Origin of the sequence: Micromonospora chalcea (assembly GCF_002926165.1) — a bacterium.
Taxonomy (GTDB): Bacteria; Actinomycetota; Actinomycetes; order Mycobacteriales; family Micromonosporaceae; genus Micromonospora; species Micromonospora chalcea.
Genome location: NZ_MAGP01000067.1, coordinates 1 through 54,439, shown reverse-complemented (window position 1 = coordinate 54,439; position 54,439 = coordinate 1). Strand labels below are relative to the sequence as shown.

Here is a 54,439-nt window from a genome sequence, read left to right as displayed (position 1 = left end):
GTCACCCGACCCGGGTGAGCAGCGTCACCGGGGCGCCGTCGCCGGCGTAACGGTAGGGCTCCAGTTCGGCGTCCCAGGCGGTGCCCAGCGCCTTGTCCAGCGCGTGGGCGAGCGCCTCCGGGCTGCGCGCGGCGGCCATCAGGCTGCGCAGCCGGTCCTCGCCGAGCTGGATGTCACCGGCCGCGCCGACGGCGGCCCGGAACAGGCCCCGGCCCGGTACGTACATGAAACGCTCGCCGTCGACGCCGGGACTGGGTTCCTCGGTGACCTCGAAACGGATCATGGGCCACTGCCGGAGGGCAGCGGCCAGCTCCGCGCCGGTCCCCGGGCTGCCGGTCCAGCCGCACTCGGCGCGACGAGCGCCCGGATCGGCGGGCTGCGCCGTCCAGTGCAGGTTGACCGGCGCGGCGAGGACGCGCGCGATCGCCCACTCGACGTGCGAGCACACGGCGAGCGGGGTCGAGTGGACGTATACGACGCCACGCGTTGGCACGGTGACCTCCCGGTGAGCCGAGGTGCGTCTTCCCCTACGACCTCGTCCTACCGAGTGGTACCTGGACACACATGATGACCCGTGTGGCTGGTGGTGCGCCAGCGAATCGGAAAATTCGCCGGTCCCAGCCGGCGGGAAATACCCGGGAGGTGGAGCCGGTTGTGCCCTCTGACGCCGCGACGACCAGCCAGGTGTCGCGGTCGTGTACAGTTCTCTGGGCGGTTCTGTGTGCCGCCGTACATCTTCGCGGGCAGGCGCTCAACCCGGGCGTCACTCGCACAGCCCCCGGACGGCCTTCCGTCCCCACCGTACGTCTGCAAGGAGTACCTCCGTGGCGAGCAACACCTCTAAGACCGCGCGCGCGTCAGTCCGGGCCGGCCAGGCTGGCCAGGGTGGCGCCCTCAGCGTGCTGGGCGAGTTCAAGTACCTGATCCCGCTCAACGGCGGCAAGCACGCCTACGTGCGCAACCTGACCAACGGCAAGACCGTGCACCTGCGCACCGACTCCGAGGCCTTCGTCGAGGAGATCCGGGTGCTGGCCGCCGCCGGCCACGCCACCAAGATCCGGGCTGAGATCAACGGCCTCGCCGCCGCCCACCCGGACCACGGCTGGGAGGCCACCGAGAAGCGCCTGGTCGAGGCCGGCGTCTTCGAGGGCTGAGCGCCCTTCACCCGCACCACCGCGACCGCCCGCCGGGATCACCCGGCGGGCGGTTTCGCGTCTGCTCCTGCGGCAGCAGCGTCACCTCACCGGTGGCGGATCGCCGGCGGACGCGAATCTTCTCCCCGCCCCGGTTGCCGTGGTGTCATGGCGGGTAACGCCGGTGTCACCGCCGGGACATCCGGTGGACGCGAACCGGACGGCTCGGGGGTGGGCGACATGGAACTGCGGCTTCCGGACGGTGTACGCCTGCACGTGACGGTCACCGGGCCGGTCGACGCCGAGGTCACCGTGCTGATGCTGCACGGCTGGACGCTCGACGGCCGCAGCTGGCACCGTCAGGTCGCCGAGCTGCGGGAACGGTTCGGCGACCGGGTCCGCCTGGTCACCTACGACGCGCGCGGCCACGGCCGGTCGAGCTGCCTGGCGCTGCGCGACGCCACGCTCGCCCAGCTCGGCGACGACCTCGCCACCGTGGTCGACGAGATCGCCCCGTCCGGGCCGATCGTGCTGGTCGGGCACTCGATGGGCGGAATGACGGTGATGGAGTACGCCCACCGCCACGCCGACCGGTTCGCGGCGCGTACCGCCGGGCTGGTCTTCGTCTCGACCACCGCCGAGGGGCACACGCACACCGTCTACGGCCTGTCCCCCCGCATCACGAGGTTGATCCGGCTCGCCGAGACCACCGGCGCCGGGGTGCTGGCCCGGTGCGGCGGCTGGCGGCCACCGCACGCCCTGCTGCGCGCGCTGCGCCCGAGCATCCGCTGGATGCTGTTCGGCGACCGCTGCGACCCCGCGGACATCCGGCTGGTCACCTCGGCGGTGGCCCGGGCCACGCTGCGCTCGATCGGCGGGTTCCGCGCCTCGATCGGGGCGCAGCACCGGCTGGAGACGCTCGCCGCGCTGGGCGGGCTGCCGGCCGCCGCGCTGGTCGGGGACCGGGACCGGCTCACCCCGCCGCCGTGCGCCGAGTCGATCTCGGCGGCGCTGCCCACCACGGAGCTGACCGTCTGCCCGGGCGCCGGTCACATGCTGATGATGGAGCGCCCGGACCAGGTGAACGACGCCGTGGCCGGGGTGCTGGACCGGGTGCTGACCGGCCGTCCGGCGGCCCGCCTCTGAGCGTCTCCCGCTCCGGAACGGCACTGACGTACGCCACGCGGACGGCATGCCCCGGCGCTGCGGTTGCCGGGGGCCCGTACCCTCATTCAGCCCGTCGTGCCGTCCGACCACAGGAGCATCCGCGTTGACCGACCAGACCACGCTGGACCGGGAGATCGCCGCCGAGCAGCGCCACCTCGACCGGGTGTACGCCCGGCTGGCCGAACTGCGCCGGTCGGCGGCCGACGCCGAGCGGGAGGGCTACCGGCTGGCCCGGGTCGGCAACTTCGGCGCGCTGGTCGAGCGGGACGCGATGGTCTTCCACGCCGCCCAGCGCCGGCACGTGCTGGACGCCGAGCACGAGGGGCTGGTGTTCGGGCGGCTGGACCTGCGTACCGGGCAGGTGCTGCACGTCGGCCGCCTGGGCGTGCGGGGCGTGGACGCGGAGACGCTGGTGGTGGACTGGCGGGCGCCCGCCGCCGCCGCGTTCTACCAGGCCACGCCCGCCGAGCCGCGCGGCGTGGTGCGCCGGCGCACGATCCAGTCGGCCTCGGAGAAGGTCACCCGGATCGAGGACGACCTGCTGGACCCGGAGGCCGCGCCGCCGGACATGGCGGTGGTCGGTGACGGGGCGCTGCTGGCCACGTTGTCCCGGGCCACCGGCCGGGGCATGCGCGACATCGTCGCCACCATCCAGCGCGAGCAGGACGAGGCGATCCGCTCCCCCGGCAACGGCGTCACGATCGTCTCCGGCGGCCCGGGGACCGGCAAGACGGCGGTGGCGCTGCACCGGGCCGCGTACCTGCTCTACTCCGACCGGGCCCGGTACGCCGGCGGCGGCATCCTGGTGGTCGGCCCGTCCGGCGTGTTCGTCGAGTACATCGCCTCGGTGCTGCCCTCACTGGGCGAGGAGACCGCCACGCTGCACTCGCTCGGCTCGCTCTTCCCCGGCCTGTCCGCGTCGCGGACCGACCCGCCGGACGTGGCGGCGGTGAAGGGCTCGCTGCGGATGCGCCGGGTGCTGGAACGCGCGGTCCGCGACGCGGTGCCGGACTCCCCCGCCGAGCTGCGCCTGCTGTACCGGGGTGAGCTGCTGCGCCTGGAGCGCCCCGCGCTGGACGCGATCCGGGACCGGACGCTGGCCCGGGGCGCGCGCCGCAACGAGGTACGCCGGGCGGCGTTCGACGCGGTGCTCGCCGCGCTCTACGCGCAGGCCCGCACGCTGCGGGTGGGCCGGCTGCCGGAGCAGCCCGCGTTCGAGGACGAGATCATCGAGCGGCCGGAGTTCCGCGAGTTCCTCAAGGCGTGGTGGCCCCGGCTGCACCCCCGGCACGTGCTGGACTGGCTGGCCCGCCCGGACCGGCTGCGCCGCTACGCCGGGGGGATCCTCTCCTCGGCCGAGATCCGGTTGCTCGGGCAGGCGTACCGCACGCTCGCGACCGACGGGCTGACGGTGGCGGACATCGCGCTGCTGGACGAGCTGGACGCGCTGCTGGGCAAGCCGGTGCAGCGGGCCCGGCCCAAGCGCGACCCGTACCAGCTCGCCGGTGGCGTGCGCGAGCTGAGCACGTACGCCGATCGGCAGCGCGCCGCCCGCGCGGCGGCGCGGGAGCGTCCGGCCGACTACCGCGACTACGCGCACGTGGTGGTGGACGAGTCGCAGGACGTCTCGCCGATGCAGTGGCGGATGATCGGCCGGCGCGGGCGGCTGGCGTCCTGGACGGTGGTCGGTGACCCGGCGCAGACCGCCTGGACCGGCGACCCGCAGGAGCTGGACCGGGCCCGGGACCAGGCGCTGGGCCGGCGCAAGCGGCACCGCTACGAGCTGACCACCAACTACCGCAACTCGGCGGAGATCTTCGCGGTGGCGGCGGCGGAGATCCGCCGGCTCTACCCGGATCTGCCGCTGCCCGACGCGGTCCGGTCCACCGGCGTTCCGCCGGTCGAGCGCACGGTGCCCGCCGCCGAGCTGCCGGCGGCCACCGTCGAGGCGGCCGAGGCGCTGCTCGGCCAGGTGGAGGGCACCGTCGGCGTGATCACGCCGGTGCCGCGCCGGGACGAGGTGGCCGGCTGGCTGGGCGCGCTCGGCGCGGGCCGGCTCCAGGTGGTGACCAGCCTCCAGGCCAAGGGCATGGAGTACGACGGCGTGGTGCTGGTGGCGCCGAGCGAGATCCGGGCCGATCCGGGCTCGGGCGTGCGCACGCTCTACGTGGCGCTGTCCCGGGCGACCCAGCGCCTCACCACGCTCGACCCGGTGGGGTGAGGGGCCACGCCCGCGCCACCCACAGTTCACTTGCATACATAGCGATGTGAGCATACATTGGGCCCGGCCGGTACGCGGCAGGGAGGGTGTTGGCGTGGGCGCAGGTCATGACCACAGCAGCGCGGTGGCCAACGCGGCACACCGCCACGCAGGCCGGCTCTGGGCCGCGTTCGCGCTGCTCGCCGTCCTGATGGTGGTCGAGGCGGTGGCCGCCTTCACCACCGGCTCGCTCGCCCTGCTCTCCGACGCCGGGCACATGTTCACCGACGTGCTCGGCATCGGCATGGCCCTCGCGGCGATCACCGCCACCCGGCGCGCCGGCACCGACCCGCAGCGCACGTTCGGCCTCTACCGGCTGGAGGTGCTCGCCGCCCTCGCCAACGCCGTGCTGCTCGGCGCCGTCGCGGTCTACGTCCTGATCGAGGCGGTACGCCGCTTCGGCGAGCCGCCGGAGGTGCTGGCCGGCCCGATGCTCGTGGTGGCGGTGCTCGGCCTGCTCGCCAACATCGTCGCCTTCGCGCTGCTGCGCGCCGGGGCGAAGGAGAGCATCAACCTGCGCGGCGCGTACCTGGAGGTGCTCGGCGACCTGCTCGGCTCGCTCGGCGTGATCGCCGCGGCGCTGGTCATCGCGGTGACCGACTGGTGGTGGGCGGACCCACTGGTCGCCGTCGGGATCGGCCTGTTCATCCTGCCGCGCACCTGGCGGCTCGGCCGGGCCGCGGTGCGCATCCTGGTGCAGGCGGCGCCGGAGCACCTCCAGGTGACCGCCGTGCACGACCGGCTGGCCGCGGTCCCCGGCGTGGCCGAGGTGCACGACCTGCACGTCTGGACGCTCACCTCGGGCATGGAGGTGGCCTCGGCGCACCTGACCACCGACCCGGGCGTGGACCCGGCCGGGGTGCTGGCCGCCGCGCGGACGGCGCTGCACGAGGACTTCTCCATCGATCACGCCACGTTGCAGGTCGAACCCGGAGCGTCAGCCGGAGTGTGCAGAAAGACCGAGTGGTGATTAGGGCAGACTTAAATCACCGTGACTGCTGTACACTTATGCCGGTTTTGCCCCACCATGCGGCACTGCGCAACGGAGCCACGCCCGGGCCGCGCCGGTAGGCTCGGTCGCGGCCGCAGCCACCGGCGTCACCGGCGCAGGTGGGGTGGCCGTCGCCTAATCGCCCGAAGGGGCGAGCCGGGGAACCACGTACGTGGGGTGCATCCGCGTCAGCGGTAGGGATCTTCCGTCCCGAACCCGTCAGCTAACCCGGTCGGCGGTTGACGGAAGGACATGTGAATGCCCCCAGTGGCACCTGTACGACGGACGGCCGCCCGGTTGGCGGCCCTGCTCGTCGCGACGCTGACTGTCGGCGTCGCGACCGTTCCGGCCTCCCCCGCCTCGGCGGCGCCCCGGACCGGCCTGCTCGCCGCCGCGCCCGGCGACGACGAGGGCGGCACGCCCGAGCTGCGCGCCCAACTCGACGCGGCCAGCAAGGGCTGGCTGGAGGCGAAGGCCGCGCTGAACCGGTCGGTGAACCGCCAGAAGCAGCTCAACGACCAGCTCGCGAAGGTCGGCGCCGAGCTGGCCGTACGTGACGCCAAGGTCGGTGAGATCGCCGGGGTGGCGTACCGCGCCGGCCGGCTCGGCACCGCCGCCGCGCTGCTCGACAGCAGCAGCCCGGCGGGCTTCATGGACCGGGCCGCCACGCTGGAACAGGTCGCCGCGCACGAGGACCGCACGGTGCGCGAGCTGATCACCACCCGGGACGAGGCCACCCGCACCCGGGCCGCGCTCGACACCGAGATCCGCGAGCAACGCAAGCAGGTCGAGGTGATGGGCAAGCGCAAGGAGCAGGCCGAGCGCGCGCTCGAAGTGGCCAACGAACGTTCCGCCCGCAACAACAGCAGCGGCGGCAGCAGCGTCCAGGGCACCTCAAACAAGAACGCGAAGCCCGCGCCACGCAACTCGGACGGCTCGTGGCCGTCGGAGTCGTGCAGCGTCAACGACCCGACCCCGGCCAACGGCTGCATCACCCCGCGGACGCTGCACGCGCTGCAGCAGGCCAAGGCGGCCGGTTTCACCAGGTACGTCTCGTGCCACCGGCCCAGCGGCTCGGGCGAGCACCCGAAGGGGCGGGCCTGCGACTTCGCCGCCCAGAAGAACGGCTTCGGCGGCGTGGCCAGCGGCGGTGACCGGACGTACGGCAACAACCTGGCCGCGTACTTCGTGCGCAACGCCGACCCGCTCGCCGTGCTCTACGTGATCTGGTTCAAGCAGATCTGGCTGCCCAGCAGCGGGTGGAAGTCGTACAGCGGCGGCAACGGAGACCCGTCCAGCGACCACACCAACCACGTGCACCTGTCGGTGTACTAGCGCGCTCCCGGGGGGCCGGCCGGATCGGGCCGGCCCTCCAGCGTCGCGCCGAGACGGGCCGCCAGGCTCAGGTGAGCCGCCCGGGCCTGGCGGAACGCGTACCCGAACAGCGGCGCCGGCGCGGTGAGCGTGATCTCCACGTCGATGCGCACGGTGCCGTCGGGCTCGTCGCGCAGCCGGGTGTGGTTGCGCACCGTCGTCGCCGGCTGCTGCCGGGCCACAGTGACCACCTCGTCCTCGCTCGCGACCAGCACGTCCGCCTGGTACGTGACCGGGAAGTGCAGCGGGCCCAGTTGCAGCCGGTCGGTGATCGCGTAGCTGGCCAGCGCGCCCGGCCGGGCCGGCAGCTGCCGGACCCGGACGATCAGCGGATGCAGCTCGCCCTGGCGACTCAGGTCACCCAGCAGTGCCACCGCGTCGGCCCGGCTGCACCGGGCCTGCACGGTGTAGCTGAAGCTGTCGCTGCTCTGCAAGCGGGCCCCCTCGCCGTCGTACGTCGCGACGATCGTCCCGTACCGACGCCGGGCTGGCAACGGGTAGAAGGTCCCCTGGCCGCAGGGGGTGCGAACGGCGCTCAGGCGCCGGGCAGCACCTCGGGGGTGTCGTCGGCGAACCACGGCTCGGGAGCGCCGAAGAGGCCGAGCAGGCCGGTCACCCAGAGCTGCCGGTGCACGAACCGGCTCGGCTCGGTCACCACGAGCTTGACGCCGCTGACCTCGCAGGTCTGGAAGCCGGCCACCATGGCGCTGATGCCGACCGAGTCGATGAACGTGACGAGCCGCATGTTCAGCTCGATGCGCGAGGGACGGCCCTTCGCGAGCACCTCGGCGATCGCTTCCCGCACCTCGTACGCGGTGTCGACGTCGATCTCCCCACGGGGCGCGATCTGGACGACACCACCCGGCCGCACCGACTTCACGATCGACAGGCTCACGCGAGCACCTCCACTCGCCCTTGACGGGCGCCTCATCAGTACGCGGGCCGCGACCGAGAGTATTCCTCCAACGGCCCGGTCGCCACCCCCCGGGATGAGCAATTCGCGAACTGGGCACACCTGGGCGCTCCCAATCCGGACCTCCGGGTTCCAGTTTCCCCTTCGACGCGGGCCGCGGCCAGCCGTACGGCCGGTCGGACCCGTCGATCCGCCGACCAGGGTAGCGGGCGCGCGCACGTCCCGTCGGCACCGGTCCCGGCGCGTTCGGGTGGTTCGTCCCGTTCGCTGCTCACGAGCCGGGCACCACCGCGAGGGTTTGCCGCGTGCGCCGGTGGGGCACTGCCCCGAGACAGTGAACGCGCCGGATGGACACCGGAGTCCGAAGTGGCCGCCGGCCTTCGGCACCCGAGGAGGTAGAACGATGTTCGGATCCAACCTGCTGGACCGCCGGGGCAAGGCCGAGCGGGTCGCCGACCAGGCGTGGCAGCACCTGCTCACCGCGGCCGGCTCCGCCGGTGACAGCGTGCGCGACGCCACCCGCAGCGCCCGCCGCAACTCCTCCGGCTTCGCCGACGACGCCACCGACCTGGTCGGCTCCGCCGCCGAGGAGGCGCGCCGGCGTGCCACGCTCGCCTTCGACGCGCTGGCCGGACGCCGGCCCGCCCTGCCCTGGACGCTGCTGATCGCGGCGGCGCTCGCGGGCGCGGCGATCGGCTGGGCCGCCGGCACCGCCGCGCGCGCCGCGGGCAGCCGCGACCGCGGCGCGGACGAGATCGAGTTCGTGGACGTGGACCGCCCGAACTCCCCGGCCGGCCTGGACGGCTGAACCCCACCCGACCGGCACGGTGGCCGCTCCCGGCACTCCCGGGGGCGGCCATCGTGCCGCGTGGTGCTCTCCCCCACCCGGACCGGGTGAGGGCCGGTCACCCGGGACACGCGCAGGATCGCGGGTGCGGGACCGCGTGCCCGCGCCGCCATCGACGGAGGGAGAGCCGGATGGCCACCGACACGATCACGCGCACCGACCGGGACATCCAGTCCGCGGTGCTCGACGAACTGACCTGGGAGCCCCGGGTCGGCCCGGACGAGATCGGCGTAACCGTCACCGAGGGCGTGGTGACGCTGACCGGCCGGGTGGACAGCTACGCCAAGAAGTGGGCTGCCGAGCGGGCCGCGCACCGGGCCGCCCGGGTCCGCGCGGTCGCCAACGACCTCGCCGTCCAGATCGCCACCGCGGCCGGCCGGGAGGACCCGGAGATCGCCGTCGCGGCCGTACGGGCGCTGGAATGGGACGCGTTCGTGCCGGTCGAGACGCTGCAGGTGACGGTCTCCGACGGCTGGGTCACGCTGCACGGCGACGTCGAGTGGGAGTACCAGCGGCGGGCCGCCGAACGGTCGGTCGCCCGGCTCACCGGCGTACGCGGGGTGAGCAACGGGATCGCCGTGCGCCCGGCGGTCCGCGCCGACGGCCACGACCTGGCCGAACGGATCGTGGACGCGCTCGCGCGCAACGCCGCCACCGAGGCCGAGAGCGTCGACGTCCGGGTGCACGGCGACACCGTCGTGCTCGGCGGGCAGGTCCACTCGCCCGGCGAGCGCGCGGAGATCGAGCGGGTGGTGTGGAACGCCCCCGGCATCCGGGAGGTGCACAACCACCTGGTCGTGCGCTGAGCCGAACCACCCCGCCCGGGTGAGCCCGCCTCACCCGGGCGCCCGCCATGGTGGGAGGCATGAGTGATCCGAACGGGCTGATCACACCCGGGCGGGCCGCCCCCGGGTTCACGCTGCCGGCGGCGCCGGACGGGCGACAGGTGGGTCCCGGGCAGTTCCGGGGCCGTCCGGTGGTGCTGGCCTTCTATCCCGCCGACTGGTCACCGGTCTGCGGCGAGCAGATGGCCCTCTACCAGGCGGCCCTGCCCGAACTGGAGCGGTACGACGCGGTGCTGCTGGGCATCTCGGTGGACAGCGTCGACTCGCACCGGGCGTTCGCCGAGAGCCAGGGCATCCGGTTCCCGCTGCTCGCCGACTTCGAGCCCAAGGGCGAGGTGTCGCGCCGGTACGGCGCGTACGCGCCGCGTGGGCAGTCCGACCGGGCGCTCGTGGTGATCGACCCGGACGGCCGGGTGGCCTGGAGCCACCTGTCGCCGCCCGAGGTGAACCCGGGCGTGGACGGCATCCTCGACGCGCTGGAGCGGCTGGACGCGGATCGGCGGGTGAGCGCCCGATGACCACGCCACTTCAGGTCACCACCGCGCGGCTGCGGACCCCGGTGACCGAACACGACCACGTCCGCGGGCCGGCGGACGCGCCGGTCACGATCGTCGAGTACGGCGACTTCCAGTGCCGGTTCTGCGGCGCCGCGTACCCGAACCTGACCGAGGTGCTGCGCCAGCGGGCCGACGTGGTGCGGCTGGCGTACCGGCACTTCCCGATCGCCAACATCCACCCGTACGCGGAGAGCGCGGCGGAGACCGCCGAGGCGGCCGCCGCCCGGGGCCGGTTCTGGGAGATGTACGACTGGCTCTTCCAGCACCAGGACCAGCTCGACCCGGTGCACCTGTCGCTCGGCGTCGAGCAGATCGGACTGTCGCCGGACGAGATCGCCGCGGAGGTCGGCCGCCAGGAGTACGCCGACCGGGTGCGGCAGGACTTCGTCGGCGGCATCCGCAGCGGCGTCAACGGCACCCCGACGCTGTTCGTCAACGGCGTCCGCCACGACGGCGGCTACGACCTGGCCGAACTGCTGACAGCGGTGGACGCCGCGGCCGACGCCTGAGTCAGATCAACCGCAGCTCGCGCGCCCGCCGGACGGCGTCCCGCCGGCGGGTCGCGTCGAGCTTGCGGTAGATGTTGCGCACGTGCGTCTTGACGGTGTTCACCGACAGCGACAGCTCGGCGGCGATCTCCACGTTGGACAGGATGCTCTGCAGGTACCGCAGGATGGTCAGCTCCCGCTCGGTGAGCGGCTCGTCCAGCCCGCGCGCCGGGCCGTCCGCCGGCCCGGTGACCGGCTGCGCGTCCGCGCCCCGGACCAGTTCGCTCACCGTGGCCCAGTACGCGGTTCCGGAGTCCAGGTGCGCGGCCAGCAGGTCCCGTACCCCCGGGTCGGTCCGGGTGAAGACGCGCCGGTAGCCGTCCGGCTCGGCGAGCGCCAGCACCTCCTCCAGCGCCCGCCCGGCCCGCCGGGCGTCCCCGGACGCCCCGGCCAGCACCGCGTCGAGCAGCCCGGCGCCCAGCCGCACCGGCAGCGGCCAGTCCGCCGCGCCGGGCCCGGCCCAGTCGGGCAGCGTCCGCTCGGCCGCGCGGGCGTCACCGGCGCGCAGCAGCAACCGGGCGGACGCCAGCGCCGGCGCCGGCCCGTCGCCGGTGGCGTCGAGCAGCGCCCGGGCGCCGTCGGCGTCACCGGCCGCCGCGCGTACCTGCGCCTCCTCGGCGGCCAGCCACCCGCCCAGCTCCGCGCCGGGCGCGACCGCCCGCGCGCCGGCGAGTGTGCGCAGCGCGCCCGCCGGGTCGTCGCCGTCGGCCAGCAGCCCGGCCCGGCAGAGCGCGGCCAGCGCCGCTCCCCCCGGCTCCGCGGTGGCCGGACCGGCCAGCGCCAGGTGGGCCACGGCCTCCGCGGGCCGGTCCCGGTGCCAGGCCACGAGCGCCAGCGCCAGGTACGCGTAGCCGCAGTCCGCCCGCGCCGACCAGCCCTGGCAGGCCGGCATCGCCAGCGCCTCCCCGGCGAGTTCCTCGGCCGCCCGCAACGCGCCCCGGGCCGCCTCCAGCGCCGCCGACCGGCTGACGCAGAGCAGCTCGGTCCGCGGCCGCCCGGCCCGGCGCGCCGCCTCCCGCGCCTCGGCGAACCGGGTACGGGCTGCCGGCAGCTCCCCCTCGGCCAGCGCGACCAGTCCGTGCGCGGCGCCCGCCACCGCGCGTACGTCGTCGCGCTCGACCGACCCGGCACGCGGATCGGCCCCGGCGTCGGCAGCCGGGCCGGAAGCGGTGGCGAGCAGGCGGTCGGCGGCCTCGCGTACCCCCTGGTGGTTCCCGCCGAGCCGGGCCAGGCTCAGCTCCACGGCGGCGGCCAGCCGGCGGAACCGGTCGCGGCGCGGCGCGGGCAGGTCGTCGGCGTGGGCCAGCGCCCGCCGCAGCTGCCCGTCGGCGGCGGCCGGATCACCGGCGTACGCCCGCTCGGCCGCTGCGGCCAGCGCCAGCTCGGGATCCCGGCGAACCTCGTGCGCCGGCGGCTCCGGCGGGGCCGGCGCGGCGGTCGGCTCGTCCGGCGCCAGCTCCGGCCAGCGGCTGACCAGCAGCTCGGCGGCGGCGGTCCACTCACCGGCGGTCAGCGCGTGCCGCACCGCCTCGGCCGGCCGGTCGTGGGCCGCGTACCAGTCCGCCGCCCGCCGGTGCAGCTCACGCACCTCGTCCACGGGTAGCCGGTTCAGTTCGTCGCGCAGCACGTCGGCCAGGAGCGGATGCGGCCGGTACCACTGCGGGTTGCCGGCGTCCTGGTGGAGGAAGCCGGCGTCCCGGGCCGCCTCGGCGAGCACCTGCCCGGCGTCGGCCCGCCCGGTCAGCGCGGCGGCGAGGTCGGCGCGGACCGCGACGGCCACCGCCACGCGGCGCAGGACGTCGCGGGTCGCCGGGCCCAGCGGCGCGAGCACCTCGTCCCGCAGGTACGCGGCGACGTCCGGCTGGTCGCCGGCGAACCGGTCCACGGCGCGGGCCGGGTCGGTCCCGTCGGCCAGCGCGAGCGCGGCGAAGCGCAGCCCGGCGGGCCAGCCGGCGGTGCGCTCGGCCAGCCGGGGCACCGCCGGGGCGGGCACCGGCACGCCGTGCGCCACCAGCAGGTCGGCGACCTCGTCGGTGGTGAACGCCAGCTCGTCCGGGCCGATCAGCGTCAGCTCGCCGGCCAGCCGCCAGCGGTGCAGCGCCATCGGCGGCTCGCGCCGCGCGCCGGCCACCAGCCGCAGCCGCCCGTCGGCGTGCCGGAGCAGGAACTCCAGCCCGGACAGGGCCGCCGGGTCGGTGACCCGGTGCAGGTCGTCGAGGACCAGCAGCACCGGCCGTTCCCGCCCGGCCAGCGCGGCGGCCAGCGACTCCAGCTGCTCCGGCCGGGGCGGGCCGTCCGGCAGGGGCGGAGGCGCATCGTCCGGGTCGTCGGCTGCCGCCGCACGCAGGGCCGCCGCCAGGTAGCCCCAGAGCCGCCGTGTCGTGTCGCCCTCGCCCACTGTCACCCAGGCCGGCACCGGGCCGTCCCGCTCCGCCCGCGCCCAGGTGGACAGCACTGTCGTCTTGCCCCAGCCGGCCGGCGCGAGCAGAAGCGTCACCGGCCCGCTCGCGCCCCGCTCCACCCGGTCCACCAGCCGGGGCCGCAGCAGGCCCGGCTCGGGTGGCGCCGGTGGCGTCAACCGGGACGCCAGCAGCGGCGGGCCGCCCGGCAGCGCGCCACCGGCCAGGTCCGGTGAATCGATGCCGGCGGTACGCAGATCGGACGTACCGGTGATCTCGCTGGTGTCGTGCGGCGCGGCCACGAATCGGACCTGGTCGGCCTCCTCCGGCATGCATCCCTCCCCCTGTCGACGCGGGCAGCGGATACCCGGACCGCGCCGGTTCACCCCTTCCGGGCGAACCCGGCTCACCCGCCCCTCGCCCACCCTGGAGGTACGCGGGCGGCCGGCCGGACCAGCGCCGGCCGCCCGGGGCCGGGACCTCGGGAGGTCAGGTGGCGCGGATCAGACGGCTGGCGGTCGGCGCGCTGGCGTTGACGGCCGGCGGGGCGCGGAGGCTGGCCGACCGCCTGCCACGCCGGGACGGAACGGATCCACGGCCGGGGCGGTGGCAGAAGGTGACGGTGGCCGCCGAGCCCGAGCGGGTGCTCCCGGCCGGACGGTGGCCCGAGCCGCTGCGCCGTCTCGACGGGGCGGTCGAGGTGTGGGCCCGCCCCGCGCCGGGCGGTCGCGGCACGGAGCTGGCGATCCGTCCGCTGGGCGGGGAGTGCACGTTGCCGGGGTTCGCCGCGCACCTGGTCGGTGACGACCCGGGCCGGTACCTGCGCCACGTGCTGCGGCAGACCAAGCAGCTCCTGGAGACCGGCGAGGTGCTGCGGGCGGACCGTTCGCCGCTGGAGCGGCCGGGGCCGGTGCGATGAGGGCGCTGTGCTGGGCCGGAGCCGACGCGGTGGAGGTACGCCGCGTCCCGGACCCGGAGCTGCGCAACGCCCAGGACATGATCGTGCGGGTGCGGCGCAGCATCACCTGCGGCGCGGACCTGCCGCTCCTGGACGGGCGGGTGCCCGAGGCGTCCGCCGGGGAGGTGCTCGGACGCGAGTTCCTCGGCGAGGTGGTCGAGGTCGGTACGGAGGTACGCCGGCACCGGGTCGCCGACCGGGTGGTGGTGGGCTCGTCGGTGGCCTGCGGGGCGTGCTGGTTCTGCCGGCAGGGCCTGCTCGCCTGCTGCGACAACGGCACGAGCGGCGTGACGGCCGAGCCGGAGTGGGGCCAGCCGTCAGCGGGCGGTTTCGGCCGGCCGGCCCGGCTGGGCGGGTTCGCCGGTGGCCACGCCGAGTTCGTCCGGGTGCCGTACGCGGACGTGGGCGCGTTCGCCGTACCGGAGTCGGTGAGCGACGACCGCGCGGTGTTCGCCGCCGACGCCGCGCCGGCCGGCTGGTACGGCGCGGAGCTGGGCGAGGTCGCCCCGGGCGACGTGGTGGCGGTGTGGGGCGCGGGCGCGGTCGGCCAGCTCACCGCCGGGGCGGCGGTGGCCCGGGGTGCGGACCGGGTGATCGTGGTCGACGACCGGGACGACCGGCTGAGCATGGTCGCCCGGCACGCCGGGGTGGAGGCGCTCAACCACAGGTACGTGGACGTGCTCGCCGAGCTGCGGGAGCGCAGCGGCGGCCGGGGCCCGGACGTCTGCGTCGACGCCTCCGGGGTGCCGGCCGAGCCGAACCGGTGGCCGCTGACCGAGGCGGACGGCGGGGCGGCGCTGCGCGAGGCGGTGCACGCGTGCCGCAAGGGCGGCGTCGTGGTGGTGCTCGACGCCCGGCCCGGGGTGGTGGACCGGTTCCCGCTCGGCGCGCTCGCGGACAAGGGCCTCGCCGTCCGCGCGGCCCGGCGGCGGGGCGCGACGGCGATCCCGGAGCTGCTGGCCCGGATGGCCCGCGACGAGCTGGTCACCGAGCATCTGGCCACGCACCGGATGCCGCTGGAGCGCGGCGCCGACGGGTACGCGTTGTTCCGCGACCGGGCCGACGGCTGCGTCCGGGTGGTCTTCACGCCGTGAAGGTGAGCGCCGTGGATGGCACACTCGGCGGATGCGCGCAGACCGTCGGTACGACCTCGTCCTGTTCGGCGCCACCGGCTTCACCGGCGGGCTGACCGCCGAGTACCTGGCCCGGCACGCGCCGGAGCGGCTGCGCTGGGCGCTGGCCGGGCGTAACCCGGACAAGCTGGCCGCGGTGCGGGAGCGGCTCGCCGCGATCGACCCGGCCCTGGCCGAGCTGCCGCTGCTCACCGCCGAGGTGACCGACCCGGCGTCGCTGCGCGCGGTGGCGGAGTGCGCCCGGGTGGTGGCCAGCACCGTCGGGCCGTACGTGCACCACGGCGAGCCGCTTGTGGCCGCGTGCGCCGCGGCCGGCACCGACTACCTCGACATCACCGGTGAGCCGGAGTTCGTGGACCGGATGTACGTGCGGCACCACGCCGAGGCGGTACGCACCGGGGCCCGCCTGGTGCACGCCTGCGGCTTCGACTCGATCCCGCACGACCTGGGCGTCTGGTACACGGTCAAGCAACTGCCCGCAGACGGGCCGATCGCCGTGGACGGGTACGTGCGGGCCGGTGGCCGGTTCTCCGCCGGCACGTACCACTCGGCGCTCACCGCGTTCTCCCGTACCGGTGAGACGAGCCGCGCGGCGCGGGCGCGGCGGGCGATGGAGCCGAAGCCCGGCGGGCGCCGGGTCCGCGCGGTGCCGGGCAAGGTCGGCCGGGTACGCGAGTTCGGCCAGTGGGCGGTGCCCCTGCCCACCATCGACCCGCAGGTGGTCCGCCGGTCCGCGGCGGCCCGCCCGGAGTACGGCCCGGACTTCCGCTACCGGCACTTCGCCGCGCTGAAGCGGCTGCCCACGGTGCTCGTCGCAGGTGTCGGGCTGGCCGGTGTGATGGGGCTGGTGAAGGTGGCGCCGACGCGGCGCTGGCTGCTCGGACGGCTCGCCTCCGGGCAGGGCCCGACGGCCGAGCAGCGGGCCAAGTCGTGGTTCCGGGTGCGGTTCGTGGGCACCGGTGGCGACCGCCGGGTGGTGACCGAGGTGGCCGGCGGCGACCCGGGCTACGACGAGACGGCCAAGATGCTCGCCGAGTCGGCGCTCTGCCTGGCCTTCGACGACCTGCCGGAGACCGCCGGGCAGGTCACGCCGGTCGCGGCGATGGGCGACGCGCTGCTGGACCGGCTGGTACGCGCGGGCATCACGTTCCGCACGCTGTCGGCGTGAGGTTGACCCTCGACCCGCTTGAGGTCACAGGATGACGGCCGTGGAGAGCGAGCTTCGCAGCATCGGTGAGCTGGCCCGGGCCAGTGGCCTGACGGTCAGCGCGCTGCGGTTCTACGACCGTTCCGGGGTGCTGGCCCCGGCCCGGGTGGACCCGGTGACCGGCTACCGCTGGTACACCGAGGAGCAGGTGGACCCGGCCCGGCTGGTGGCCGGGCTGCGCCGGGTCGGGATGCCGCTGGCCGGCATCGCCGAGGCGCTGCGGAACCGGCACCGACCGGCCGAGGTGCACCGGCTGCTGGACGCGCACCTGCGCCGCCTGGAGGACGGCCTGGCCGACGCGCGTCGCGAGCTCTCCCGGATCCGTTGCCTGATCGACCCGGAGGAGACCACAGTGACCATCCGCCTCGCGCTGTCCCGCACCGACCTGGCCGCCGCCGTGGACGCCGTACGCTTCGCCGTCGGCGCCGACCCCGCGCTGCCGGTCCTGTCCGGCGTGCTGCTGGAGGTCACCCTCGACGGGGTGCACCTGATCGCCACCGACCGGCACCGGCTCGCCGTGGCCCGGGTCGCCGGCACCGTCGACGGCCCGCCGGTGAGCGTGCTGCTGCCGGTGGCCGCCGTCGACGAGTTGCGGGCGCTGCTGGACGCTGCCGGCTCGGTGTCGGGCCTCGACGGCTCGGACGTCGCCGAGGTCGTCGTCGCTCCCGGCCGGGTGACCGTCACGGTGGCGGGCCGGCCGCTGACCGCCGTACCGCTGCCGTACGACTTCCCGGACTACCGCCGGCTGCTGCGCGCGCAGCTCGGTGACGTACCCGCGTACCGGATCCCGGTCGACGGCGCGGCGCTGCGCGCGGCGCTCACCGCCGACGGCGTCCCGGTCTGCCACCGCGCGCACGAGGGCGTCGAGCACGAGGTCGTGGCGCTCGGCCTGGACGGCCGCGGCGAGTTGCGCCTTGTCGACCCGGCCGGCGCGGCCGGCGCTGACGCGCTTCGGGTTGGGCTCAACCGGGAGTACCTGCTGGACGCGCTGGGGTCCGGCGACGGCCAGCTCGTGCTGGAGCTGGACGGGCCGATCGCCCCGCTCGCCGCGCCGCTGGCCGACGACGCGGACGCCTTCTCGGTCCTGATGCCGGTACGCCTCTGACGCTCAGCGCTCCCCGGCTTCCGCCACCCGGGCTCCGCCACCCGGCCTCCGCCAGGCCCCGGCGGAAGACGTCAGTGACTGTGCGTGATGCCAACGCTCCCCCGGGATGTTTGCCCTTCGCGGACTTTGCTCTGCAGCCATCCGCGCGACGCTGACGCTGCGTCGAACGCCGCGTCGGTGGCTGCAGAGCAAAGTCGCCGAAGGGGCACACCCGCCCGAAGGCGGATCCGTCAGATTGACCAGGTCAGCACGCCCACCAGCGGACCCGGGTCGGAGCGGGCACCAGCACACCGTCACGGACTGTGAGCACACCCTCCGACAGCACCACCGTCACGCGCCGTTACCGAAACGGGCCCCGTGGCGGCGGGCTGTGCGGGCCGGGCCGGGGCGACGGGGGCGCGACGGTAGCATCTGGAGGTCCCACCTGACTGCCTGGACGGAGGCGTACGAGCAGCATGCTCGACATGGAGTTGATCCGGAAGGATCGCGAGGCGGTGGCGACCGCGCTGGCGAAGCGTCTGGATCCTGCCGAGGTCACCCGGACGCTGGACGACATCCAGCGGCTCGACCAGGAACGACGCGCCCTGATCACGGAGATCGACGCCGAGCGGCAGACCCGCAAGGCCGAGGCGCGGGCGTACGCGGAGGCGAAACGGTCCGGCGGCACGCCGCAGCCGGTCGCCCCGGAGGCCGAGCGCAAGCAGCTCGCGGAGCTGGAGTCCCAGCTCGACGAGGTGCAGTCCCGGCTCCGCTCGGCGATGAGCGAGCTGCCGAACCTGCCCGCCGACGACGTGGTCGCCGGGGGCAAGGAGGCCAACCGGGTGGTGCGGACGTTCGGCGAGGCGCCCGCCATCGAGAAGGTACGCGACCACGTGGAGCTGAGCCGCGCGCTCGGCCTGGTCGACCACGAGCGGGGCGTGAAGCTCGGCGGCTCGGGCTTCTGGATGTACACCGGTCTGGGCGCCCGGCTGGAGTGGGCGCTGGTGAACTGGCTGATCGAGCAGAACATCCAGGCCGGCTACGAGTTCCTGCTTCCGCCGCACCTGCTGCTCGAGAGCGCCGGTTTCGCGGCCGGGCAGTTCCCGAAGTTCCACGACGACGTCTACCACATCGACAAGCAGTCGTCCTCGCGCGGCCAGTTCCTGCTGCCCACGGCGGAGACGGCGATCCTCGGCGCGTACCAGGACGAGATCCTGGAGACGCCGAAGCTGCCGCTGAAGGCGTTCGCGTACACGCCGTGCTACCGGCGCGAGGCGGCCGGGTCGCACTCCGACGAGCGCGGCACCGTGCGCGGCCACCAGTTCAACAAGGTGGAGATCTTCCAGTTCACGCTGCCGGAGCAGGCGGGCGCGGCGCTGGAGGCGATGGTCGGGCACGTCGAGGGCCTGGTCGGCAAGCTCGGTCTGCACTTCCAGACCAGCCTGCTGGCCGCCGGTGACGCCAGCGCCTCGATGAAGAAGACGCTCGACGTCGAGGTGTGGATGCCGAGCACCGGCAAGTACAAGGAGGTGTCGTCGGTCTCCTGGGCCGGTGACTACCAGGCGCGCCGGGCGGCGATCCGCTACCGCGAGCCGGGCGCGAAGCAGACCCGTTTCGTGCACACGCTCAACGGCTCGGCGCTGGCCACCAGCCGCCTGTTCCCGGCCATCCTGGAGCAGCACCAGCAGCCCGACGGCTCGGTGGTGGTCCCGGAGGTCCTGCGCGACAAGCTCGGCACCGACCGCCTCACCCCGCGCTGACCCGCTCCCCCGCCGCCGCCGTCCCCGTCCCTTCCCCGCGATCTTGCACTTCCGGCCCGCGAGAAGTCCGCTTCACCCCTTCCGCCCGGGCCCCAACTGCAAGATCGCGGGAGAGAGGGCGGGGGCGGCGGCGGGTGAGGAGCACGGCGGCCAGGAGCAGGGTTGCGAGGACCGCGGGGCCCAGAGTGTCGACGGCCTTCACCAGGGTCTGCTGAAGACCAGCCGCGGCGCGGATCACCGGGTCGGTGAAGGCGTCGTACCGGCCCTGGGCGAGGCGCACCTCGTACCAGCCGTACCAGCCGACGTAGCAGACCGCGACCACGAGCACCAGGCCGCTCAGACGCGGCGCCCAGGCGCCCGCGCCGCGTAGTCGCGCCACGACCCGGCCGCGCAGCAGCGCCACGGCGAGCGCGGCAACCCCGACCACGAGCGCCATGCCCAGCGCGTACGCGCCGAACAGCGCCAGCCCGCGCAGCGGCGACCCGGCCTGCAGGCTGGTCACCACGATCGCCAGGAACGGCGCGATCGCGCAGCTCAGCGACGTGAGCGCGTACGCCGCGCCGAACAGCACCATGGACGGCCAGGTGCGGGTGAGCCGGGGCGCGACGCGCAGCGGACGCGGCGCGGGCAGTCGCCGTCCGGCGAGCAGCCAGCACCCGGCCAGCGCCAGCAGCACGCCGAGCGTCACGGTGAGCCACGGCAGCCGGGGCCGCAGCCAGTCCGCCGCCGGCGCCACGGCCAGCCCGAACGCGCCGAACACCAGCACGTACCCGAGGGTGAGCGCGGCCGTCGCGGTGAGCGCGCGGCCGACCGCGCCGCGCCCGCCGTCGGGCCCGGCGACGAGCAGTGACAGGTACGCGGGCAGCATCGCGAAGCCACACGGGTTGACCGCGCCGAGCATGCCCGCGGTCAGGGCGAGCAGCAGCGCGCCGGTCATCCCCGGGCCAGCGTCTCGACCTGCCGGGTGAGCGCCTCACCGTCCAGGAATCCCTGGTGGACGACCCGGCCGGTCCGGTCCAGGACGACGAACGTGCTCTGCTCGGTCACCTTGAAACGGCGCCACAGCGCGCCGTTACGGTCGTCGATCTGGGTCGTGCCGCCCAGGTCGAACTCGGTGACGAAGTCCTTCATCGCCTTCTGCTCGCCGAGCCCGGCGACGCCGACGATCGGGACCGTGTCCCGGTAGGCGGGGGCGATCTCGGCGACCGTCCACGCCTGGCTGGCGCAGGTGGCGCACCAGGGCGCCCAGAACCAGAGCAGCACCGGCCGCCCGGCCAGGGCGGCGGCGGAGAACGCCGTACCGTCGAGGGTCCTGCCGGTGAACGACAGCGTGGCCGGCACCGCGGCCGGTGGCGCGGACGTCGGCCCGCCCGGCGTCGCGGCGGGGGACGCGACGTCCGGGGGCGCGGCGGCGGGGGCCGTGGGTGCCACCGCCCCGGCCTCGGGCCCGGCCGCGCAGCCGGTGGCGAGCGTGGCTGCGAGTACGACGGCGGCGGTCACACGAACGGCGGTACGCATCGGCGGCTCCTGGGTTCTACTCGGCCCGGACCAGGCGAAGCGCGAGTTCGGGACAGACCTTTACCGCCTTGAGCGCGCCTTCGCGCAGCCACGTCGGCACCGGGGTGGGCGGGAACGCCGGGTAGCCGTTGCCGTCGAGCCGGATGAAGTCCGGCACCACGTGCGCGCAGAGCCCGTGCCCGTCGCAGCGGGACCAGTCGAGCGTGAGTTTCTGCGGGTTGGCGTCGGGCGCGCCGGGCAGTCCCATCATGCCCTTGACCCGCTTGCCGCAGCCCTCGCCGGTGGCGTGCAGCCGCAGGTCGTCGGCGAACACCTCCATGGCGGACAGCGCGAACCGGGCGGTGCCGTCCGGGTGGCTGCACGCGCCGCGTCCCTTGACGTCGCCGGCCGCGGCGCGGACCAGCTCGACCGGGGCGCTGCCGGAGACCGCGAGGTCGACCGAGCGGGCCAGGTCGGGCAGGCCCATCTTGCACGGGCCGCACTGCCCGGCGGACTCACCGGCCAGGTACCGCACGACCTGGGCGGCCTCGCCGAGCGGGCAGGTGTCGGCGCCGAGCGGCACGATGATGCCGGCGCCGAGCGTGCCGCCGACGGCGGTGAGCCCCTTGCGGGACACCTCGGCCCGGTCCGCCGCCGCCGCGGTGATCCACTTGCCGTGGTAGCCGCCCATCAGGATGCCCGGGCCGGGCGGCACCTCGCACAGGTCGAGGATCTCGCGCAGCGGGGTGCCCGCGGCGCACTCCACCACGGCGGGCCGCTTCGCCGACCCGGTGACGGTGAGCAGCACGGTGCCGGGCTCGTCGTCGGTGCCGAGCGCGGCGTACTCGTACGGGCCGATCCGGGCGGCGACGGCGAGCTGGGAGTACGTCTCGGCGTTCGACAGCAGGGTGGGCAGCCCGCCGACGCCGGAGTCGCTGGAGCGCTTCTTGGTGCCGGGCGGGATGTGCGGCAGGCCGTTGATGCCGTTGACGAGCGCGCCGCCCTCGCCGGAGATGAACCGGTGCGGCACCGTGACGATCGTGGTGGGCACCGGCATCCGGCGTTCCTGCAGCGCCTCGGCCAGCGAGGGCCGGCCCACGTCGTCGTCGGCGACGCCGATGACGATCTCCTCCGCGTCCAGCGCGAACGCGGCCAGCGCGGCGCCGTCCAGGATCAGGTGCGGGGCGCGGGTGAGCAGCACCTTGTCCTTCCAGCTCGCCGGTTCCCCCTCGGTGGCGTTGACGACGACCACGGCGGAGAGGTCCTGCCGCTCGCAGGACTCCAGCACCGCGCGCAGCTTGCGGGCGAACGGGAAGCCCGCGCCGCCCTTGCCCTTGAGGTCGATGGCTTCGGCGAGCCGCAGCAGCGCCGCCGGTTCCATCGGGCCGATCGGGCCGTGCACCTCCTCGTGGGCGAGCAGGTCGAGCCGGCCGAACTCGGCGAACCCGGCGGTCAGGCGGGGCTCGCCGACGCAGGCGACCGGTGGGACCGTGGTCTGCCGCGTCACCGGGCCTCACCCCGCAGCCCGGCCCAGTACGCCCCGTCGACCGCGTCCGCGTCGGCCCGCTTGCGACGGCCGGACCGGCTGTCCTTGCCGGCCCGCATGGCGCGACGGGAGGCGAGGTCGACGAGCGTCGGGGTGTCGTCCACGAACGCCTCGTCGGCGTCGTAGCGGGCCGGCGGGCGCCAGTAGTCCGGCTCCTCCGGCACGTCCTCCTCGTCCCGGTAGCGCCGGCCGGATCCGCTGAGCGGCTGCGCCGACATCGGGCTGCCGGAGATCGGCCCGGCCGAGATCGGCTCACCGGAGACCGGGCGGGTCTCCCAGCGGCGCGGGCTGTCCCACGGCTCCTCCGGCTCGCTGCCGGCACGCGGCGGCGCGGAGTAGCGGGCCACCTCGGCCGGGGTGGCGTACCGGCTGCTGTCCGGCGGGGCGGAGTGGCGGCCACCGGTGTCCGGGGGCGCGGAGTGGCGGCCACCGCTCTCCGGCGGGGCCGAGTAGCGGGCGGCGACGTCCTCGTCGGCCCGGGAGCGGCGACCGACCCGTTCCTCGTCGGCCCGGGACCGGCGGCTCACCCGCTCCTCGTCGGTGCGGGACCGGCGGCCCGCCGGCTCCTCCTCGGACCGGCGACGACGGCGGGAGCGTTCACTGTCGGACCGGCGTGCCGGCACCAGTTCCTCGTCCCGGTCGAAGAGGACCGGCTCGCGCTCCTCCTCGCGTACCCGGGTGGCGACCCGCTCCTCGTCGCGGCGGCGGGCGGCCGCACGGACCGGTTCGCGCAGCGACCCGGGTTCCGGCACCACGGGTACGGCGAACCGCTCGGGGTCGCGCCGCCGGGCGGTGCCGGCCGGCGCGGTCCAGGTGGCGGTGGCCTCGGCCCAGCGGCCCCGGCCGGCGCCGCTGTCCTCCTTGGCGCTGTCCTTCTTGCGGGTGAGCACGGCGAACACGCCGGTCCGCTCCTCGGCCTTGCCGGCCATGGCCTTGTTGAGCGCGGCGGCCTGGTGCTGTTCCCGGCTGCGCTTGCCCAGGTGAACGGAGAGCCGCACCATCAGCGCCAGCACCACGGCCAGCACGCAGGCGAGGTAGCTGAGCAGCACCCAGGTCGCCGCGGGCCGGCCGGCGTTGAGGCCGTGCACCAGCGCGAACGGCCAGGACACGTAGGCCATCGAGTGCAGCGCCCGCCAGAACCACTTGGGACCGACGCCGGCGAACCGGACCCGGACGATTCCGGTCCAGAGCACGCCCACCATCAGCAGCGCGGCGACGGTGCCCAGTCCGACGTAGAGGCCGGCGCCGCCGATGAACGGCACCACCGCGTCGGTGGGGCCGGCCCGGCCGATGGCCACCTTGGTGATGACGTGGAAGACCAGTCCGGCCACGCCGAGCACGCCGGTGGCGCGGTGCGCGGACTGGAGCAGCACGCGGTGCCGGATGAGCAGCACGAGGCGGTCGGTGGCGAGCAGGCCCAGCATGACGGTGATGCTGAGCGCGACCAGGGCGACCACCCCGGCGAAGAACTCGGTGAAGAAGAATCCGTACGAGTACATGAGCCCGCCGGCGCCGGCCAGCTCCACTCCGGCCCACGCGAGGCCGAGTGCGGAAGCGGTCAGCGCCGCGATCGCGGACTTCGACATGGTCCGGGCACCACGGCTGCTGGTGGTGGTCCGGACGGTCGTCGTCTTCTCGTTCTGCTGTGCCCGGGCCATCTGCTCCTCGATCGTCTCGCGGCGGCGCCCCCACCGGCCGACCCTGCTCCCCACTCAGGTACGGAGCGACGGCGCGGACGGATCACCTCCGGTGGCGAATTTCTCGGCCGGTTTTTCGAACCGTCCGGTCCGGACGCGCGTGTAGCGCCTGACGCAACGACGAATGCCCATGCGTTGACAGTCCTTGCAACATTCTCGTAACCTTGCCGCAAAATTTCAGCGCGGGCTGCAAGAAGCCAGCACTGAGACAGGCTCCACTCCCCCGCATCCCCCGCACCCCCGCAGGAGTCCTGATGCATCGACGCCGATTCCGCGCCGCGGCGCTCGCCCTGGGCCTGGCCGCCAGCCTGCTCGTCCCGATCACGGCGGCGGCTCCCCCGGCCACCGCCGCCACCCCGGGCGCCAAGAAGGTCATCGTCCAGCTCTTCGAGTGGAACTGGACGTCGGTGGCCACCGAGTGCACCAGCACACTGGGCCCGAAGGGCTACGGCTACGTGCAGGTGTCCCCGCCCCAGGAGCACGTCAACAGCAGCCCGTGGTGGGTGTCGTACCAGCCGGTCAGCTACCGGATCGAGTCCCGCAAGGGCACGCGCGCGCAGTTCCAGTCCATGGTGAACACGTGCCACGCGGCGGGCGTGAAGGTGATCGTCGACGCCGTGGTCAACCACATGTCCGGGCAGGAGAACGGCGGCACCGGGTGGGCCGGCTCGTCGTACGGCCACTACAACTATCCCGGCATCTACTCGGCGCAGGACTTCCACTACTGCGGGCGCAACGGCAACAACGACATCGCCAACTACAACGACCGGTACGAGGTGCAGAACTGCGAGCTGGTCAACCTCGCCGACCTCAAGACCGAGTCGGAGTACGTGCGCGGCCGGCTCGCCGCGTACCTCAACGACCTGCTCTCCCTCGGCGTCGACGGGTTCCGCCTGGACGGCAGCAAGCACATGCCGGCCGCCGACATCGCCGCGATCAAGGCCAAGCTGAACCGCAGCGCGTACCTGGTGCAGGAGGTCATCTACGGCGCGGGCGAGCCGATCCAGCCGACCGAGTACACCGGCAACGGTGACGTGCACGAGTTCCGGTACGGCAAGGACCTGGCCCGGATGTTCAACAACGAGCGGCTGGCGTACCTGAAGAACTTCGGTGAGTCCTGGGGCTACCTGTCGAGCGCGAAGGCGGTGGTCTTCACCGACAACCACGACACCCAGCGCGAGGGCGGCGTGCTCACCTACCGCGACCGCGGCACGTACGCGCTGGCCAACGCGTTCATGCTGGCGTGGCCGTACGGCACCCCGGCGGTGATGTCGAGCTTCACCTACAGCGGCCGGGACCAGGGCCCGCCCGCCGACGGCAGCAACCGGATCACCAACGTCACCTGCTACTCGGGCTGGGAGTGCGAGCACCGCTGGCCGGTCATCGCCAACATGGTCGGCTTCCGCAACGCCACCGAGGGCGCCGGGGTCTCCAACTGGTACGACAACGGCTACCAGCACATCGCGTTCAGCCGTACCGGCAAGGGCTACCTGACGATCAACGACGAGGGCAGCGCGGTGAACGGCCGCTCGTACTACACCGGGCTGCCGGCCGGCCGCTACTGCGACGTCGTCCACGGCACGTTCAGCAACGGCTCGTGCAGCGGTCCGGTGATCACGGTGGACTCGTCCGGCTGGTTCGCCGCGAACGTCCCCGCGCACGACGCGATCGCCATCCACATCGGCGCGAAGCTCAGCTGAGCCACCCGGGCCGCGAAGCCCCCGTACCCGTAGTACCGGGTACGGGGGCTTCCGGTCGGTTACAGTCAGTTTCGTGCTGTTCGACCGGTTTGCCGCGCGCCGACCTCCCGGCTGGCTGATCGCCGCGCTCGCCGTACCGCTGCTGCTCGTCACCGCGCTGCTGGTCGGCCGCGCGCTCACCGTCACGCCCGCGCGGCCGTCAACGCCGGTCGTCGCCGCGCCCACGAGCACGACCGCCGCGCCGAGCCCGTCGCCGTACGAGTCGGTGCCGCCCGCCGCGCGCCCGCCGGACGACCTGCCGGTGATCACCTACGACCCGGCGCCGCGCGGCTTCCCGCCCGACCCGGATCCGGCCGACACCCGCCAGCTCGGCGAAGGGCTGCGCCCGAACCGCAACGTGGCCGCGTACGACGCGCCGGGCGGCCGTCCGCTGGCCTTCCTCGCGCCGACCATCAACGGCGCACGGCTCACCGTGCCGATCGTCGAACGCCGCTCCGGCTGGACCGCCGTGCTGCTCCCGTCGGCCAACCGCACCACCGCCTGGCTGCCCTCGGGCGGCTGGACCACGGTGGCGCTGCGCGACCAGATCGTGGTGGAACGGCGCACCCACCGCCTCACCTGGAGCCGGGACGGGCGCGCGATGCGCACCTGGCCGGTCAGCCTCGGCATGTCCGGGCAGCTCACCCCGCTGGGCCGCACGTTCGTGCTGGGCCGCACCCCGCCTCCGGAGGCCGTCTACGGCGGCGTCGACATCTTCGCCCTCGGCGCGATCCCGGACGACCCGGAGGCGGTGCCGACCGGGCTGCGCGGCGCGCACATCGGACTGCACAGCTGGCACAACGACGACACGCTCGGCAAGAACGTCACGAACGGCTGCATCCGGCTGACGCGCAGCGCCCAGCGCCTGCTGCTGACCGAGGTCGAGCCGGGCACCGCCTTCGTCGTGGTGGACCGCCTGCCCTGACCGGGCTCAGCCCAGCAGCCAGCCGTTGGCCTCGGCCACCCGCACCGCGTCGGCCCGGTTGCGGGCGCCGGTCTTGCCGATGGCTGCGGAAAGATGATTGCGTACGGTCCCCTCGGACAGGTGCAACGTCGCCGCCAGCTCGGCCACCGTGCCGCCGCCGCGCGCCGTACGCAGCACCTCGGTCTCCCGCTCGGTGAGCGGGCTCGGCCCGGTGGCGAGCGTCTCGGCGGCGAGCGCCGGGTCGACCACCCGCAGCCCGGCGTGCACCCGGCGGACCGCGTCGGCGAGCTGCCGGGCCGGGGTGTCCTTGACCACGAAGCCGTTCGCACCCGCCTCCATCGCCCGGCGGAGGTAGCCGGGACGCCCGAACGTGGTCACCACGAGCACCCGGCAGGACGGCAGCGCGGCCCGCAGCGCGGCGGTGGCGGCCACCCCGTCCAGGCCCGGCATCTCCACGTCGAGCAGCGCCACGTCCGGGCCGGTGCGCAGCGCCTCCGGCACCACCTCGTCGCCGCGGCTCACCTCGGCCACCACAGTCAGGTCCGGCTCCAGCGACAGCAGCGCTGCGAGCGCGCCCCGGACTAGCGCCTGGTCGTCGGCGAGCAGCAGCCTGATCGGCTCGGTCACGGGCGCGTCCCTCCGTCCGGATCCGCCGCGGGCACCGTCACCCGGAGCAGGAAGCCACGCCCGTCGTCCGGCCGCGCCACCGTCACCGTCACCGTCGCGTCCAGCCGCCGGGCCCGCTCCCGCAGCCCGGCCAGCCCGTGCCCGGCCGGGCCATGCTGGTCCGCCGGGCCCCGGCCGTCGTCGCGTACCTCCACCGCCGACGGTTCCACCCGGATGACGCAGTGGCGGGCGCCGCTGTGCCGCACCACGTTCGTCACCCCCTCGCGGACCGCCCAGCCGAACAGCTCGTCGCGGTCCGCCGGCAGCGGCGGCACCGACTCCGGCAGCTCCGCGACGACGCCCGCGGCGGTCAGCGCCGACCGCGCGCCGGCCAGTTCGGAGGCCAGATCCACCCCGCGGTACGCCCCGACGGTGCTCCGCACGTCCGCCAGCGCCTCCCGGGCCAGCCGCTCGATGTCGGCGACCTCGGGGGCGGCGCGGGCCGGGTCCAGCTCCAGCAGCCGGCCGGCCAGTTCGGCCTTGACCGCCACCACGGTGAGCGAGTGCCCGAGGATGTCGTGCAGGTCCCGGGCGGCGCGGGCGCGTTCCTCGGCCACCGCCAGTCGGCGGATCTCCTGCTGCGCGGCCTGGAGTTCGCCGTTGCGCTGGGCCAGCCGGCTCACCCCGAACATCGCGAACGAGGCGAGCAGCACCGCGAAGACGAGCGTGCTCTCGTGCTCCCAGCCGGGCACCAGACGCGCGGTCACCGGCGGCGCCGCCGCGGCCAGCACCACCACGACCAGCGCCTCTGCCGACGGCAGCAGGAACACTGCGGCTGCCCCGACGAAGACCAGTGTGGTCAGCCAGTCGCCGCCGGTGCCGGGGATCCCGGCCAGCCCGAGCGCGAGCAGCACGGCGATCAGCAGCCGGGCCCGGCCGGGCGGCACCGGCCGATGGCGCTGCCGTCGGCCCCGGGCCCATTCGAAGATCAGCACGTACGCCACGGCGATGGCGACGAGCGCGGCGATCCCGACCAGCCGCCGCCACAGTTGGGGCTGGTGCAGTGCGGTGCCGAGCGGGATGTTGAGGAAGAACAGCCAGACCGCCGCCAGCAGCCAGCCGGTGAACCGCCAGTGGCGGTTCACCGGCCGGGCCGGACCGGGCGGCGACGTCACGCCGACCACGCTAGACCCCGCTCAGACACGGGTGGTGTCCCGGCGGAACAGCCGGGCCGCGCCGAGGCCGAAGAACACGGTCCAGGCGGTCACGTTCGCCACCGCCGCCCAGTCCACCCCGGTGCCGGTCAGCGGCGCGCGGGCGAGCTGACCGACCCCGTACACCGGGGTGAACTTGGCGATCTGCCGCATCACGTCGGGCAGCAGCTCCAGCGGGACGAACAGGCCGCCCAGCATGGCCAGGATCGCCAGCGCCGGGCCCACGAACTGCATGACGTTCTCGGCCGGGGCGAGGTAGCCGACGAACAGCCCGAACGCGGCGAACACGAGCGCGCCGACCCAGGCGGTCAGGCCGGACTCGACCCAGACGTGGGCCGGCAGCCGGACTCCGGAGGCCGCGCCGACGGCGAACTCCACGAGTACGCCGAGCAGGCCGAGCACCATCGCGGTGGCCACCTTCGTCGCCACGTACGCGGCCGGGCGCAGCGGAGTGAGCCGCAGTTGCCGGCTCCAGCCCAGCGCGCGTTCGGTGGCGACGGCCGCGCCGGCGCTGGTGGTGGCGACCATGGCCGCGTACACGGCCAGGCTGATCATGATCCAGCCGGTGACCGGCAGCCCGTTGTCCAGGTTCTCCCCGCGCGTGGGCAGCCCGAACAGCAGGAAGAACACGGCCGGCATGACCAGGATGAACAGCAGCGTACGGCGGTTGCGCAGCACCCGGCGTATCTCGATGGCGAGCACCGGCGCGCAGAACCCGCCGAGCATTGGCGGCCGGCGGTCGACGGCGCGGGTGGTGGTGGACGAGGTCGTGGCGGTCATGGCGAGGCTCCCCGGTTCAGGCGGTCAGGGTGAGGAAGGCGTCCTCGAGGTTGCGTGAGGTGATCTCCACGTCCCGGGCGTCCGTGCGGGTCAGCAGGTGCCGGGCGACCACATCGGAGTCCCCGGTGTGCACGAGGACCGCGTCGCCGCGTACCTCGACCGAGCGGACGCCCGGCAGCGCGGCGAGCGCGGCCTGGTCGGCGCCGGGCTGCGTCGCCCGCACCACCCGCCCGGCGGCCAGGTTCTTGATCTCGGCGGTGGTGCCGTCGGCGACCACGCGGCCCTGGCGGATCAGCACGATCCGGTCCGCGTACGCGTCGGCTTCGTCCAGGTAGTGGGTGGCGAACAGGACGGTCCGGCCGGAGCGGGCGTCGGCCCGGATCGCCTGCCAGAAGTCGCGCCGGCCCTCGACGTCCATGCCGGTGGTCGGCTCGTCCAGCACCATCAGGTCCGGGTCGGGCAGCAACGCGAGCGCGAACCGCAGGCGCTGCTGCTGACCGCCCGAGCACTTGCCCACCGCCCGGTCGGCGATCCCGGCGATGCCGGCGCGCTCCAGCACCTCCGCCACCGGCCGGGTGTGGCCGTAGAAGTGCGCGGTCATCCGTACCGTCTCGGCGACGGTGAGGTCCTTGAGCAGGCCGCCGGTCTGCATCACGGCGGCGACCCGGCCGTGCCGGACGGCGTCGGCCGGCTCGCCGCCGAAGAGGCGGACGGTGCCGGCGTCCGGGCGGGCCAGCCCGAGCAGCATGTCGACGGTGGTGGTCTTGCCGGCGCCGTTGGGGCCGAGGAACGCCACCACCTCACCGGGGGCGATCCGCAGGTCGAGCCCGTCGACGGCGGTCACCGGGCCGAAGGTCTTGGTGAGTCCGGCCAGGTCCACGGCCGGTGCGGAATCGGTCATGTCCCGATGCTCCGGCGTGCGGTGTCCGGTTCCCCGGAGCGGCAGTCACCTTCCGGCCGTGACATTTGTCAGGCGGTCACGCCGCCGACGCCGGACGCTCTGGGGCCGATCAGGCCGTCGCGCCGCCGTCGATCGCGATCGACGCGCCGGTGATGTGCCGTCCGCCGGCGCCCACCAGGTGACTGACAGTCGCCGCAACGTCGTCCGGGGTCGCGTACCGGCCGAGGGCGATGTGCGACCGCTGCCCGTCCGCGCCCGCGCTGTCCGCCGGGTTCATGTCGGTGTCGGTCGAGCCGGGCAGGATCAGGTTGACGGTGATCCCACGCGGACCGAGTTCGCGGGCGAGCGCCCGGGTCAGCCCGTTCACGGCGCTCTTGGTCATCGCGTACGCGCTCACCCCCGGTGCCGGGACGCGGCTGGCGAAGCTGCTGCCGATGTTGACGATCCGTCCACCGGTGCCCATGTGGGGTACCGCCGCCTGGGTGGCGAGGTAGACCCCGCGTACGTTCACCGCGATCGCCCGGTCCAGCGCGTCGAGGCTGACCGACTCGATCGGCCCACCCGCGAACACGCCGGCGTTGTTGACCAGGATGTCCAGCCGCCCCAACTCGGCGACGGTCCGGTCCACTGCACCGATCACGGCCGTCGCGTCGGCGCTGTCCGCGTTGATCGCCAGGCCGGTCCGCCCGTACGCCTCGATCTCGGCCACCACGGACTTCGCGCTGTCCTGCGCGGTGCGGTAGGTGAACGCGACGTGGATGCCGTCCTCGGCCAGCCGGCGCGCGACGGCGGCGCCGATACCCCGGCTCCCGCCCGTCACCAGGGCGACCCTGTCGGCAAGTCTGACCGTCATGTCGTCATCCTGACAGTCGACTCAGGACGCTGATCATCCGGGTCAGCCGTCAATTCCTGTCCGGCCGGTCAGGCAGGATTGCCGGCACCCAGTCCGGGTACGCGCGGGCCGTCCAGCGGCGAAACGGGGAGGCGGACATGAGCGCACCGACGGGACGGGTCGACACGATCGTGCTCATCCACGGGCTCTGGATGACCTCGCGGAGCTGGGAGCACTGGGCGCAGCGGTACTCAGCGCGCGGCTTCCAGGTGCTCACGCCCGCCTGGCCCGGGATGGACCGCGAGGTGGAGGAGCTGCGGGCCGACCCGGCCCCGATCGCCGCGCAGCGCATCGCCGACATCGCCGACCACTACGCGGCGATCATCAGGGACCTGCCGCGCCCGCCGATCATCATGGGCCACTCGTTCGGCGGCCTGATCGCCCAGTTGCTGGCGGACCGCCGCCTCGGCGCCGCGGTGGTCGCCGTGCACCCCGCGCCGGTACGGGGTGTGCTCAAGCTGCCGCCCAGCACGCTTCGCTCCGGGTATTCGATCCTGCACAACCCGGCCAACCGGCACCGCGCCGTGCCGTTCACGCCGGAGGACTTCCGGTACGCCTTCGGCAACACCATCAGCCAGCAGGAGTCCGACGCCGCCTGGGAGCGGTACGCCGTACCGGGCGCCGGGCACGTGCTGTTCGAGGCCGCGTTCGCCAACCTGGACCCGAACTCCGCCACCGAGATCGACAAGAAGCGCAGCGACCGCGCCCCGCTGCTGATCACCGCGGGCGGCGAGGACCACGTGGTGCCCGCGACCTTGGCCAGCTCGATCGCCAACCTCTACCGGAGTTCGACGGCGCTCACCGGCTACCGGGAGTTCCCCGGCCGGTCGCACTTCGTCGGCGGCGAACCGGGCTGGGAGGAGGAGGCGGACTACGCGCTGGAGTGGGCGGTCGAGGCGGCGAACGAGTATTCCCCGACAGTGGTCGCCGAGGCCCCGCGACGGCGTTGACCCACGGAGATATCAAGATCAGCAAAAATTGATATCATCACCTCGTTTCGAGTGCTCGGACGAGGAGGCGCACGTGTCCCGGACCATCCTTGACGTCGACGACGACCTCCTGGCCGAGGCCGCCGAGATCCTCGGCACCGGCACCAAGAAGGCCACCGTCAACGCGGCGCTGCAGGAAGTGGTCAACCGGGAGAAGCGCCGGGAGTTCGCCGACTGGCTCAAGAGCGGCGGCCTGCCGGACCTCACCGACCCGCAGCAGGCGTCGAAGCCCGAAGCGGCATGACGCGGGAGCGCTACCTTCTCGACAAGTCGGCGCTGGCCAGATGGCCGAAGCCCGCCGTGGCACCCATCCTGGACGAGTTGTCCGAGCGCGGCCTGCTGGCGGTCTGCGGGGCGGTCGAGATCGAGGTGGTGCACAGCGCCCGCTCGGCCAAGGACGCGCAGCGCGCTCGATGGCTGCTTCGCGGCTTCGACTGGCTCGCCATGCCGGACGACATCTGGGATCGTGCGATCGACGTCCAGGTGCAGGCGCTGCACAAGGGCAACCACCGCGCGCTTTCGATGGCCGACCTGCTGATCGCCGCCACCGCCGAACGGCATGGCGCAACAGTCCTGCACTACGACGGTGACTTCGACCTGATCACCGCGATCACCGGCCAGCCGACGACGTGGGTCGTCCCGGCCGGAAAGGCCGACTGACCGACTACGGTCCTCATTCCCAGGAGTCGGAGATGTCGAGGACCTCGAGGTCGGGCGGGGCCGCCGCCGCTACCGTCCCGACGTCCCGTGTGACCAGGTAGCACCGGTAGAGCACGGCGGTGGCGATCGCGTGGGCCACGTCGAGCGGCACCTTGCGGCTCGCCGCGATCCGGGCCACCCGCCGGCTGGTCGGACCGTCGTATACCGCGATCCGGATGTCCCGGTCCGTGTCGAGGAGCAGGTCGAGCAGATCGGCGGCCGGAGTACCCGCTACCTGAAGCTGCGCCTGCCCCAGGCAGAGCGCCGGGATCCACACCTCCTGCTCGGGATCCTCCTGCGCGAGGGTCAGCAGCGCACCCGGCTCGACGCTGTCCCCAGCGGCGTACGCGAGCAGTGCGGACGTGTCCAGGACGAGCCCGTTCACGCGGCAGCCGCCCCGTCACCGTCCCCGAACTGGCGTAGCCACTCCATGTTCCGATCGTGTTGCTCGTCGGTGATCGGCGGCTGTTGTGCCAGCCTCCGGCGAGCCCGCTCGACGTCCTCGTCGGTCACCACATAGCCGTGCTCAGCCCATCGGGCACGCAGACCGTCCGCTCGCATCTTCCGCCGGAGCACGTCGGCGATGAAGCCGGACGTCGTGCCCTGCGACCGCTCGACGTACTCGGCCACGTCGTCGGGCAGGCTGATCGTGATGCGCCGCGTCATACTCTCACCATAGCTCATGCATACTCCGCTTTCGGTGCGGCACGCGGTGCCGGTCGAGCGGGTGCTCATCGCGGCCGGAACCGCCGGGAGCACTCACCGTCGTGTCCGGGCCGGAGCAGACACCGCTGCCCGCCGGACAGCAACAGGTCACAGAACACCCAGTGGCGGACGTTCTGGTCGTCCTCCGCCGAGACCGTGGTGCCGCCGGGCTCGGTCTGCGGCAGGACGTGCGACCAGTGCGCCACCACCCGGGCCAGCCGCTGAGCGGAGAGCAGGTCGTTGACGACGACCGGCAGGTGGATCACCCAGCGCTCGGTCACCTGTCGCACCCCCGTTCGTTGCGGGCCCGGGCCTGCTCCGACTGCCAGCGACGCAGCGCGTTCTTGATCCGGTCGGTCTCCCGGCGGCTCTGCGCCAACGCGTCGTAAACGGTGGCCAGGTCACCGGCGACGCGGTCGAGGAACTCCCGCACCTCCTGCGGGTCGAGCCCACGCCGGCCCAGCTGGGTCGTCCGGAAGCTCCGCTCACGGACCTGCCACGGACGCAAGGGCTGATAGGTGGACGAGCGGTAGCAGGTCGATCCGAGGACCGACCGCCGGCGACGCCGGACACGCCGGAGGAAGACGCGCATGACAGAACCTGCCCCTCACCGTCGAGATCGAACCGTGGAAGGGCGGGCCCACCGGCCCGCCCCGCACCGGCGGACCCACCCCGGCACCTGCCACCGCAGCCTTCGACCAGCAGTACGTCAGCAGGGCACAACGCGTGGCCCAGGTCGACACCCGATGACCCAGCCGATCCGGCCACTCACTCATCGTGCAGTGGACCGCCCCCTTTGCGCAACTCCCGATTCGGGATGATGTCATTGCGAAGCTCGTCCGCTTCCGCCACACTGACCGGCATGACTGGAAGCCCGACCGTCCGACGTCGACGCCTGGCCGCTGCCCTCCGTCGCCTCCGTGAGCAGACCGGCATGACCGCCGACCAGGCCGCCAAGGAGGTGGGGATCTCGAAGTCGGCGATCAGCCGCATCGAGAACGCCCAGGTGTCCGTCATGCCGCCGGTCGCCCGTGGACTTCTTGAGCTGTACGGGGTGGAAGGCGACGAGGTGGACGCACTCGTCCAGGTCGCCCGCGATGCCCGCAAGCGCGGCTGGTGGCAGGCGTACGACGACGTGCTGCCGGACTGGTTCGAGGTCTACGTCGGGCTGGAGGCCGAGGCGGCCGAGATCCGCACCTTCCAGCCGCAACTGATTCCGGGTCTACTCCAGACCGCCGACTACGCCCGCGCGGTCATCCGCGCCGAGCACCCGGACGCCCCGACCGACGAGGTGGACCGGCGGGTCGAGTTGCGCATGCGCCGTCAGGACACCGAAACTCCGCCGAAGCTCTGGGTGGTGCTGGACGAAGCCGCACTACGGCGCCCGGTCGGCGGCGCGGAGCTGTTCGCGGCGCAGTTGCGGCGACTGGCCGAGGAGGCGGACCGGCCCGGCCGCACCATCCAGATCCTGACCTTCGGCGCGGGCGAGTACGGGTCGATGGGCAGCGCCTTCAGCGTGCTGACCTTCCCCGAGCCGGCCGATCCGGGGGTCGTCTACGTCGAGACCCGCGCGGGTAGCCTCTATCTCGAAGGCCAACAGGTGAGGGAGTACAGCCGCGTCTTCGAGCACCTGGTCGCCACGGCGGCCGGCGCCCGGGAGTCGCGCGACCTCATCCTGGGGGCGATCGACGAGCTATGAGAGGACGGCGCGGGTGGAAGAGGCCAACCAGGCGACGATGACCTGGCGCAAGAGCACCCGTAGCAACGGTTCCGGCGACTGCGTCGAGGTCGCCGACAACCTGCCCGGCGTGGTCGGGCTACGCGACAGCAAGGACCCGCGAGGTCCTATCCTCGCCTTCGACCCGGCAGCCTGGTCGACCTTCGTCGCGGGCGTCAAGCACGAGACGTTCCGGAACTGAACGCGGCAGGCATCGCCTGCGCACCCTGACCCTACGATCCAATGCCCGAAGCCTCCGTGCTTCGTAGCTTCGCCAGGGCGCGCAGGTACTCGTCCTCTACAATCCGGTCGAACGCTGCTGGCTGCGCCCCCGCGTGCACGACCTTCCGCGTAAGCCGCGCCTGCTCCCAGAACCTCAAGCCGATCTCGGTGGCGAAGATGTCAGCCGCCAGCAGTCCTCGCAACTGGCTCTCAGGCATCCCGCCCAGTTGCCAGGTCGTGGCCCAGAAGTTGAGGATCAGATTGATGTAGGCCCGCTGCCTCCGCCGTTCAGGGGCAGGGTCCTGGGTCAGCGACCCCCAGCACTCCATCAGCACGGCATCATCTATGGCCATCTTCAGCAACAAGGCATGCTGGTCACGTTGCGCGTATTCCAATGCGATGCGGGCCTGCCTGTTTTGACTGATGGTGGTGGCGACCACACCCACGAGAGCCAGCGCGGACAGAAGCATGGAGACCGAGCCGTAGGCTTGGCCGATATTCGCCAAGCGCTCCCAGTCGGTACTCGGATCGAAGGCGTAGTCGATCAGGGGCGGGGAGAGCAGCAGCGCAAGCCCTCCCAAGAAGACCAACAACGCCCAGACGGCTACGCCGCGAACACTCCTCATCTACGCAAGGCTAGTTCTCCCATCAAAGTTGATCAATCGAACGCGCCGCCACCTGGCACCCCGATCCTCCTGGCTCTGCACCCACCGCAGAACCGGCACGCCGTGCGGCAGGTTCTGGTGTGCGGGTGGGTCCGCCGGGTATGACGGAAACATGAGGGCGAGTTTCCGTCTGGGTCGGATCGCCGGCGTACCGGTCGGCGTCAACTGGAGTGTCCTGGTCATCTTCGTGCTGATCGCGTGGGCGCTGTCGGCGAGCCTGTTCCCCGCCTCGTACCCCGGTCACTCCCCCGTCGCCTACTTCGCGGCCGGCCTGGCCGCCGCCGTGGTCTTCTTCGTTGGTCTGCTCGCCCACGAGGTGGCGCACGCGGTCGTCGCCAAGCGCAACGGCATCGAGGTCGAGGGCATCACGCTCTGGCTGTTCGGCGGTGTCGCCGAGCTGAAGGGCGAGGCGAAGGACCCGGGCGCCGAGCTGCGGATCGCCGGGGTCGGGCCGCTGGTCAGCCTGATCATCGGCGTGTTCTTCGCGGCGATCGCGGTGGCGGTGGCCGCCGCGGGCGGGCACGGGCTGCTGCTCGGCGCGCTGGCCTGGCTGGCGGGCATCAACGTACTGCTGGCGATCTTCAACGTGCTGCCGGCCGCCCCGCTGGACGGCGGGCGGCTGCTGCGCGCGGCGGTGTGGAAGTTCACCGGCGACCGAACCAAGGCGTCGGTGGTGGCGGCCCGCGCGGGCTGGGTGCTCGGCGTCGTGCTGATCGGGCTCGGGCTGTGGCGGTTCTTCACCGGCGCGGGGTTCGGCGGGTTGTGGCTGGCGCTGATCGGCTGGTTCCTGCTCGGTGCCGCCGGCCAGGAGGAACGCGCCGCCCGGATGGGCGACGCGCTGCGCGGCATCCGGGTCGGCGACGTGATGACGCCGCAGCCGCAGACCGCGTCCGGCGACCTCACAGTGGCCGACTTCGTCGACCACTACCTTTTCGCGTACCGGCACTCCGCGCTCCCACTGACCGTCGACGGCAGGCCGGTCGGTCTGGTCACGCTCGATCGGGTACGCGGCATCGCGGCGGACCGCCGTGCGTCGACCACGCTGGCCGAGGTGTCCTGCCGGGCCGACGAGCTGGTGCTCGCCCGCCCGGACGAGCAGCTCACCGACCTGCTGCCCCGGCTCAACGAGTGCACCGACGGCCGCGCCCTCGTGGTGGTCGACAACCAGCTTGTCGGCATCGTCTCACCCAGCGACATCAGCCGCGCGGTGCAGCGCGGCAGCCTGCGCCAGCAGATGCCGGCCGGACGCTGAGTCAGTCCCGGGGGAAGTAACGGTCCATCTCGGCGGTGCGGAACTTCCCCTTCGGGTCGAACTCGCGCAGCGGCGCGGCGAAGTCGGCGTGGCGGGGGTACGCGGCGGCGGGATCGCGCTCGAACAGCTTGCCCCAGTGCGGGCGCGGCGCGAACGGGGCGAGCCGTTCCTCCACCTCGGCCAGCACCGGCGCGACAGCGACCGGATCGCCGATCCAGGTGAAGTGCAGCGCCAGCGAGTCGCGCCGGAAGTTCGGGCTCAGCCACAGCTCGTCGGCGGCGACCGTACGCAGCTCGCAGATCTGGAGCACGGCGGCGATGCGGTCGGCGACCGGGTCGAGCGCGGCGAGCGCCGCCGTCGCGTCGGCCCGGGCCACGTGCCACTCCGACTGCAGCTCGTCGCCGCTACTGGGGGTGAAGCCGAGCCGGAAGTGCGGCAGCCGCTCGTGCCACGGCCCCGGCTCGCCGAGCTGAGCGGTGCAGTGCTCCGGCGACATGCCGGGCACCGGGTGCCGGGGCGAGTCGGCGGCCACCGTGTCCAGCCAGTCGGCGGGCGGCGGGGCCTCGTCGGCGTACTGCTTCACCCACACCTGGTCGAAGCGCTCCGAGCGCCACGAGGTGAAGACGCTGACGCTGTACGCGGCGTCGAGCGCCTCGTCCAGGGCGGCGCGGGGCAGGCCCAGACGGACGTGCTGCCGGATCTCGTACGTGGGCACCACGTCGAGCGTGAGCCGGGTGACCACGCCCGGCGCGCCCAGGTTGACCACCAGCCCGGCGAACCGTGGGTCGGTCCGGTCGACGGTGATCAGATCGCCGTCGGCGGTGACGAGTTCCAGCGCGGCGACGGCGGCGGCCAGGTTGCGGTTCCGCGCGCCGGAGCCGTGGGTGGCGGTGGCGACCGAGCCGGCCACCGAGATGTGCGGCAGCGACGCGAGGTTCGCCAGCGCGTACCCCTGGGCCTGGAGCGCGGTGGCCAGGTCGCCGTAGCGGACGCCGGCCGCGACGGTGACGGCGCCGCGGTCGGGGTCGAGCGCGACGGCGGGCGGCAGGCCGTCCAGCGCGATCTGGGTGCCGGTGGTGTCGCCGAGCCGGTTGAACGAGTGGCCGGTGCCGACGGCCCGGACCAGGTCGGCCTCCGCGACCAGCCGCCGCAGTTCGTCGGTCGAGGTCGGCCGCGATCGGGTACGCGCCGACCAGCTGACGTTTCCGGCCCAGTTCGTGTCCGTCATGCGCGCCATCATCCGCCATCATGCGCCGACAGGGTTGCCCCGGCCACTCGGCGGGAATCCTGGCGGGATGAGCAGCTACCGCGACCCGAGCCTCCGCGGCGACGTGTACCCGTCGGAGGAGGAGATCGACCCGACCGGCGTGGACCCCGACGCTGCGGAGATGCCGCCCGCCGGTGTGGGACCCGCCGGTGTGGGTGTGACGCCCGCCGCGACCGCCCCGGTTCCGGGGCCCACGCCGGAGCCCGAGCCCGCGCCGGTGCCCCACCCGGGGCCGCCGCCGCGCCAGGGGGCGGGCCGGTCGATCGTGACCCGGCACCTGGACGGCTCCGTCGAGGTGGTCACGGATCTGGACGGCGACGGTGTGGCCGACGTGGTGCAGATCGACCTGGACGGCGACGGCGTACCCGACGTGACGTACCTGGACAGCGACCGCGACGGCCGCCTCGACACGGTCCGCCGCGCCACAACAAGCTGACCCGCCCGCCGCCCACGCGACTCGGCGACGATCTTGGAGTTCTGGCGTCCACACCGCCGTTGATCATGCGGTTGCCGCCCCGACAAGAGCCGTAAATCCGGCACCGGAAGGGCCGCAACCGCAAGATCGCGGGGTTTGTGGGGGGCGGCGCGGGAGTGCCTCCCGTAACGCGAGATTGTTGTTCCGCAAGGTGGGACCGCTGGAGATCTTGGTACGAAAGGGCCCCTATAGGGGCCCTTTCGTACCAAGATCTCCAGCGGTCCCACCTTGCGGAACAACAATCTCGCGTTACGGGAGGCACTCCCGCGCCGCCCCCCACAAACCCCGCGATCTTGCGGTTGCGGCCCTTCCGGTGCCGGATTTACGGCTCTTGTCGGGGCGGCAACCGCATGATCAACGGCGGTGTGGACGCCAGAACTCCAAGATCGTCGCCGAGTCGCGTGGGCGGCGGGCGGGTCAGCTTGTTGTGGCGCGGCGGACCGTGTCGAGGCGGCCGTCGCGGTCGCTGTCCAGGTACGTCACGTCGGGTACGCCGTCGCCGTCCAGGTCGATCTGCACCACGTCGGCCACACCGTCGCCGTCCAGATCCGTGACCACCTCGACGGAGCCGTCCAGGTGCCGGGTCACGATCGACCGGCCCGCCCCCTGGCGCGGCGGCGGCCCCGGGTGGGGCACCGGCGCGGGCTCGGGCTCCGGCGTGGGCCCCGGAACCGGGGCGGTCGCGGCGGGCGTCACACCCACACCGGCGGGTCCCACACCGGCGGGCGGCATCTCCGCAGCGTCGGGGTCCACGCCGGTCGGGTCGATCTCCTCCTCCGACGGGTACACGTCGCCGCGGAGGCTCGGGTCGCGGTAGCTGCTCATCCCGCCAGGATTCCCGCCGAGTGGCCGGGGCAACCCTGTCGGCGCATGATGGCGGATGATGGCGCGCATGACGGACACGAACTGGGCCGGAAACGTCAGCTGGTCGGCGCGTACCCGATCGCGGCCGACCTCGACCGACGAACTGCGGCGGCTGGTCGCGGAGGCCGACCTGGTCCGGGCCGTCGGCACCGGCCACTCGTTCAACCGGCTCGGCGACACCACCGGCACCCAGATCGCGCTGGACGGCCTGCCGCCCGCCGTCGCGCTCGACCCCGACCGCGGCGCCGTCACCGTCGCGGCCGGCGTCCGCTACGGCGACCTGGCCACCGCGCTCCAGGCCCAGGGGTACGCGCTGGCGAACCTCGCGTCGCTGCCGCACATCTCGGTGGCCGGCTCGGTCGCCACCGCCACCCACGGCTCCGGCGCGCGGAACCGCAACCTGGCCGCCGCCGTCGCCGCGCTGGAACTCGTCACCGCCGACGGCGATCTGATCACCGTCGACCGGACCGACCCACGGTTCGCCGGGCTGGTGGTCAACCTGGGCGCGCCGGGCGTGGTCACCCGGCTCACGCTCGACGTGGTGCCCACGTACGAGATCCGGCAGCACGTCCGTCTGGGCCTGCCCCGCGCCGCCCTGGACGAGGCGCTCGACGCCGCGTACAGCGTCAGCGTCTTCACCTCGTGGCGCTCGGAGCGCTTCGACCAGGTGTGGGTGAAGCAGTACGCCGACGAGGCCCCGCCGCCCGCCGACTGGCTGGACACGGTGGCCGCCGACTCGCCCCGGCACCCGGTGCCCGGCATGTCGCCGGAGCACTGCACCGCTCAGCTCGGCGAGCCGGGGCCGTGGCACGAGCGGCTGCCGCACTTCCGGCTCGGCTTCACCCCCAGTAGCGGCGACGAGCTGCAGTCGGAGTGGCACGTGGCCCGGGCCGACGCGACGGCGGCGCTCGCCGCGCTCGACCCGGTCGCCGACCGCATCGCCGCCGTGCTCCAGATCTGCGAGCTGCGTACGGTCGCCGCCGACGAGCTGTGGCTGAGCCCGAACTTCCGGCGCGACTCGCTGGCGCTGCACTTCACCTGGATCGGCGATCCGGTCGCTGTCGCGCCGGTGCTGGCCGAGGTGGAGGAACGGCTCGCCCCGTTCGCGCCGCGCCCGCACTGGGGCAAGCTGTTCGAGCGCGATCCCGCCGCCGCGTACCCCCGCCACGCCGACTTCGCCGCGCCGCTGCGCGAGTTCGACCCGAAGGGGAAGTTCCGCACCGCCGAGATGGACCGTTACTTCCCCCGGGACTGACTCAGCGTCCGGCCGGCATCTGCTGGCGCAGGCTGCCGCGCTGCACCGCGCGGCTGATGTCGCTGGGTGAGACGATGCCGACAAGCTGGTTGTCGACCACCACGAGGGCGCGGCCGTCGGTGCACTCGTTGAGCCGGGGCAGCAGGTCGGTGAGCTGCTCGTCCGGGCGGGCGAGCACCAGCTCGTCGGCCCGGCAGGACACCTCGGCCAGCGTGGTCGACGCACGGCGGTCCGCCGCGATGCCGCGTACCCGATCGAGCGTGACCAGACCGACCGGCCTGCCGTCGACGGTCAGTGGGAGCGCGGAGTGCCGGTACGCGAAAAGGTAGTGGTCGACGAAGTCGGCCACTGTGAGGTCGCCGGACGCGGTCTGCGGCTGCGGCGTCATCACGTCGCCGACCCGGATGCCGCGCAGCGCGTCGCCCATCCGGGCGGCGCGTTCCTCCTGGCCGGCGGCACCGAGCAGGAACCAGCCGATCAGCGCCAGCCACAACCCGCCGAACCCCGCGCCGGTGAAGAACCGCCACAGCCCGAGCCCGATCAGCACGACGCCGAGCACCCAGCCCGCGCGGGCCGCCACCACCGACGCCTTGGTTCGGTCGCCGGTGAACTTCCACACCGCCGCGCGCAGCAGCCGCCCGCCGTCCAGCGGGGCGGCCGGCAGCACGTTGAAGATCGCCAGCAGTACGTTGATGCCCGCCAGCCAGGCCAGCGCGCCGAGCAGCAGCCCGTGCCCGCCCGCGGCGGCCACCGCCACCGCGATCGCCGCGAAGAACACGCCGATGATCAGGCTGACCAGCGGCCCGACCCCGGCGATCCGCAGCTCGGCGCCCGGGTCCTTCGCCTCGCCCTTCAGCTCGGCGACACCGCCGAACAGCCAGAGCGTGATGCCCTCGACCTCGATGCCGTTGCGCTTGGCGACGACCGCGTGCGCCACCTCGTGGGCGAGCAGACCAACGAAGAAGACCACGGCGGCGGCCAGGCCGGCCGCGAAGTAGGCGACGGGGGAGTGACCGGGGTACGAGGCGGGGAACAGGCTCGCCGACAGCGCCCACGCGATCAGCACGAAGATGACCAGGACACTCCAGTTGACGCCGACCGGTACGCCGGCGATCCGACCCAGACGGAAACTCGCCCTCATGTTTCCGTCATACCCGGCGGACCCACCCGCACACCAGAACCTGCCGCACGGCGTGCCGGTTCTGCGGTGGGTGCAGAGCCAGGAGGATCGGGGTGCCAGGTGGCGGCGCGTTCGATTGATCAACTTTGATGGGAGAACTAGCCTTGCGTAGATGAGGAGTGTTCGCGGCGTAGCCGTCTGGGCGTTGTTGGTCTTCTTGGGAGGGCTTGCGCTGCTGCTCTCCCCGCCCCTGATCGACTACGCCTTCGATCCGAGTACCGACTGGGAGCGCTTGGCGAATATCGGCCAAGCCTACGGCTCGGTCTCCATGCTTCTGTCCGCGCTGGCTCTCGTGGGTGTGGTCGCCACCACCATCAGTCAAAACAGGCAGGCCCGCATCGCATTGGAATACGCGCAACGTGACCAGCATGCCTTGTTGCTGAAGATGGCCATAGATGATGCCGTGCTGATGGAGTGCTGGGGGTCGCTGACCCAGGACCCTGCCCCTGAACGGCGGAGGCAGCGGGCCTACATCAATCTGATCCTCAACTTCTGGGCCACGACCTGGCAACTGGGCGGGATGCCTGAGAGCCAGTTGCGAGGACTGCTGGCGGCTGACATCTTCGCCACCGAGATCGGCTTGAGGTTCTGGGAGCAGGCGCGGCTTACGCGGAAGGTCGTGCACGCGGGGGCGCAGCCAGCAGCGTTCGACCGGATTGTAGAGGACGAGTACCTGCGCGCCCTGGCGAAGCTACGAAGCACGGAGGCTTCGGGCATTGGATCGTAGGGTCAGGGTGCGCAGGCGATGCCTGCCGCGTTCAGTTCCGGAACGTCTCGTGCTTGACGCCCGCGACGAAGGTCGACCAGGCTGCCGGGTCGAAGGCGAGGATAGGACCTCGCGGGTCCTTGCTGTCGCGTAGCCCGACCACGCCGGGCAGGTTGTCGGCGACCTCGACGCAGTCGCCGGAACCGTTGCTACGGGTGCTCTTGCGCCAGGTCATCGTCGCCTGGTTGGCCTCTTCCACCCGCGCCGTCCTCTCATAGCTCGTCGATCGCCCCCAGGATGAGGTCGCGCGACTCCCGGGCGCCGGCCGCCGTGGCGACCAGGTGCTCGAAGACGCGGCTGTACTCCCTCACCTGTTGGCCTTCGAGATAGAGGCTACCCGCGCGGGTCTCGACGTAGACGACCCCCGGATCGGCCGGCTCGGGGAAGGTCAGCACGCTGAAGGCGCTGCCCATCGACCCGTACTCGCCCGCGCCGAAGGTCAGGATCTGGATGGTGCGGCCGGGCCGGTCCGCCTCCTCGGCCAGTCGCCGCAACTGCGCCGCGAACAGCTCCGCGCCGCCGACCGGGCGCCGTAGTGCGGCTTCGTCCAGCACCACCCAGAGCTTCGGCGGAGTTTCGGTGTCCTGACGGCGCATGCGCAACTCGACCCGCCGGTCCACCTCGTCGGTCGGGGCGTCCGGGTGCTCGGCGCGGATGACCGCGCGGGCGTAGTCGGCGGTCTGGAGTAGACCCGGAATCAGTTGCGGCTGGAAGGTGCGGATCTCGGCCGCCTCGGCCTCCAGCCCGACGTAGACCTCGAACCAGTCCGGCAGCACGTCGTCGTACGCCTGCCACCAGCCGCGCTTGCGGGCATCGCGGGCGACCTGGACGAGTGCGTCCACCTCGTCGCCTTCCACCCCGTACAGCTCAAGAAGTCCACGGGCGACCGGCGGCATGACGGACACCTGGGCGTTCTCGATGCGGCTGATCGCCGACTTCGAGATCCCCACCTCCTTGGCGGCCTGGTCGGCGGTCATGCCGGTCTGCTCACGGAGGCGACGGAGGGCAGCGGCCAGGCGTCGACGTCGGACGGTCGGGCTTCCAGTCATGCCGGTCAGTGTGGCGGAAGCGGACGAGCTTCGCAATGACATCATCCCGAATCGGGAGTTGCGCAAAGGGGGCGGTCCACTGCACGATGAGTGAGTGGCCGGATCGGCTGGGTCATCGGGTGTCGACCTGGGCCACGCGTTGTGCCCTGCTGACGTACTGCTGGTCGAAGGCTGCGGTGGCAGGTGCCGGGGTGGGTCCGCCGGTGCGGGGCGGGCCGGTGGGCCCGCCCTTCCACGGTTCGATCTCGACGGTGAGGGGCAGGTTCTGTCATGCGCGTCTTCCTCCGGCGTGTCCGGCGTCGCCGGCGGTCGGTCCTCGGATCGACCTGCTACCGCTCGTCCACCTATCAGCCCTTGCGTCCGTGGCAGGTCCGTGAGCGGAGCTTCCGGACGACCCAGCTGGGCCGGCGTGGGCTCGACCCGCAGGAGGTGCGGGAGTTCCTCGACCGCGTCGCCGGTGACCTGGCCACCGTTTACGACGCGTTGGCGCAGAGCCGCCGGGAGACCGACCGGATCAAGAACGCGCTGCGTCGCTGGCAGTCGGAGCAGGCCCGGGCCCGCAACGAACGGGGGTGCGACAGGTGACCGAGCGCTGGGTGATCCACCTGCCGGTCGTCGTCAACGACCTGCTCTCCGCTCAGCGGCTGGCCCGGGTGGTGGCGCACTGGTCGCACGTCCTGCCGCAGACCGAGCCCGGCGGCACCACGGTCTCGGCGGAGGACGACCAGAACGTCCGCCACTGGGTGTTCTGTGACCTGTTGCTGTCCGGCGGGCAGCGGTGTCTGCTCCGGCCCGGACACGACGGTGAGTGCTCCCGGCGGTTCCGGCCGCGATGAGCACCCGCTCGACCGGCACCGCGTGCCGCACCGAAAGCGGAGTATGCATGAGCTATGGTGAGAGTATGACGCGGCGCATCACGATCAGCCTGCCCGACGACGTGGCCGAGTACGTCGAGCGGTCGCAGGGCACGACGTCCGGCTTCATCGCCGACGTGCTCCGGCGGAAGATGCGAGCGGACGGTCTGCGTGCCCGATGGGCTGAGCACGGCTATGTGGTGACCGACGAGGACGTCGAGCGGGCTCGCCGGAGGCTGGCACAACAGCCGCCGATCACCGACGAGCAACACGATCGGAACATGGAGTGGCTACGCCAGTTCGGGGACGGTGACGGGGCGGCTGCCGCGTGAACGGGCTCGTCCTGGACACGTCCGCACTGCTCGCGTACGCCGCTGGGGACAGCGTCGAGCCGGGTGCGCTGCTGACCCTCGCGCAGGAGGATCCCGAGCAGGAGGTGTGGATCCCGGCGCTCTGCCTGGGGCAGGCGCAGCTTCAGGTAGCGGGTACTCCGGCCGCCGATCTGCTCGACCTGCTCCTCGACACGGACCGGGACATCCGGATCGCGGTATACGACGGTCCGACCAGCCGGCGGGTGGCCCGGATCGCGGCGAGCCGCAAGGTGCCGCTCGACGTGGCCCACGCGATCGCCACCGCCGTGCTCTACCGGTGCTACCTGGTCACACGGGACGTCGGGACGGTAGCGGCGGCGGCCCCGCCCGACCTCGAGGTCCTCGACATCTCCGACTCCTGGGAATGAGGACCGTAGTCGGTCAGTCGGCCTTTCCGGCCGGGACGACCCACGTCGTCGGCTGGCCGGTGATCGCGGTGATCAGGTCGAAGTCACCGTCGTAGTGCAGGACTGTTGCGCCATGCCGTTCGGCGGTGGCGGCGATCAGCAGGTCGGCCATCGAAAGCGCGCGGTGGTTGCCCTTGTGCAGCGCCTGCACCTGGACGTCGATCGCACGATCCCAGATGTCGTCCGGCATGGCGAGCCAGTCGAAGCCGCGAAGCAGCCATCGAGCGCGCTGCGCGTCCTTGGCCGAGCGGGCGCTGTGCACCACCTCGATCTCGACCGCCCCGCAGACCGCCAGCAGGCCGCGCTCGGACAACTCGTCCAGGATGGGTGCCACGGCGGGCTTCGGCCATCTGGCCAGCGCCGACTTGTCGAGAAGGTAGCGCTCCCGCGTCATGCCGCTTCGGGCTTCGACGCCTGCTGCGGGTCGGTGAGGTCCGGCAGGCCGCCGCTCTTGAGCCAGTCGGCGAACTCCCGGCGCTTCTCCCGGTTGACCACTTCCTGCAGCGCCGCGTTGACGGTGGCCTTCTTGGTGCCGGTGCCGAGGATCTCGGCGGCCTCGGCCAGGAGGTCGTCGTCGACGTCAAGGATGGTCCGGGACACGTGCGCCTCCTCGTCCGAGCACTCGAAACGAGGTGATGATATCAATTTTTGCTGATCTTGATATCTCCGTGGGTCAACGCCGTCGCGGGGCCTCGGCGACCACTGTCGGGGAATACTCGTTCGCCGCCTCGACCGCCCACTCCAGCGCGTAGTCCGCCTCCTCCTCCCAGCCCGGTTCGCCGCCGACGAAGTGCGACCGGCCGGGGAACTCCCGGTAGCCGGTGAGCGCCGTCGAACTCCGGTAGAGGTTGGCGATCGAGCTGGCCAAGGTCGCGGGCACCACGTGGTCCTCGCCGCCCGCGGTGATCAGCAGCGGGGCGCGGTCGCTGCGCTTCTTGTCGATCTCGGTGGCGGAGTTCGGGTCCAGGTTGGCGAACGCGGCCTCGAACAGCACGTGCCCGGCGCCCGGTACGGCGTACCGCTCCCAGGCGGCGTCGGACTCCTGCTGGCTGATGGTGTTGCCGAAGGCGTACCGGAAGTCCTCCGGCGTGAACGGCACGGCGCGGTGCCGGTTGGCCGGGTTGTGCAGGATCGAATACCCGGAGCGAAGCGTGCTGGGCGGCAGCTTGAGCACACCCCGTACCGGCGCGGGGTGCACGGCGACCACCGCGGCGCCGAGGCGGCGGTCCGCCAGCAACTGGGCGATCAGGCCGCCGAACGAGTGGCCCATGATGATCGGCGGGCGCGGCAGGTCCCTGATGATCGCCGCGTAGTGGTCGGCGATGTCGGCGATGCGCTGCGCGGCGATCGGGGCCGGGTCGGCCCGCAGCTCCTCCACCTCGCGGTCCATCCCGGGCCAGGCGGGCGTGAGCACCTGGAAGCCGCGCGCTGAGTACCGCTGCGCCCAGTGCTCCCAGCTCCGCGAGGTCATCCAGAGCCCGTGGATGAGCACGATCGTGTCGACCCGTCCCGTCGGTGCGCTCATGTCCGCCTCCCCGTTTCGCCGCTGGACGGCCCGCGCGTACCCGGACTGGGTGCCGGCAATCCTGCCTGACCGGCCGGACAGGAATTGACGGCTGACCCGGATGATCAGCGTCCTGAGTCGACTGTCAGGATGACGACATGACGGTCAGACTTGCCGACAGGGTCGCCCTGGTGACGGGCGGGAGCCGGGGTATCGGCGCCGCCGTCGCGCGCCGGCTGGCCGAGGACGGCATCCACGTCGCGTTCACCTACCGCACCGCGCAGGACAGCGCGAAGTCCGTGGTGGCCGAGATCGAGGCGTACGGGCGGACCGGCCTGGCGATCAACGCGGACAGCGCCGACGCGACGGCCGTGATCGGTGCAGTGGACCGGACCGTCGCCGAGTTGGGGCGGCTGGACATCCTGGTCAACAACGCCGGCGTGTTCGCGGGTGGGCCGATCGAGTCGGTCAGCCTCGACGCGCTGGACCGGGCGATCGCGGTGAACGTACGCGGGGTCTACCTCGCCACCCAGGCGGCGGTACCCCACATGGGCACCGGTGGACGGATCGTCAACATCGGCAGCAGCTTCGCCAGCCGCGTCCCGGCACCGGGGGTGAGCGCGTACGCGATGACCAAGAGCGCCGTGAACGGGCTGACCCGGGCGCTCGCCCGCGAACTCGGTCCGCGTGGGATCACCGTCAACCTGATCCTGCCCGGCTCGACCGACACCGACATGAACCCGGCGGACAGCGCGGGCGCGGACGGGCAGCGGTCGCACATCGCCCTCGGCCGGTACGCGACCCCGGACGACGTTGCGGCGACTGTCAGTCACCTGGTGGGCGCCGGCGGACGGCACATCACCGGCGCGTCGATCGCGATCGACGGCGGCGCGACGGCCTGATCGGCCCCAGAGCGTCCGGCGTCGGCGGCGTGACCGCCTGACAAATGTCACGGCCGGAAGGTGACTGCCGCTCCGGGGAACCGGACACCGCACGCCGGAGCATCGGGACATGACCGATTCCGCACCGGCCGTGGACCTGGCCGGACTCACCAAGACCTTCGGCCCGGTGACCGCCGTCGACGGGCTCGACCTGCGGATCGCCCCCGGTGAGGTGGTGGCGTTCCTCGGCCCCAACGGCGCCGGCAAGACCACCACCGTCGACATGCTGCTCGGGCTGGCCCGCCCGGACGCCGGCACCGTCCGCCTCTTCGGCGGCGAGCCGGCCGACGCCGTCCGGCACGGCCGGGTCGCCGCCGTGATGCAGACCGGCGGCCTGCTCAAGGACCTCACCGTCGCCGAGACGGTACGGATGACCGCGCACTTCTACGGCCACACCCGGCCGGTGGCGGAGGTGCTGGAGCGCGCCGGCATCGCCGGGATCGCCGACCGGGCGGTGGGCAAGTGCTCGGGCGGTCAGCAGCAGCGCCTGCGGTTCGCGCTCGCGTTGCTGCCCGACCCGGACCTGATGGTGCTGGACGAGCCGACCACCGGCATGGACGTCGAGGGCCGGCGCGACTTCTGGCAGGCGATCCGGGCCGACGCCCGCTCCGGCCGGACCGTCCTGTTCGCCACCCACTACCTGGACGAAGCCGACGCGTACGCGGACCGGATCGTGCTGATCCGCCAGGGCCGCGTGGTCGCCGACGGCACCACCGCCGAGATCAAGAACCTGGCCGCCGGGCGGGTGGTGCGGGCGACGCAGCCCGGCGCCGACCAGGCCGCGCTCGCCGCGCTGCCGGGCGTCCGCTCGGTCGAGGTACGCGGCGACGCGGTCCTCGTGCACACCGGGGACTCCGATGTGGTCGCCCGGCACCTGCTGACCCGCACGGACGCCCGGGACGTGGAGATCACCTCACGCAACCTCGAGGACGCCTTCCTCACCCTGACCGCCTGAACCGGGGAGCCTCGCCATGACCGCCACGACCTCGTCCACCACCACCCGCGCCGTCGACCGCCGGCCGCCAATGCTCGGCGGGTTCTGCGCGCCGGTGCTCGCCATCGAGATACGCCGGGTGCTGCGCAACCGCCGTACGCTGCTGTTCATCCTGGTCATGCCGGCCGTGTTCTTCCTGCTGTTCGGGCTGCCCACGCGCGGGGAGAACCTGGACAACGGGCTGCCGGTCACCGGCTGGATCATGATCAGCCTGGCCGTGTACGCGGCCATGGTCGCCACCACCAGCGCCGGCGCGGCCGTCGCCACCGAACGCGCGCTGGGCTGGAGCCGGCAACTGCGGCTCACTCCGCTGCGCCCGGCCGCGTACGTGGCGACGAAGGTGGCCACCGCGATGGTGCTCGGCCTGCTCGGCGTACTCGTGGAGTTCGCCGTCGGCGCGGCCTCCGGAGTCCGGCTGCCGGCCCACGTCTGGGTCGAGTCCGGCCTGACCGCCTGGGTCGGCGCGCTCGTGTTCGCCGCGTTCGGGCTGTTCGTCGGCTACCTCGCCCCGGCCGAGAACGTCATGCAGTTCGTGGGCCCGGCGCTGGCGATCCTGGCCATGCTGGGCGGCCTGTTCGTCCCGCTGGAGCTGCTGCCCGACGTGATGCGGCAGATCGCCAAGTTCACCCCGGTGTACGGGGTCGGTCAGCTCGCCCGCGCGCCGCTGACCGGCACCGGGGTGGACTGGGCGGCGGTGGCGAACGTGACCGCCTGGACCGTGTTCTTCGGCCTCGGCGCGGCCCGGCTGTTCCGCCGGGACACCACCCGTGTCTGAGCGGGGTCTAGCGTGGTCGGCGTGACGTCGCCGCCCGGTCCGGCCCGGCCGGTGAACCGCCACTGGCGGTTCACCGGCTGGCTGCTGGCGGCGGTCTGGCTGTTCTTCCTCAACATCCCGCTCGGCACCGCACTGCACCAGCCCCAACTGTGGCGGCGGCTGGTCGGGATCGCCGCGCTCGTCGCCATCGCCGTGGCGTACGTGCTGATCTTCGAATGGGCCCGGGGCCGACGGCAGCGCCATCGGCCGGTGCCGCCCGGCCGGGCCCGGCTGCTGATCGCCGTGCTGCTCGCGCTCGGGCTGGCCGGGATCCCCGGCACCGGCGGCGACTGGCTGACCACACTGGTCTTCGTCGGGGCAGCCGCAGTGTTCCTGCTGCCGTCGGCAGAGGCGCTGGTCGTGGTGGTGCTGGCCGCGGCGGCGCCGCCGGTGACCGCGCGTCTGGTGCCCGGCTGGGAGCACGAGAGCACGCTCGTCTTCGCGGTGCTGCTCGCCTCGTTCGCGATGTTCGGGGTGAGCCGGCTGGCCCAGCGCAACGGCGAACTCCAGGCCGCGCAGCAGGAGATCCGCCGACTGGCGGTGGCCGAGGAACGCGCCCGCGCCGCCCGGGACCTGCACGACATCCTCGGGCACTCGCTCACCGTGGTGGCGGTCAAGGCCGAACTGGCCGGCCGGCTGCTGGAGCTGGACCCGGCCCGCGCCGCCCCCGAGGTCGCCGACATCGAGCGGCTGGCCCGGGAGGCGCTGGCGGACGTGCGGAGCACCGTCGGGGCGTACCGCGGGGTGGATCTGGCCTCCGAACTGGCCGGCGCGCGGTCGGCGCTGACCGCCGCGGGCGTCGTCGCGGAGCTGCCGGAGTCGGTGCCGCCGCTGCCGGCGGACCGCGACGAGCTGTTCGGCTGGGCGGTCCGCGAGGGGGTGACGAACGTGGTGCGGCACAGCGGCGCCCGCCACTGCGTCATCCGGGTGGAACCGTCGGCGGTGGAGGTACGCGACGACGGCCGGGGCCCGGCGGACCAGCATGGCCCGGCCGGGCACGGGCTGGCCGGGCTGCGGGAGCGGGCCCGGCGGCTGGACGCGACGGTGACGGTGACGGTGGCGCGGCCGGACGACGGGCGTGGCTTCCTGCTCCGGGTGACGGTGCCCGCGGCGGATCCGGACGGAGGGACGCGCCCGTGACCGAGCCGATCAGGCTGCTGCTCGCCGACGACCAGGCGCTAGTCCGGGGCGCGCTCGCAGCGCTGCTGTCGCTGGAGCCGGACCTGACTGTGGTGGCCGAGGTGAGCCGCGGCGACGAGGTGGTGCCGGAGGCGCTGCGCACCGGCCCGGACGTGGCGCTGCTCGACGTGGAGATGCCGGGCCTGGACGGGGTGGCCGCCACCGCCGCGCTGCGGGCCGCGCTGCCGTCCTGCCGGGTGCTCGTGGTGACCACGTTCGGGCGTCCCGGCTACCTCCGCCGGGCGATGGAGGCGGGTGCGAACGGCTTCGTGGTCAAGGACACCCCGGCCCGGCAGCTCGCCGACGCGGTCCGCCGGGTGCACGCCGGGCTGCGGGTGGTCGACCCGGCGCTCGCCGCCGAGACGCTCGCCACCGGGCCGAGCCCGCTCACCGAGCGGGAGACCGAGGTGCTGCGTACGGCGCGCGGCGGCGGCACGGTGGCCGAGCTGGCGGCGACGTTGCACCTGTCCGAGGGGACCGTACGCAATCATCTTTCCGCAGCCATCGGCAAGACCGGCGCCCGCAACCGGGCCGACGCGGTGCGGGTGGCCGAGGCCAACGGCTGGCTGCTGGGCTGAGCCCGGTCAGGGCAGGCGGTCCACCACGACGAAGGCGGTGCCCGGCTCGACCTCGGTCAGCAGCAGGCGCTGGGCGCTGCGCGTCAGCCGGATGCAGCCGTTCGTGACGTTCTTGCCGAGCGTGTCGTCGTTGTGCCAGCTGTGCAGTCCGATGTGCGCGCCGCGCAGCCCGGTCGGCACCGCCTCCGGGTCGTCCGGGATCGCGCCGAGGGCGAAGATGTCGACGCCGCCGTAGACGGCCTCCGGAGGCGGGGTGCGGCCCAGCACGAACGTGCGGCCCAGCGGGGTGAGCTGCCCGGACATGCCGAGGCTGACCGGCCAGGTGCGCATCGCGCGCCCGTCCCGGCTCCAGGTGAGGCGGTGGGTGCGCCGTTCCACCACGATCTGGTCGCGCAGCGCCACCGTGGTCCAGCCGCCCGAGGGCAGCCAGGCGGTGGTGCGGTTGGCCGACGGGAGCAGCACGGCGGTCCAGCCGGAGCGGCGTTCGACGATCGGCACGGTGAGCCGTGCGCCGTTGATGGTCGGCGCGAGGAAGGCCAGCGGACGGCCGCCCGGCGCGTCGTACGCGGCCACGTTGCGGTTCGGGCGCAGCCCTTCGCCGAGCTGGCGGGTGTCGGCCGGATCCGGGTCGGGCGGGAAGCCGCGCGGCGCCGGGTCGTAGGTGATCACCGGCAGGTCGTCCGGCGGGCGCGCGGCGGGCGGCACCGACTCGTACGGCGACGGGCTCGGCGCGGCGGTCGTGCTCGTGGGCGCGGCGACGACCGGCGTTGACGGCCGCGCGGGCGTGACGGTGAGCGCGCGGCCGACCAGCAGCGCGGTGACGAGCAGCAGCGGTACGGCGAGCGCGGCGATCAGCCAGCCGGGAGGTCGGCGCGCGGCAAACCGGTCGAACAGCACGAAACTGACTGTAACCGACCGGAAGCCCCCGTACCCGGTACTACGGGTACGGGGGCTTCGCGGCCCGGGTGGCTCAGCTGAGCTTCGCGCCGATGTGGATGGCGATCGCGTCGTGCGCGGGGACGTTCGCGGCGAACCAGCCGGACGAGTCCACCGTGATCACCGGACCGCTGCACGAGCCGTTGCTGAACGTGCCGTGGACGACGTCGCAGTAGCGGCCGGCCGGCAGCCCGGTGTAGTACGAGCGGCCGTTCACCGCGCTGCCCTCGTCGTTGATCGTCAGGTAGCCCTTGCCGGTACGGCTGAACGCGATGTGCTGGTAGCCGTTGTCGTACCAGTTGGAGACCCCGGCGCCCTCGGTGGCGTTGCGGAAGCCGACCATGTTGGCGATGACCGGCCAGCGGTGCTCGCACTCCCAGCCCGAGTAGCAGGTGACGTTGGTGATCCGGTTGCTGCCGTCGGCGGGCGGGCCCTGGTCCCGGCCGCTGTAGGTGAAGCTCGACATCACCGCCGGGGTGCCGTACGGCCACGCCAGCATGAACGCGTTGGCCAGCGCGTACGTGCCGCGGTCGCGGTAGGTGAGCACGCCGCCCTCGCGCTGGGTGTCGTGGTTGTCGGTGAAGACCACCGCCTTCGCGCTCGACAGGTAGCCCCAGGACTCACCGAAGTTCTTCAGGTACGCCAGCCGCTCGTTGTTGAACATCCGGGCCAGGTCCTTGCCGTACCGGAACTCGTGCACGTCACCGTTGCCGGTGTACTCGGTCGGCTGGATCGGCTCGCCCGCGCCGTAGATGACCTCCTGCACCAGGTACGCGCTGCGGTTCAGCTTGGCCTTGATCGCGGCGATGTCGGCGGCCGGCATGTGCTTGCTGCCGTCCAGGCGGAACCCGTCGACGCCGAGGGAGAGCAGGTCGTTGAGGTACGCGGCGAGCCGGCCGCGCACGTACTCCGACTCGGTCTTGAGGTCGGCGAGGTTGACCAGCTCGCAGTTCTGCACCTCGTACCGGTCGTTGTAGTTGGCGATGTCGTTGTTGCCGTTGCGCCCGCAGTAGTGGAAGTCCTGCGCCGAGTAGATGCCGGGATAGTTGTAGTGGCCGTACGACGAGCCGGCCCACCCGGTGCCGCCGTTCTCCTGCCCGGACATGTGGTTGACCACGGCGTCGACGATCACCTTCACGCCCGCCGCGTGGCACGTGTTCACCATGGACTGGAACTGCGCGCGCGTGCCCTTGCGGGACTCGATCCGGTAGCTGACCGGCTGGTACGACACCCACCACGGGCTGCTGTTGACGTGCTCCTGGGGCGGGGACACCTGCACGTAGCCGTAGCCCTTCGGGCCCAGTGTGCTGGTGCACTCGGTGGCCACCGACGTCCAGTTCCACTCGAAGAGCTGGACGATGACCTTCTTGGCGCCCGGGGTGGCGGCGGTGGCCGGGGGAGCCGCCGCCGTGATCGGGACGAGCAGGCTGGCGGCCAGGCCCAGGGCGAGCGCCGCGGCGCGGAATCGGCGTCGATGCATCAGGACTCCTGCGGGGGTGCGGGGGATGCGGGGGAGTGGAGCCTGTCTCAGTGCTGGCTTCTTGCAGCCCGCGCTGAAATTTTGCGGCAAGGTTACGAGAATGTTGCAAGGACTGTCAACGCATGGGCATTCGTCGTTGCGTCAGGCGCTACACGCGCGTCCGGACCGGACGGTTCGAAAAACCGGCCGAGAAATTCGCCACCGGAGGTGATCCGTCCGCGCCGTCGCTCCGTACCTGAGTGGGGAGCAGGGTCGGCCGGTGGGGGCGCCGCCGCGAGACGATCGAGGAGCAGATGGCCCGGG

62 protein-coding genes and 1 riboswitch are annotated in these 54,439 nt (G+C 73.3%); of the genes, 34 read left to right on the top strand and 28 right to left on the bottom strand.

Translation table 11 applies throughout. From position 1 onward, the window contains the following. Position 1: 1 nt before the first annotated feature. Positions 2-493 carry a DUF3145 domain-containing protein gene (locus tag BAW75_RS07280; RefSeq protein WP_013287841.1) on the bottom strand — a complete coding sequence of 164 codons (492 nt, stop codon included), beginning with the start codon at positions 491-493 and terminating at the stop codon, positions 2-4. A 331-nt stretch (positions 494-824) separates the two neighbouring features. On the opposite strand from BAW75_RS07280, the gene BAW75_RS07275 reads away from it, so the two are divergent. The 5 genes from BAW75_RS07275 (at position 825) to BAW75_RS07255 (ending at position 6,886) form a co-directional block, all read left to right on the top strand. Beyond that, positions 825-1,154: a hypothetical protein gene (locus BAW75_RS07275; RefSeq protein WP_104113034.1), complete on the top strand. Its 330-nt coding sequence runs from the start codon at positions 825-827 to the stop codon at positions 1,152-1,154. A 219-nt stretch (positions 1,155-1,373) separates the two neighbouring features. After that, on the top strand, positions 1,374-2,279 hold the full coding sequence (locus BAW75_RS07270; protein ID WP_420914988.1) for an alpha/beta fold hydrolase: 906 nt from the start codon (positions 1,374-1,376) through the stop codon (positions 2,277-2,279). 124 nt (positions 2,280-2,403) lie between these two features. Further along, the gene (locus BAW75_RS07265) at positions 2,404-4,521 is read left to right on the top strand and encodes a HelD family protein (RefSeq protein ID WP_064448226.1); all 2,118 of its coding nucleotides are present in this window, start codon (positions 2,404-2,406) and stop codon (positions 4,519-4,521) included. A 94-nt stretch (positions 4,522-4,615) separates the two neighbouring features. After that, a complete protein-coding gene (locus BAW75_RS07260; protein ID WP_104113032.1) occupies positions 4,616-5,530 on the top strand; it encodes a cation diffusion facilitator family transporter in 915 nt (304 codons plus the stop codon). Between the two features lie 143 nt (positions 5,531-5,673). After that, positions 5,674-5,805: riboswitch (cyclic di-AMP (ydaO/yuaA leader) on the top strand. Between the two features lie 4 nt (positions 5,806-5,809). Then, positions 5,810-6,886 (top strand): coiled-coil domain-containing protein, encoded by a 1,077-nt coding sequence (locus tag BAW75_RS07255; protein ID WP_104113031.1) that lies wholly within the window; start codon positions 5,810-5,812, stop codon positions 6,884-6,886. Here BAW75_RS07255 and BAW75_RS07250 read toward each other — a convergent pair. Further along, positions 6,883-7,419: an SRPBCC family protein gene (locus tag BAW75_RS07250; protein ID WP_231915621.1), complete on the bottom strand. Its 537-nt coding sequence runs from the start codon at positions 7,417-7,419 to the stop codon at positions 6,883-6,885. The two genes, BAW75_RS07255 and BAW75_RS07250, sit on opposite strands and share 4 nt — an antisense overlap. A gap of 41 nt (positions 7,420-7,460) precedes the next feature. Then, complete coding sequence (locus BAW75_RS07245) at positions 7,461-7,820, bottom strand: STAS domain-containing protein (RefSeq protein WP_013287849.1); 360 nt, start codon at positions 7,818-7,820, stop codon at positions 7,461-7,463. 421 nt (positions 7,821-8,241) lie between these two features. Here BAW75_RS07245 and BAW75_RS07240 point away from each other — a divergent pair, with 421 nt between their 5' ends. From BAW75_RS07240 to BAW75_RS07225, 4 genes are all read left to right on the top strand, one after another. Beyond that, positions 8,242-8,646: a hypothetical protein gene (locus BAW75_RS07240; protein ID WP_104113030.1), complete on the top strand. Its 405-nt coding sequence runs from the start codon at positions 8,242-8,244 to the stop codon at positions 8,644-8,646. A 170-nt stretch (positions 8,647-8,816) separates the two neighbouring features. Further along, positions 8,817-9,491 (top strand): BON domain-containing protein, encoded by a 675-nt coding sequence (locus BAW75_RS07235; RefSeq protein ID WP_064448224.1) that lies wholly within the window; start codon positions 8,817-8,819, stop codon positions 9,489-9,491. A 59-nt stretch (positions 9,492-9,550) separates the two neighbouring features. Further along, positions 9,551-10,048, top strand: a complete 498-nt coding sequence (locus BAW75_RS07230; RefSeq protein WP_043329170.1) for a redoxin domain-containing protein — start codon at positions 9,551-9,553, stop codon at positions 10,046-10,048. Then, on the top strand, positions 10,045-10,596 hold the full coding sequence (locus BAW75_RS07225) for a DsbA family protein (protein WP_064448223.1): 552 nt from the start codon (positions 10,045-10,047) through the stop codon (positions 10,594-10,596). The genes BAW75_RS07230 and BAW75_RS07225 overlap by 4 nt, the downstream gene beginning before the upstream one ends. A gap of 1 nt (position 10,597) precedes the next feature. On the opposite strand, the gene BAW75_RS07220 is transcribed toward BAW75_RS07225, so the two are convergent. Continuing rightward, positions 10,598-13,366, bottom strand: a complete 2,769-nt coding sequence (locus BAW75_RS07220) for a winged helix-turn-helix domain-containing protein (RefSeq protein ID WP_104113029.1) — start codon at positions 13,364-13,366, stop codon at positions 10,598-10,600. A gap of 161 nt (positions 13,367-13,527) precedes the next feature. On the opposite strand from BAW75_RS07220, the gene BAW75_RS07215 reads away from it, so the two are divergent. The 5 genes from BAW75_RS07215 to serS all read left to right on the top strand — a co-directional run bounded on the left by BAW75_RS07215 (position 13,528) and on the right by serS (position 19,176). Further along, a complete protein-coding gene (locus BAW75_RS07215) occupies positions 13,528-13,953 on the top strand; it encodes a hypothetical protein (RefSeq protein ID WP_104113028.1) in 426 nt (141 codons plus the stop codon). Beyond that, entirely contained in the window at positions 13,950-15,086 is a 1,137-nt protein-coding gene (locus BAW75_RS07210; protein WP_104113027.1) for an alcohol dehydrogenase catalytic domain-containing protein, read from the top strand. Before BAW75_RS07215 ends, BAW75_RS07210 begins: the two co-directional genes overlap by 4 nt. A 31-nt stretch (positions 15,087-15,117) precedes the next feature. Then, positions 15,118-16,293 (top strand): saccharopine dehydrogenase family protein, encoded by a 1,176-nt coding sequence (locus BAW75_RS07205; RefSeq protein ID WP_104113026.1) that lies wholly within the window; start codon positions 15,118-15,120, stop codon positions 16,291-16,293. Between the two features lie 31 nt (positions 16,294-16,324). Next, positions 16,325-17,437, top strand: coding sequence for a DNA polymerase III subunit beta family protein (locus tag BAW75_RS07200; protein WP_104113025.1), 1,113 nt, complete (start codon positions 16,325-16,327; stop codon positions 17,435-17,437). A 455-nt stretch (positions 17,438-17,892) separates the two neighbouring features. After that, positions 17,893-19,176: a serine--tRNA ligase gene (serS, locus tag BAW75_RS07195; protein ID WP_104113024.1), complete on the top strand. Its 1,284-nt coding sequence runs from the start codon at positions 17,893-17,895 to the stop codon at positions 19,174-19,176. Here the strand turns inward: serS and BAW75_RS07190 are convergent. Genes BAW75_RS07190 through BAW75_RS07175 form a run of 4 tightly spaced genes read right to left on the bottom strand, consistent with a single transcriptional unit; the run spans position 19,163 to position 23,931 of the window. After that, a complete protein-coding gene (locus tag BAW75_RS07190; RefSeq protein WP_104113023.1) occupies positions 19,163-20,113 on the bottom strand; it encodes a cytochrome c biogenesis CcdA family protein in 951 nt (316 codons plus the stop codon). The two genes, serS and BAW75_RS07190, sit on opposite strands and share 14 nt — an antisense overlap. Further along, positions 20,110-20,694 (bottom strand): TlpA family protein disulfide reductase, encoded by a 585-nt coding sequence (locus tag BAW75_RS07185; protein WP_104113022.1) that lies wholly within the window; start codon positions 20,692-20,694, stop codon positions 20,110-20,112. The genes BAW75_RS07190 and BAW75_RS07185 overlap by 4 nt, the downstream gene beginning before the upstream one ends. Before the next feature lie 16 nt (positions 20,695-20,710). Continuing rightward, a complete protein-coding gene (locus BAW75_RS07180) occupies positions 20,711-22,180 on the bottom strand; it encodes an NADH-quinone oxidoreductase subunit NuoF family protein (protein WP_104113021.1) in 1,470 nt (489 codons plus the stop codon). Further along, positions 22,177-23,931, bottom strand: coding sequence for a hypothetical protein (locus tag BAW75_RS07175; protein ID WP_244206027.1), 1,755 nt, complete (start codon positions 23,929-23,931; stop codon positions 22,177-22,179). The genes BAW75_RS07180 and BAW75_RS07175 overlap by 4 nt, the downstream gene beginning before the upstream one ends. A gap of 239 nt (positions 23,932-24,170) precedes the next feature. Here BAW75_RS07175 and BAW75_RS07170 point away from each other — a divergent pair, with 239 nt between their 5' ends. Together BAW75_RS07170 and BAW75_RS07165 are read left to right on the top strand one after the other, a co-directional pair. After that, complete coding sequence (locus BAW75_RS07170) at positions 24,171-25,616, top strand: alpha-amylase (RefSeq protein WP_104113010.1); 1,446 nt, start codon at positions 24,171-24,173, stop codon at positions 25,614-25,616. Positions 25,617-25,689: 73 nt separating this feature from the next. Further along, complete coding sequence (locus BAW75_RS07165; protein ID WP_104113011.1) at positions 25,690-26,580, top strand: L,D-transpeptidase; 891 nt, start codon at positions 25,690-25,692, stop codon at positions 26,578-26,580. Positions 26,581-26,586: 6 nt separating this feature from the next. Here BAW75_RS07165 and BAW75_RS07160 read toward each other — a convergent pair whose 3' ends face one another. The 5 genes from BAW75_RS07160 to BAW75_RS07140 form a co-directional block, all read right to left on the bottom strand. Beyond that, the gene (locus BAW75_RS07160) at positions 26,587-27,207 is read right to left on the bottom strand and encodes a response regulator transcription factor (protein ID WP_043329150.1); all 621 of its coding nucleotides are present in this window, start codon (positions 27,205-27,207) and stop codon (positions 26,587-26,589) included. Beyond that, positions 27,204-28,361 carry a sensor histidine kinase gene (locus tag BAW75_RS07155; RefSeq protein WP_146074808.1) on the bottom strand — a complete coding sequence of 386 codons (1,158 nt, stop codon included), beginning with the start codon at positions 28,359-28,361 and terminating at the stop codon, positions 27,204-27,206. The genes BAW75_RS07160 and BAW75_RS07155 overlap by 4 nt, the downstream gene beginning before the upstream one ends. A 21-nt stretch (positions 28,362-28,382) precedes the next feature. After that, positions 28,383-29,180, bottom strand: coding sequence for an ABC transporter permease (locus tag BAW75_RS07150; protein WP_104113013.1), 798 nt, complete (start codon positions 29,178-29,180; stop codon positions 28,383-28,385). 16 nt (positions 29,181-29,196) lie between these two features. Continuing rightward, positions 29,197-30,081: an ABC transporter ATP-binding protein gene (locus BAW75_RS07145; protein WP_104113014.1), complete on the bottom strand. Its 885-nt coding sequence runs from the start codon at positions 30,079-30,081 to the stop codon at positions 29,197-29,199. Positions 30,082-30,190: 109 nt separating this feature from the next. Beyond that, the gene (locus tag BAW75_RS07140) at positions 30,191-30,934 is read right to left on the bottom strand and encodes an SDR family NAD(P)-dependent oxidoreductase (RefSeq protein WP_104113015.1); all 744 of its coding nucleotides are present in this window, start codon (positions 30,932-30,934) and stop codon (positions 30,191-30,193) included. A 137-nt stretch (positions 30,935-31,071) separates the two neighbouring features. Between BAW75_RS07140 and BAW75_RS07135 the strand changes: the two genes are divergently transcribed. The 3 genes from BAW75_RS07135 to BAW75_RS07125 all read left to right on the top strand — a co-directional run bounded on the left by BAW75_RS07135 (position 31,072) and on the right by BAW75_RS07125 (position 32,622). Continuing rightward, complete coding sequence (locus BAW75_RS07135) at positions 31,072-31,923, top strand: alpha/beta hydrolase (RefSeq protein WP_104113016.1); 852 nt, start codon at positions 31,072-31,074, stop codon at positions 31,921-31,923. Between the two features lie 73 nt (positions 31,924-31,996). Continuing rightward, a complete protein-coding gene (locus BAW75_RS07130) occupies positions 31,997-32,206 on the top strand; it encodes a type II toxin-antitoxin system VapB family antitoxin (RefSeq protein ID WP_043329142.1) in 210 nt (69 codons plus the stop codon). Next, positions 32,203-32,622, top strand: coding sequence for a PIN domain nuclease (locus BAW75_RS07125; protein WP_104113017.1), 420 nt, complete (start codon positions 32,203-32,205; stop codon positions 32,620-32,622). Before BAW75_RS07130 ends, BAW75_RS07125 begins: the two co-directional genes overlap by 4 nt. Positions 32,623-32,635: 13 nt before the next feature. Here the strand turns inward: BAW75_RS07125 and BAW75_RS07120 are convergent, their stop codons facing one another. From BAW75_RS07120 to BAW75_RS07105, 4 genes are all read right to left on the bottom strand, one after another. Next, complete coding sequence (locus tag BAW75_RS07120) at positions 32,636-33,046, bottom strand: type II toxin-antitoxin system VapC family toxin (protein WP_043329139.1); 411 nt, start codon at positions 33,044-33,046, stop codon at positions 32,636-32,638. Then, positions 33,043-33,327 (bottom strand): hypothetical protein, encoded by a 285-nt coding sequence (locus BAW75_RS07115; RefSeq protein ID WP_121685563.1) that lies wholly within the window; start codon positions 33,325-33,327, stop codon positions 33,043-33,045. The genes BAW75_RS07120 and BAW75_RS07115 overlap by 4 nt, the downstream gene beginning before the upstream one ends. A gap of 65 nt (positions 33,328-33,392) precedes the next feature. Further along, the gene (locus BAW75_RS07110) at positions 33,393-33,647 is read right to left on the bottom strand and encodes a hypothetical protein (RefSeq protein WP_043329135.1); all 255 of its coding nucleotides are present in this window, start codon (positions 33,645-33,647) and stop codon (positions 33,393-33,395) included. After that, positions 33,644-33,958 carry a DivIVA domain-containing protein gene (locus tag BAW75_RS07105; RefSeq protein ID WP_104113018.1) on the bottom strand — a complete coding sequence of 105 codons (315 nt, stop codon included), beginning with the start codon at positions 33,956-33,958 and terminating at the stop codon, positions 33,644-33,646. Before BAW75_RS07105 ends, BAW75_RS07110 begins: the two co-directional genes overlap by 4 nt. 270 nt (positions 33,959-34,228) lie before the next feature. On the opposite strand from BAW75_RS07105, the gene BAW75_RS07100 reads away from it, so the two are divergent. Then, complete coding sequence (locus tag BAW75_RS07100; protein ID WP_091421470.1) at positions 34,229-35,065, top strand: helix-turn-helix domain-containing protein; 837 nt, start codon at positions 34,229-34,231, stop codon at positions 35,063-35,065. Positions 35,066-35,102: 37 nt separating this feature from the next. Further along, entirely contained in the window at positions 35,103-35,285 is a 183-nt protein-coding gene (locus BAW75_RS07095) for a DUF397 domain-containing protein (protein ID WP_104113057.1), read from the top strand. A gap of 31 nt (positions 35,286-35,316) precedes the next feature. Here the strand turns inward: BAW75_RS07095 and BAW75_RS07090 are convergent, their stop codons facing one another. Further along, complete coding sequence (locus BAW75_RS07090) at positions 35,317-35,931, bottom strand: DUF6082 family protein (protein WP_043329129.1); 615 nt, start codon at positions 35,929-35,931, stop codon at positions 35,317-35,319. 151 nt (positions 35,932-36,082) lie between these two features. Between BAW75_RS07090 and BAW75_RS07085 the strand changes: the two genes are divergently transcribed. Beyond that, positions 36,083-37,222, top strand: coding sequence for a site-2 protease family protein (locus BAW75_RS07085; RefSeq protein WP_043329128.1), 1,140 nt, complete (start codon positions 36,083-36,085; stop codon positions 37,220-37,222). 1 nt (position 37,223) lies between these two features. Here BAW75_RS07085 and BAW75_RS07080 read toward each other — a convergent pair whose 3' ends face one another. Beyond that, positions 37,224-38,450, bottom strand: a complete 1,227-nt coding sequence (locus BAW75_RS07080; protein WP_104113019.1) for an FAD-binding protein — start codon at positions 38,448-38,450, stop codon at positions 37,224-37,226. 67 nt (positions 38,451-38,517) lie between these two features. On the opposite strand from BAW75_RS07080, the gene BAW75_RS07075 reads away from it, so the two are divergent. Then, a complete protein-coding gene (locus BAW75_RS07075; RefSeq protein ID WP_064448203.1) occupies positions 38,518-38,925 on the top strand; it encodes a hypothetical protein in 408 nt (135 codons plus the stop codon). Between the two features lie 456 nt (positions 38,926-39,381). On the opposite strand, the gene BAW75_RS07070 is transcribed toward BAW75_RS07075, so the two are convergent. Next, positions 39,382-39,789, bottom strand: coding sequence for a hypothetical protein (locus tag BAW75_RS07070; RefSeq protein ID WP_064448203.1), 408 nt, complete (start codon positions 39,787-39,789; stop codon positions 39,382-39,384). Between the two features lie 67 nt (positions 39,790-39,856). Between BAW75_RS07070 and BAW75_RS07065 the strand changes: the two genes are divergently transcribed. After that, complete coding sequence (locus tag BAW75_RS07065) at positions 39,857-41,083, top strand: FAD-binding protein (protein ID WP_104113019.1); 1,227 nt, start codon at positions 39,857-39,859, stop codon at positions 41,081-41,083. 1 nt (position 41,084) lies between these two features. Here BAW75_RS07065 and BAW75_RS07060 read toward each other — a convergent pair whose 3' ends face one another. Then, complete coding sequence (locus tag BAW75_RS07060) at positions 41,085-42,224, bottom strand: site-2 protease family protein (protein WP_043329128.1); 1,140 nt, start codon at positions 42,222-42,224, stop codon at positions 41,085-41,087. A gap of 151 nt (positions 42,225-42,375) precedes the next feature. Between BAW75_RS07060 and BAW75_RS07055 the strand changes: the two genes are divergently transcribed. Continuing rightward, positions 42,376-42,990: a DUF6082 family protein gene (locus tag BAW75_RS07055; protein WP_043329129.1), complete on the top strand. Its 615-nt coding sequence runs from the start codon at positions 42,376-42,378 to the stop codon at positions 42,988-42,990. A gap of 31 nt (positions 42,991-43,021) precedes the next feature. On the opposite strand, the gene BAW75_RS07050 is transcribed toward BAW75_RS07055, so the two are convergent. Both BAW75_RS07050 and BAW75_RS07045 read right to left on the bottom strand, forming a co-directional pair. Continuing rightward, on the bottom strand, positions 43,022-43,204 hold the full coding sequence (locus BAW75_RS07050) for a DUF397 domain-containing protein (protein ID WP_104113057.1): 183 nt from the start codon (positions 43,202-43,204) through the stop codon (positions 43,022-43,024). Between the two features lie 37 nt (positions 43,205-43,241). Then, complete coding sequence (locus BAW75_RS07045) at positions 43,242-44,078, bottom strand: helix-turn-helix domain-containing protein (RefSeq protein ID WP_091421470.1); 837 nt, start codon at positions 44,076-44,078, stop codon at positions 43,242-43,244. Positions 44,079-44,348: 270 nt separating this feature from the next. Between BAW75_RS07045 and BAW75_RS07040 the strand changes: the two genes are divergently transcribed. From BAW75_RS07040 to BAW75_RS07025, 4 genes are all read left to right on the top strand, one after another. Then, positions 44,349-44,663 (top strand): DivIVA domain-containing protein, encoded by a 315-nt coding sequence (locus BAW75_RS07040; RefSeq protein WP_104113018.1) that lies wholly within the window; start codon positions 44,349-44,351, stop codon positions 44,661-44,663. Beyond that, complete coding sequence (locus tag BAW75_RS07035) at positions 44,660-44,914, top strand: hypothetical protein (protein WP_043329135.1); 255 nt, start codon at positions 44,660-44,662, stop codon at positions 44,912-44,914. The genes BAW75_RS07040 and BAW75_RS07035 overlap by 4 nt, the downstream gene beginning before the upstream one ends. 65 nt (positions 44,915-44,979) lie before the next feature. Then, positions 44,980-45,264, top strand: coding sequence for a hypothetical protein (locus BAW75_RS07030; RefSeq protein WP_121685563.1), 285 nt, complete (start codon positions 44,980-44,982; stop codon positions 45,262-45,264). Further along, the gene (locus BAW75_RS07025; protein ID WP_043329139.1) at positions 45,261-45,671 is read left to right on the top strand and encodes a type II toxin-antitoxin system VapC family toxin; all 411 of its coding nucleotides are present in this window, start codon (positions 45,261-45,263) and stop codon (positions 45,669-45,671) included. Before BAW75_RS07030 ends, BAW75_RS07025 begins: the two co-directional genes overlap by 4 nt. A gap of 13 nt (positions 45,672-45,684) precedes the next feature. On the opposite strand, the gene BAW75_RS07020 is transcribed toward BAW75_RS07025, so the two are convergent. The 3 genes from BAW75_RS07020 to BAW75_RS07010 form a co-directional block, all read right to left on the bottom strand. After that, complete coding sequence (locus BAW75_RS07020; RefSeq protein ID WP_104113017.1) at positions 45,685-46,104, bottom strand: PIN domain nuclease; 420 nt, start codon at positions 46,102-46,104, stop codon at positions 45,685-45,687. Beyond that, positions 46,101-46,310, bottom strand: a complete 210-nt coding sequence (locus tag BAW75_RS07015) for a type II toxin-antitoxin system VapB family antitoxin (protein WP_043329142.1) — start codon at positions 46,308-46,310, stop codon at positions 46,101-46,103. The genes BAW75_RS07020 and BAW75_RS07015 overlap by 4 nt, the downstream gene beginning before the upstream one ends. Positions 46,311-46,383: 73 nt before the next feature. After that, the gene (locus BAW75_RS07010; RefSeq protein WP_104113016.1) at positions 46,384-47,235 is read right to left on the bottom strand and encodes an alpha/beta hydrolase; all 852 of its coding nucleotides are present in this window, start codon (positions 47,233-47,235) and stop codon (positions 46,384-46,386) included. Positions 47,236-47,372: 137 nt separating this feature from the next. On the opposite strand from BAW75_RS07010, the gene BAW75_RS07005 reads away from it, so the two are divergent. The 5 genes from BAW75_RS07005 (at position 47,373) to BAW75_RS06985 (ending at position 51,720) form a co-directional block, all read left to right on the top strand. After that, complete coding sequence (locus BAW75_RS07005; protein WP_104113015.1) at positions 47,373-48,116, top strand: SDR family NAD(P)-dependent oxidoreductase; 744 nt, start codon at positions 47,373-47,375, stop codon at positions 48,114-48,116. Positions 48,117-48,225: 109 nt separating this feature from the next. Next, entirely contained in the window at positions 48,226-49,110 is an 885-nt protein-coding gene (locus tag BAW75_RS07000) for an ABC transporter ATP-binding protein (RefSeq protein WP_104113014.1), read from the top strand. A gap of 16 nt (positions 49,111-49,126) precedes the next feature. Continuing rightward, a complete protein-coding gene (locus BAW75_RS06995; protein WP_104113013.1) occupies positions 49,127-49,924 on the top strand; it encodes an ABC transporter permease in 798 nt (265 codons plus the stop codon). A gap of 21 nt (positions 49,925-49,945) precedes the next feature. After that, positions 49,946-51,103, top strand: a complete 1,158-nt coding sequence (locus BAW75_RS06990; protein WP_146074808.1) for a sensor histidine kinase — start codon at positions 49,946-49,948, stop codon at positions 51,101-51,103. After that, positions 51,100-51,720, top strand: a complete 621-nt coding sequence (locus tag BAW75_RS06985) for a response regulator transcription factor (RefSeq protein ID WP_043329150.1) — start codon at positions 51,100-51,102, stop codon at positions 51,718-51,720. Before BAW75_RS06990 ends, BAW75_RS06985 begins: the two co-directional genes overlap by 4 nt. A gap of 6 nt (positions 51,721-51,726) precedes the next feature. Here BAW75_RS06985 and BAW75_RS06980 read toward each other — a convergent pair whose 3' ends face one another. Then, positions 51,727-52,617 (bottom strand): L,D-transpeptidase, encoded by an 891-nt coding sequence (locus BAW75_RS06980; RefSeq protein ID WP_104113011.1) that lies wholly within the window; start codon positions 52,615-52,617, stop codon positions 51,727-51,729. 73 nt (positions 52,618-52,690) lie between these two features. Next, a complete protein-coding gene (locus tag BAW75_RS06975) occupies positions 52,691-54,136 on the bottom strand; it encodes an alpha-amylase (protein WP_104113010.1) in 1,446 nt (481 codons plus the stop codon). Positions 54,137-54,439: the final 303 nt, after the last annotated feature.

Bases quoted from the DNA above. Each gene is read 5' to 3' on its own strand.
- BAW75_RS07235 (WP_064448224.1), top strand. From the start codon at position 8,817: ATGGCCACCGACACGATCACGCGCACCGACCGGGACATCCAGTCCGCG.
- BAW75_RS07140 (WP_104113015.1), bottom strand. From the start codon at position 30,934: ATGACGGTCAGACTTGCCGACAGGGTCGCCCTGGTGACGGGCGGGAGC.
- BAW75_RS07230 (WP_043329170.1), top strand. From the start codon at position 9,551: ATGAGTGATCCGAACGGGCTGATCACACCCGGGCGGGCCGCCCCCGGG.
- BAW75_RS07060 (WP_043329128.1), bottom strand. From the start codon at position 42,224: ATGAGGGCGAGTTTCCGTCTGGGTCGGATCGCCGGCGTACCGGTCGGC.
- BAW75_RS06975 (WP_104113010.1), bottom strand. From the start codon at position 54,136: ATGCATCGACGCCGATTCCGCGCCGCGGCGCTCGCCCTGGGCCTGGCC.
- BAW75_RS07220 (WP_104113029.1), bottom strand. From the start codon at position 13,366: ATGCCGGAGGAGGCCGACCAGGTCCGATTCGTGGCCGCGCCGCACGAC.
- BAW75_RS07045 (WP_091421470.1), bottom strand. From the start codon at position 44,078: ATGACTGGAAGCCCGACCGTCCGACGTCGACGCCTGGCCGCTGCCCTC.
- BAW75_RS07020 (WP_104113017.1), bottom strand. From the start codon at position 46,104: ATGACGCGGGAGCGCTACCTTCTCGACAAGTCGGCGCTGGCCAGATGG.
- BAW75_RS07000 (WP_104113014.1), top strand. From the start codon at position 48,226: ATGACCGATTCCGCACCGGCCGTGGACCTGGCCGGACTCACCAAGACC.
- serS (WP_104113024.1), top strand. From the start codon at position 17,893: ATGCTCGACATGGAGTTGATCCGGAAGGATCGCGAGGCGGTGGCGACC.
- BAW75_RS07150 (WP_104113013.1), bottom strand. From the start codon at position 29,180: ATGACCGCCACGACCTCGTCCACCACCACCCGCGCCGTCGACCGCCGG.
- BAW75_RS07005 (WP_104113015.1), top strand. From the start codon at position 47,373: ATGACGGTCAGACTTGCCGACAGGGTCGCCCTGGTGACGGGCGGGAGC.
- BAW75_RS07240 (WP_104113030.1), top strand. From the start codon at position 8,242: ATGTTCGGATCCAACCTGCTGGACCGCCGGGGCAAGGCCGAGCGGGTC.
- BAW75_RS07200 (WP_104113025.1), top strand. From the start codon at position 16,325: ATGACGGCCGTGGAGAGCGAGCTTCGCAGCATCGGTGAGCTGGCCCGG.
- BAW75_RS07190 (WP_104113023.1), bottom strand. From the start codon at position 20,113: ATGACCGGCGCGCTGCTGCTCGCCCTGACCGCGGGCATGCTCGGCGCG.
- BAW75_RS07055 (WP_043329129.1), top strand. From the start codon at position 42,376: ATGAGGAGTGTTCGCGGCGTAGCCGTCTGGGCGTTGTTGGTCTTCTTG.
- BAW75_RS07205 (WP_104113026.1), top strand. From the start codon at position 15,118: ATGCGCGCAGACCGTCGGTACGACCTCGTCCTGTTCGGCGCCACCGGC.
- BAW75_RS07105 (WP_104113018.1), bottom strand. From the start codon at position 33,958: ATGCGCGTCTTCCTCCGGCGTGTCCGGCGTCGCCGGCGGTCGGTCCTC.
- BAW75_RS07075 (WP_064448203.1), top strand. From the start codon at position 38,518: ATGAGCAGCTACCGCGACCCGAGCCTCCGCGGCGACGTGTACCCGTCG.
- BAW75_RS07030 (WP_121685563.1), top strand. From the start codon at position 44,980: ATGACGCGGCGCATCACGATCAGCCTGCCCGACGACGTGGCCGAGTAC.
- BAW75_RS07210 (WP_104113027.1), top strand. From the start codon at position 13,950: ATGAGGGCGCTGTGCTGGGCCGGAGCCGACGCGGTGGAGGTACGCCGC.
- BAW75_RS07135 (WP_104113016.1), top strand. From the start codon at position 31,072: ATGAGCGCACCGACGGGACGGGTCGACACGATCGTGCTCATCCACGGG.
- BAW75_RS07095 (WP_104113057.1), top strand. From the start codon at position 35,103: ATGACCTGGCGCAAGAGCACCCGTAGCAACGGTTCCGGCGACTGCGTC.
- BAW75_RS07225 (WP_064448223.1), top strand. From the start codon at position 10,045: ATGACCACGCCACTTCAGGTCACCACCGCGCGGCTGCGGACCCCGGTG.
- BAW75_RS07090 (WP_043329129.1), bottom strand. From the start codon at position 35,931: ATGAGGAGTGTTCGCGGCGTAGCCGTCTGGGCGTTGTTGGTCTTCTTG.
- BAW75_RS07040 (WP_104113018.1), top strand. From the start codon at position 44,349: ATGCGCGTCTTCCTCCGGCGTGTCCGGCGTCGCCGGCGGTCGGTCCTC.
- BAW75_RS07070 (WP_064448203.1), bottom strand. From the start codon at position 39,789: ATGAGCAGCTACCGCGACCCGAGCCTCCGCGGCGACGTGTACCCGTCG.
- BAW75_RS06995 (WP_104113013.1), top strand. From the start codon at position 49,127: ATGACCGCCACGACCTCGTCCACCACCACCCGCGCCGTCGACCGCCGG.
- BAW75_RS07010 (WP_104113016.1), bottom strand. From the start codon at position 47,235: ATGAGCGCACCGACGGGACGGGTCGACACGATCGTGCTCATCCACGGG.
- BAW75_RS07065 (WP_104113019.1), top strand. From the start codon at position 39,857: ATGACGGACACGAACTGGGCCGGAAACGTCAGCTGGTCGGCGCGTACC.
- BAW75_RS07125 (WP_104113017.1), top strand. From the start codon at position 32,203: ATGACGCGGGAGCGCTACCTTCTCGACAAGTCGGCGCTGGCCAGATGG.
- BAW75_RS07170 (WP_104113010.1), top strand. From the start codon at position 24,171: ATGCATCGACGCCGATTCCGCGCCGCGGCGCTCGCCCTGGGCCTGGCC.
- BAW75_RS07100 (WP_091421470.1), top strand. From the start codon at position 34,229: ATGACTGGAAGCCCGACCGTCCGACGTCGACGCCTGGCCGCTGCCCTC.
- BAW75_RS07255 (WP_104113031.1), top strand. From the start codon at position 5,810: ATGCCCCCAGTGGCACCTGTACGACGGACGGCCGCCCGGTTGGCGGCC.
- BAW75_RS07270 (WP_420914988.1), top strand. From the start codon at position 1,374: ATGGAACTGCGGCTTCCGGACGGTGTACGCCTGCACGTGACGGTCACC.
- BAW75_RS07145 (WP_104113014.1), bottom strand. From the start codon at position 30,081: ATGACCGATTCCGCACCGGCCGTGGACCTGGCCGGACTCACCAAGACC.
- BAW75_RS07085 (WP_043329128.1), top strand. From the start codon at position 36,083: ATGAGGGCGAGTTTCCGTCTGGGTCGGATCGCCGGCGTACCGGTCGGC.
- BAW75_RS07050 (WP_104113057.1), bottom strand. From the start codon at position 43,204: ATGACCTGGCGCAAGAGCACCCGTAGCAACGGTTCCGGCGACTGCGTC.
- BAW75_RS07080 (WP_104113019.1), bottom strand. From the start codon at position 38,450: ATGACGGACACGAACTGGGCCGGAAACGTCAGCTGGTCGGCGCGTACC.
- BAW75_RS07115 (WP_121685563.1), bottom strand. From the start codon at position 33,327: ATGACGCGGCGCATCACGATCAGCCTGCCCGACGACGTGGCCGAGTAC.
- BAW75_RS07185 (WP_104113022.1), bottom strand. From the start codon at position 20,694: ATGCGTACCGCCGTTCGTGTGACCGCCGCCGTCGTACTCGCAGCCACG.